Genomic DNA, 56,909 nt, shown 5'->3' with positions numbered 1-56,909 from the left:
TTATTATCGCCAGGTTTCCAGTTCATAGCACACAAACCGCCGGATTGCAGTGCTTGCAGCACACGCAGAGTTTCTTCAACGCTGCGGCCTACATCGTTGTGGTTAACAACCTGGTATTTCAGTTCACCTTCTGGATCAATGATGAACAGACCACGCAATGCAACACCTTCCTCTTCGATCAGTACGCCATAGTCACGCGCAACTTGTTTCGTAATATCGGAAGCGAGCGGAAAGTTCAGTTGCCCCAGACCGTTGCTGTCCTTCGGAGTATTGATCCAAGCCTTGTGGCTGTGTACGGAGTCAACACTTACACCCAGAATTTCCGTGTCCAGTTCTTTGAACTGGGCAAATGCTTCACTCAATGCTGTAATTTCAGTAGGGCATACGAAAGTGAAATCAAGCGGATAGAAGAAAAATACGAGCCATTTTCCACGGTAATCGGACAATTTAATATGACCAAATTCCTGTCCATCACCTGTAACAGTTTCCATTGTAAAATCTGGAGCCGGTTTGCCAACTAATCTTTCAGCCATTTCTGTAAATCCTCCTTTGAGCTATGTAAGAAAAACATGAGTGTTTTTCTTGATCATCTGAATAATTTCGCAAAACATTATTTTCATTGAAAATGTTATCATCCGACTTCAATAAAGTCAATATTATAGGAATTATTTTTTTATAATAACTATAAATAAGAGATAAATCGACATCTTTCTGACACATCATAGCCTGGCTCTCTCTGCTGGGATGCAGTTTTTTCCAGGCCGTGTAGGTCTGTCTTATTTCATTGCCGCTGCGATCAGATCGCCCATTTCCGAAGTTGACAACGCTTGGCTTTTGTCCACTGCGATATCGGCTGTACGGTGGCCCGCATCAAGCACCTCTGCCACGGCTTTTTCAATAGCATCCGCCGCTTTGTCATAACCGAACGTAAGGCGGAACATTAACGCTACCGACAAAATGGTTGCAATTGGGTTAGCCAGCCCTTGGCCTGCAATATCCGGTGCCGAGCCGTGAACCGGCTCGTATAAGCCGAAGCTTCCTTCTCCAAGAGACGCTGACGCCAGCATGCCGATAGAGCCGGTAAGCATAGCCGCTTCATCACTCAGAATATCGCCGAACATATTTTCCGTCACTATTACGTCAAAGCTTGAAGGACGGCGCAGCAACTGCATGGCGCAGTTATCCACCAGCACGTGCTCCAGTTCCACATCTGGATATTCCGGCGCAACCCGGTTCACGACCTCACGCCACAGACGGGAAGTCTCAAGGACGTTGGCTTTGTCCACCGAAGCCAGCTTTTTACGGCGTTTCTGTGCGATTTCAAATGCCTGACGAACAATGCGCTCCACTTCCTGCACATTATACACACAGGTATCAACCGCTTCCTGCCCGCCTTCGCCTTCACGTCTGAATTTTTCGCCAAAATAAATACCGCCCGTCAGCTCGCGCACTACCATCAGATCGGTTCCCTCAAGCACCTCAGGCTTCAAGGTTGACGCATCCTTCAAACAGTCAAAGATGACAGCCGGACGCAGGTTGGAGAACAGTCCCAGCTCCTTACGGATGCCGAGCAGCCCTGTTTCAGGACGCAGCTCCTTCGGATTGCTATCCCATTTTGGACCTCCTACGGCTCCAAGCAGCACGGCATCCGCCGACTTACAGACTTTCAGGGTATCCTCAGGAAGAGGTGTCCCTTTCTCATCAATTGCGATTCCTCCGAACAGGACGTGCTCTGTTTCAAAGGAATAACCGTAGAGCTCTTCCGTCCGTTTCAGAATTTTCTCAGCTTCCGCCACTACTTCCGGACCAATTCCGTCTCCGGCGATTACCGCGATTTTTTTCACTTCGGCCATTTTCCGTCACTCCTCTTATTCTTGAGCCGTTCAAGCCCATTGCTACTATCCTTTTTATCATATCTGACATAGATTTGACCAAGATATACAATCTATCAACTTAATAGGATATGCCTATAACCCGGTTGCACTTAACTTTTCTGTTCATACAAATAAGAGATCCCTGCAACCGATAGGTCTTGGGATCTCAATTCGGCCTATTATTCTTTATAATCGACACGTTTCGTAAATGTCTTCCGCTTCTCGATCAATCCGTTAAGGGCATCCACATACGCACGTGCGCTGGCTTCCAGAATGTCCGTGCTCAGTCCGTGGCCTTGGACAGACAGTTCTCCTTGCGTCAGGACCACATGCACCTCGCCCAGCGCATCCTTACCTTGCGTAACCGACTTGATCAAATAATCCGAAAGAGTTACCTGCTCTCCGCTCGCCAGATCAATCGCATTATAGATTGCATCAACCGAGCCGTTGCCTGCAGCCTCGGTTTCCAACACCCGGTCGTCAAGCGTCAGGATGCGCACCTTCGCGGAAGGGACCAACTGATTCCCGTAGGCAACATAAAGAGTATCGAGTTTGAACATTTCTGGTGTATCTGTCAGCTTCTCCTCCAGGAGCGCAAGGATATCGTTGTCCGACACTTCCTTCTTCTTGTCCGCCAAGTCCTTAAATTGAGCAAACGCCTTGTTCACTTCTTCCTCGGACAGCTCGTAACCAAGATCAACCAGCTTCTCGCGGAATGCGTGGCGGCCGGAATGCTTCCCAAGCACCAGCTTGCTTTCCTTGAGACCGATCGTTTCCGGTGTCATGATCTCATACGTCGTTTTTTCCTTCAGCATACCGTCCTGATGGATGCCCGATTCGTGTGCAAAGGCGTTCGCTCCGACGATCGCCTTGTTACCAGGCACGACCATACCTGTCAAACGGCTGACAAGTCTGCTTGTGCGCGCAATTTCTGACAATTGCAGCGACGTCTTGGCGTTAAAAAATTCCTGCCGTGTCTCGAGAGCCATGGCAATTTCTTCAATGGCGGTATTGCCTGCCCGTTCACCGATGCCGTTAATCGTGCCCTCGATCTGGTCCGCCCCGTTCAGGATGGCGGCAAGCGTGTTGGCGGTTGCCATGCCCAGATCGTTGTGGCAGTGGGCACTAAGCTGTACCTTTTCAATGCCTGGAACGTTTTCCTTCAAATGCTTGAAGATATTCCCGTACTCGTAAGGGGTCAGATAACCGACCGTATCGGGAATATTGATAACCGTCGCGCCTTCCTTCACAGCCATTGCAGTGACTTCGACCATGAAGTCAAGCTCTGTACGGCCCGCATCCTCCAGCGAGAACTCAACCTTGGAAAAATATTTGCGGGAGTATTGAATCGCCGCGCGCGCTGTGTCCATCACCTGCGACTTTTCCATTTTCAGCTTATATTTGCGGTGGATCGGAGAGGTCGCCAAAAACACGTGAATGCATGGGTCCTGAGCGCCGATCAACGCCTCGCGAACCGCATCAATATCCTGCTCACGGGAACGTGAAAGCCCGATGACGGTAGCGTTCTTGATCGCCTTGGCGACCGCGTTGACTGCCGCCAAATCCCCGGGTGATGCTGCCGGGAAGCCTGCTTCCATCCGGTCTACTCCCAGCTTCTCCAACTGATGGGCAATTTCAACCTTTTCACGTGTATTCAGATTGACACCAGGTGACTGCTCACCATCCCGCAAGGTTGTATCAAAAATATAAATTTTTCGCAATGTAAAGCACCTCCCTGGATTTGTCTCCTGAAACCGCAATGCGGCTCACGCATAAGCACGGCCGCATTGTGGGAACATCGGTATAATTGTAGCTAGACAATAACTGTAATCTGTTTTATTTTTTGATCCAGTGCATCATTTCACGCAATTGACCGCCCACAACTTCGAGCGGATGGTTTGCTTCGTTACGGCGCGTTGCTGTCAGGAAAGCACGGCCGGATTGATTTTCAAGAATGAAGTCACGCGCAAATTTACCCTGTTGAATATCAGTCAGGACCTCTTTCATCGCTTTTTTCGTTTCTTCGGTTACGATGCGCGGACCCGTAACATAGTCACCATATTCAGCCGTATTGCTGATGGAATCGCGCATGGTGGCAAGACCACCTTCATACATGAGATCAACGATCAGCTTCAACTCATGCAGGCACTCAAAGTATGCCATTTCCGGCGCATATCCCGCTTCGGTCAAAGTTTCAAATCCGGCTTTAACCAATGCGCTCACACCACCGCACAGTACAGCCTGCTCACCGAACAGATCCGTTTCAGTTTCTTCACGGAAGGAGGTTTCGATTACACCTGCGCGGGTACAGCCGATGCCTTTGGCATAAGCCAATCCGATTTCTTTAGCTTGACCTGTAGCATCCTGTTCGATAGCAATCAGACCCGGTACGCCAAATCCTTCAGCATACGTACGGCGGACCATGTGGCCCGGAGACTTCGGAGCAACAAGCAGCACATCGCTGTCCTTAGGAGGCACGATTTGGCCAAAATGCACGTTGAAGCCGTGGGAGAACATCAGCGCAGCGCCTTTTTTGAGGTTAGGCTCAATTTCATTTTTGTATACGGAGGCTTGAGTTTCATCAGGCATCAAAATTTGAACAACATCAGCGCGGCTTGCAGCTTCGGCTACGGACAGCACTTCAAAACCGTCATTTTTCGCCGTCTCGAAAGACTTGCCTTCACGCAGACCGATGACAACGTTCAGGCCGCTGTCGCGCAGGTTTTGTGCTTGAGCATGACCCTGGCTGCCGTATCCGATAACGGCAATTGTTTTCCCTTTCAAAACGCTAAGTTCTGCATCTTTTTCATAATACGTTGTCACTGCCATGGTAAAAATTCCTCCTTTAAATTGGAACCCTTCATAATGAGCGGGTGTTCCAGAAGACTCACAGGCGGAATCTGCTGGAACTCCCGCTCATTAAGGGTCATGTATACTTTAATATTTTAATGCGTAATAAGCGTTACACCACTAAAGTTTGCAAATGTCTTTTTACAGGTTTCCGCGTACCAAGGCGGTTATACCGGTCCTGGACAGCTCCCGGATTCCATAAGGCTTTAGCAATTCAATCATCGCATCAATTTTGGGGGTGTCCCCGACAACTTGAACCACGAGACTGGAAGTGCCAATATCCACTACAGAAGCGCGGAACGTGTCCACGACCCCCATAATTTCAGGTCTCTGCGGCGGCTCAGCCTTAACTTTAATCAGTGCGAGCTCCCGTGCGACCATCGGTTTGGAGCTCAAATCGATAACCTTGATGACATCAATCAGCTTGTAAAGCTGCTTCTCGACCTGTTCAAGCGTATGTTCATCCCCTGGTGTTACGATGACCATCCGAGAGAGCCCTGCCTCTTCAGAGGGACCCACGGTGATGCTGTCAATGTTAAACCCCCGCCGGCTGAAGAGACCCGATACCCGCTGCAGGACACCAGGCTGATCATTCACCAGTACCGCAATCGTATATTTCATCATGTTACTCGTCCCCCATCAGCATTTGATCAATAGCCGAGCCCTGCGTCACCATCGGATATACATTTTCATCCTTGCTGACCACAAATTCGACGAGAACGGGTCCCAGTGTATTCATCGCTTCCTGCCATGCTTCGCGGGCTTCCTCTTTGTTCCGTGCCCGTAGGCCTTTAACTCCATAGGCTTCAGCCAATTTAACAAAATCAGGGCTACCGGCAAGGTCAATATGGCTGAAACGGTTGTCGTAAATCAGCTCCTGCCACTGCCGCACCATGCCGAGCACCTGGTTGTTGATCACGACGATTTTAACAGGAATATTATTGATGGCACAAATAGCCAGCTCCTGTGAACACATCTGCATACCGCCGTCTCCGTTGATCGAGATCACCAGTCTGTCCGGATGGGCCATCTGCGCACCAATAGCGGAAGGAAACCCGAAGCCCATCGTCCCAAGCCCGCCGGAGGTTACCCAGGAGCGCGGCTTATTAAATTTATAATACTGGGCGGCCCACATCTGATGCTGGCCGACATCCGTCGTCACGATGGCTCCGCCTTTGGTCGTTTCATCCAGCATTTCAATGACCCACTGCGGCTTCAGCACTTCATCGGAATCGCGGTAGCTGTACGGCTTATCCGCTTTCCAAGTTTGAATTTGCTGTCTCCAGACATCCGCTTTATCTGCGCGCTTCACATCCTGATTGACCATTTCAAGCACGGTTTTCACATCCCCAACGATCGGGATATCGGTCGGTACATTTTTACCAATCTCCGCAGGATCAATATCGATATGAACGATCTTGGCAAGCGGTGCGAATTCGTCCAGCTTGCCTGTAACGCGGTCATCGAAACGCGCCCCTATGTTAATCAGAAGATCCGCATTTTGAATGGCAAGGTTGGATGTATACGTACCATGCATGCCTGGCATTCCTGTCCACAGCTCATGACCGCTCGGGAATCCTCCAAGCCCCAGCAGTGTAGTCGTGATCGGGATTTCGGAGCGTGTGACGAACTCATAAAGCGCTTCATGAGCTCCCGAGTACACCACGCCTCCGCCCGCCAGGATCATAGGACGCTCGGCTTCGCTGATCGCCTGAATCAGCTTGTCAACCTGGAGCTTGTTCGGTACAACACGGGGATTGTACCCGCGCATGGCAACAGGTCCGGTTTGTGGCACGAAGAGCGTTTTGGCTGCGGATATGTCTTTCGGGATATCGATGAGAACCGGTCCTTTACGGCCAGTGTTCGCAATATGAAATGCCTCATGAATGATTCTTGGCAGCTCCTCAACATCACGTACCAGATAGCTGTGCTTGGTAATCGGCATCGTGATGCCCGTAATGTCTGCTTCCTGGAAAGCATCCGAACCGATCAGGGAAGAGATTACGTTTCCGGTGATGACGACCAGCGGCACCGAATCCATAAATGCGGTCGCAATTCCAGTGACCAGATTGGTTGCACCCGGTCCGGAGGTCGCAATACAGACACCAACCTTTCCGCTTGCACGGGCATATCCGTCGGCTGCATGGATGGCACCCTGTTCATGACGGGTCAACACATGCTTGAAATCCTCGAAACCGTACATTGCGTCATAGATATAGAGTACAGCACCTCCGGGATACCCGAATACACATTCCACACCTTCCAACAGCAGGCTTCGCAGCAGAATATCCGAACCCGAAATGACTTCGGGCTTCATCCATTTTTCGCGTAATTCATCGGTTGACCTTGCCTCAGGGATTTGAGCACTCATGAGTCATCCTCCTTCTTATAGATTACATAAATCTTACATTTACAAAAAAACAAAAAACCTTTCGACCCTCCCAGCAGATCAAACTGCTGTCGAGGGACGAAAGGTTGTTAACTTCCGTGGTACCACCCAAATTTGCCCGATACCTCGCGGTATCAAACCTTGGCAGGTATAAAAAATCATCGATGTAAAGCGCCGATTTTTATACACTGTCGTCTGTAACGTAGACTGTACGATTTCCCCTAATAAACTGCTGATATACAGCCTTTCAGGGAAATGGCTCCGAGGTGAGCTCGTATGTAAGGGGTATTGGTGGAATTTTCAGCTGATATTCCACTCTCTGGACAACAGAGCCCTTATAACTTCGTCCTCTTCATCGCCGATATGATCATGCAATTCTTAAAATGTTTAGACACATTATATGATCCCTTTACGGGGATAGTCAATAGTTTCATCAACAAAAAATTTTCTTTATATTTTTCTTGGGTGAATTATTCCATATTTAGGCCTGTGTCCAATGTCTGCCTATCACGTAAAAACGGGATGTGAGCATATGCTGTGGAAAAGCACTCTTACCTGCCGTTATTTACAGGCAAAGCCGGTTCGGCAGGTGTTTTTCCGGCCGCCATCTGGGAGGAATTGCTCAATGATCCGCCTCCGCATGAAGGACGTCGACGATAAACAGATCAGGCAGTTAATCGATAAAGAGCTAGTTCCATTATCTCACATGTCGCCCTCGCTTATACAGAAAATCCGCAAAGAACTTCCTCGTCGCCTGAGCCAAGGAATGACTTATATTTCTTATGAAACGAATCCGTCGAAGCTTAACGGTTTTATTCATCTGCTCCTGTATCCCCACACACTGATCATTGACATGCTGGCTGTCGCCTCAAAGGCTCAGGGCAAGGGTGTCGGAAAATCACTCCTGCTCCATGCCGAAAACTTAGGCAGCAGTAAGAGATGTACTTCCTCCAGACTGTTGGTAGATGAAGGAAATGTGCGCGGAATACAATTTTACCAGAGGCAGGGTTATTCCGTCATACGGCATGACACACGGAACCACTGCTATGAAATGAGTAAAAGGCTGTCTCCCTATTAAGCTCCAGCGTATGTTGCGAGACGCACCGAGAACGAATCATTCCTCTAATCTTGTTGACCCTCTGGGCAAAAGGAGAACACAGCCGCTTTTCCGGAATTGCTTCGTCCTCTCCGCTGCTACGTGCATATCCATACTTAAACCCATTGTGCTTCACTTATGATGCAGAGGGACCACAGACTGCAGAAGGAGCACAGACAACAAATAAAATGGGCCAACCAGAAATCTCTGGTTGGCCTGATAATACAAAAAAATCCTTTTCTGGATGATCCATCATAAGTTAACGTTTGCCAGGATCATACGGCTGTCCTAAGGCAGCCGGAGCGCTCGAACGTCCCACAGCACCTACGAGCACGATGATGGTAAGTAGGTACGGCAGCATGAAAATAATTTCCTGGGGAATACTTTGCGACCAGGCAAACAGCTGCACATAGTTGCGGATCGCTTGGGAAAATCCGAAAAACATAGCCGCCCAAAAGGCACCGACCGGATTCCATTTCCCGAAAATCATGGCTGCGATCGCAATATATCCTTGACCCGAAATCGTATTATGCGAGAAAGTACCTGTCGTTGTCAGTGTAATGGTCGCACCGCCAAGGCCAGCAAGAGCTCCGCTGATCATGACACCAATATAACGCAAACGATTAACTTTGACACCAACCGTGTCTGCTGCGCTTGGATGCTCGCCGACCGCGCGTAGCCGGAGACCAAACGGTGTCTTGTAAAGTGTGTACCACCCGACAATGACAAGGATAATGGCCAGATAGGTTGTTGGATATGCATTAAAAAGCACGTTGCCGATAAACGGAATATCCGTAAGTCCTGGAATATTCAGCTTGGCAAAACCCTGAATCAACTCCGATTCACCCGAGCCGTCGAAAAGCAGCTTAACCAGGTAAAGCGTGCTGCCTGCAGCCAAAAAGTTAATGACGATACCGCTAATGACCTGGTCCGCCTTGAAGGTGATGGACGCAACCGCATGGATCAGCGAGACAATCACACCAAACACGATTGCACTAAGTACGCCGACCCATGCTGCGGCTGTTGCTCCCATGCCGGCATTCTCAGCATAGAATCCGCCAACCGCAGCGGCAAAGGCTCCAAAAATCATCAAACCTTCAATCCCAAGATTCGTGACACCAGACCGCTCCGAAAAAATCCCGCCCAGCGATGCAAAAATAAGTGCTGTCGCAAAAACGAGGGTCGTATTGATGATTTGGCCAAGTGTTATGAAGTCCATTTACAACACCTTCTCTTTCTTGCGTTTGGAATAGAACGGCTTCAATATCCAGCGCACAATTCCCTGAGCCGCTATAAAGAAAATGATCGACCCGATCACAATACGCGTTATTTCAGGCGGCACATCCGCTGCGAAGCTCATACCTGCTGAACCATAAGTAAGCGTTCCGAACAGGATCGCACCCAGCAAGACTCCGAATGGGTTATTCATGCCGATCAGTGCCACCGCTATTCCGTCAAAGCCCGTCCCTGGCGAACTGGCCATCACCGATTGATAATGGAACACACCCAGCACTTCGAACGCGCCGGCCAACCCGGCGAACGTTCCGCTGATAAACATGGCTTTGACAATATTCCGGTCAACATTCATACCCGCGTATCTTGAAGCATCCTGATTAAAGCCTACCGAACGCAGCTCATAACCCTGCTTGGTTTTCCACAGGAAGATATAGAAAAATACCGCTGCGGCCAAGGCAATCAGCGTTCCCCAATGCACACGCGCGTTGCCCATCATTTGGGACAGCCAGTCTATCGAAACCGATGCTGTAGGCTGAATATCAACCGAACGGTTCTGTCCCTCAAGAAGCATGAACCGGTTAATCACCAGGTTCGCAGTGTACAACCCGATCCAGTTCAGCATGATACAGGTAATGACTTCGTTGACTCCGCGCTTAGCCTTGAGGTAGCCGGCTAAGGCAGCCCACAGCCCGCCAAACAAAGCTCCGGCAATGACAGCCAGCGGTGCATGAATAATCGCAGGCAGACCTTTAAGCTGTATAGCAACCACAGAGGCGGCCGTCATCCCGATCAAAAACTGCCCCTCACCACCGATGTTGAACAGGCCAGCTCTCGCAGCAAAGGCAAAGGCCAAACCTGTAAGAATCAAAGGTGTCATTTCCCGAATGGCTTCGCCAAAGTTATATGCGTCCCCGTAAACACGCTCAAACAAGGCTCCGTATGCCGCAATCGGATCATAACCTCCGATCAGCATCACGAGCGCACCCAGCACGAGGCCTATAATAATAGCAACAATAGCGAGAATGAAGGAGTCTCTTGTAAACAACTTCAGAAAATTAGCCATGCTGTGCTCCTTTCTTCACCGTACTGCCTGCCATCATCAAGCCCAATTCTTGATCATTTGTCTGTTCCGGCAGTACTTCGCCGACAATCTGACCTTCGTAGATAACGGCAATGCGGTCTGAAACGTTCATAATTTCATCCAGCTCAAACGAAATAAGAAGTACCGCTTTGCCCTGATCACGCTGCGCAATCAACTGCTGCTGTACAAACTCAATCGCTCCGACATCCAAACCACGAGTCGGCTGCGCAGCAATCAGCAGATCCGGATTTTTATCAATCTCACGTGCAATGATCGCTTTCTGCTGGTTCCCCCCCGACAAAGAACGGGCTTTCGTTTGAATGCTTGGCGTCCGTACATCGAAGCGTTCGATGAGGTTTTTAGCCTGCTCATGAATAGCCTCATAATTCAGAAACCCGTTTTTATTGTATGGAGATTGATAATAGGTTTCCAAAACCATATTCTCACTCATGGAAAAATCCAGTACAAGCCCATGCTTGTGCCGGTCCTCAGGAATATGGGAAACCCCCGCCTCCGATATTTTTCGCGGAGTCAGATTCGTTATATTTTGCCCCAGCAAAGACACTGCACCGCCATCTACTTTTCTAAGTCCGGTCAGAGCTTCGATCAGCTCGCTCTGCCCATTCCCGTCCACTCCGGCGATGCCAAGAATTTCTCCAGCCTTAACCTGCAGGCTCAGGCCATCCAGTACGGAAATTCCGTCTTTGCTTTTGGAAGTGAGATCTTTTACATCCAGAACAACCTTTCCCGGCCGTGCTGGAGCCTTGTCCACCTTAAAGGATACACTGCGGCCCACCATCTTCTCCGCCAACTCACTTGGCGTCGTTTCCGATGTCTTGACGGTGTCTATCACTTTGCCCCTGCGGATGATAGTGACCGTATCCGAAATGTGCATAATCTCTTTCAACTTATGTGTGATCAGAATGATGGATTTGCCTTCGGCAACGAGCCTTTTCATAATATCCATCAATTCGTTGATTTCCTGGGGAGTCAGAACTGCCGTCGGTTCGTCAAAAATGAGGATATCCGCACCACGGTATAATGTTTTAATAATTTCTACCCGCTGCTGCATGCCCACCGAGATGTCTTGTATTTTGGCATCCGGGTTTACCTGCAGACCATATTGTTCCGACAGGCGTTTAACTTCAGCCGAAGCTGTCTTATAATCAAGCTTGACCCCTTTGCGCGGCTCAGAGCCAAGTACAATATTCTCGGTTACGGTAAAAGGCTGTACAAGTTTGAAATGCTGATGCACCATGCCGATGCCCAGCTCAATGGCTTTATTGGGACTATCGATCGCGACCGTCTTTCCGTCTACTTCAATCGTTCCCTCTTCAGGCTGATATAGACCAAACAGGATATTCATAAGTGTTGATTTACCCGCTCCGTTTTCGCCAAGCAGAGCATGAATCTCTCCCTTGTGCAGCTTCAAGCTGATGGAGTCGTTGGCGACGATGCCGGGGAAGCGCTTCGTGATTTGCTTTAACTCAACGATGGGAGTCGCTGCATCCATGAGATCACCCTTAATGTGTTTATTGGTAATGATTAGGGAGCAATTGCTCCGAACGTAAGAACAAGGCCGGTCTTTTGAACCAGCCTTGTCATCTAAATATAGGATTGTTGCAGACTTGATTACTCAGCAGGAACCGTAACTTCGCCGCTGATGATTTTTTGTTTATACTCTTCGACTTGGTCCAGAACGTCTTGAGGAACGTTTTTGTTCGTTTCAGGCAGACCTACACCGTTATCCTTCAAGCTCAGCGTTTCTGTACCTGGAGCGAATGTACCGTCCACAACTTCCTGAGATACTTTCTTAACCGCTTCATCTACACGTTTCACCATAGAAGTCAGTGTAACATCATCGCCGAATTCAAGAGATTGATCTTTATCCACACCGATTACCCATACTTGCTGTCCGGATTTCACACGGGACTTGGCTTCATTGAAGACACCTGTTCCGGTGCCGCCTGCTGCGTGGAAGATAATATCTGCGCCATCATTGTAGATGGTTGCAGCCGCCGCTTTACCCAGGTCAGGCTTATCGAAAGCACCAGTGTAGTTTACAACCACTTGAGCATCAGGGTTTACCGCTTTAACACCCGCCGCAAAACCAATTTCAAAACGTTTGATCAACGGGCTGTCTTGTCCGCCTACAAAACCGACTTTGTTGGTTTTCGTCATTTTTCCTGCAACGACACCTACAAGGAAGGAGCCTTCATTTTCCGCAAAGGTAACGGATTTTACGTTTGGAGCATCTACAACACTGTCAATGATAGCCAGGTTGCTGTCCGGGTTATCTTTAGCTGCCTTGGTGATAGCATTCGCAAGATTGAAGCCGATGCCCCATGTCAGGTCGTAGCCGCCTTTAATGAACTGATTTAGGTTCGGATCGTAGTCCTGGTCGGATTTACTCTGTAAGTATTTAACTTCTGCTCCCGTTTCCGTTTGAATAGCTTCCAGCGCTTCCCAAGCGGATTGGTTAAAGGATTTATCGTTTACACCGCCAACGTCTGTAACCATACCGATTTTAACGTCGGATTTGGCAGCTTCTCCACTACCGGCGTTCTCAGTGCCACTTCCGGTATTAGCGCTCTGATTTTTGTTGCCACATCCGGCCAAAATTACCGAGATGGCCAGCAGCAAGACCAAAGACATGCTATAAAGTTTCTTCATTCTAAATCTGTTCCCCCTTATGGTTGGTTCCTTTGGCCTATTCCCGCATCCTGAAGACTATATCTACAACTGTCGAGAATCATGGATAAGGACACTTACTTTAGAGATTATACAATCAAGACCGCCCAAAATCCAGCGATATGATAACCTTTGGTCAATTTTTTTTACAAAATTTCAATGAAATCGTTCCATTTTGTTCAAATTCCAAACGATGTGTCACTTTATGTTATATTCATTCGTCTTTTCTCTGCTTGCGAGGGCCATCGCTATATATTATAGCCTGCCCATTTTTCACACAATTTACGCGAAGTTCAATTATGTAACCTTGCTACATAAGAAAAAGAAGACAGACCGCGCTTAGCGAAAGTTCTTCCTGTGAAATCAAAAAGCCTGTTCTTCGAAGTTTATACTTTCTGATTCCCATAAAAATAGACCGCCGATAGTTCGACGGTCTATATTTTGTTAATTCCTGCTGCTTAAGCGTTGATTTTCTCTTTGGCTACGGAAGCCAGAGAATTAAATGCGGTGATATCGTTAACAGCCAGATCAGCCAGCATTTTACGGTTCATGTCAACACCAGCCAGTTTCAGGCCGTGCATCATTTTGCTGTAGGACATTCCATTTTGACGTGCTGCAGCATTGATACGCACGATCCACAATCTGCGGAAGTTACGTTTTGTCTGACGACGGTCACGGTAGGCGTACACAAGCGATTTCATAACTTGTTCTTTAGCTGTTTTAAAAATGCGGTGTTTGGAACCGAAATAACCTCTAGCAAGCTTCAATACTTTTTTATGACGACGACGAACTACAAATCCGCCCTTTACTCTTGCCATATCAAAAGACCTCCCAAAAAATGTTTATGCTTATTGCATGATGATGTTCATAATTACTTCAGGTTGGACAAACCCTGTTTCAAACGTCTTACATCCCCTGGAGCCATCTCAGGGTTTGTTCCAAGGACACGTTTAGCACGCTTGGATTTATGGGACAGCAAGTGATTTTTGTACGCTTTGTAACGCATTACTTTGCCTGTACCAGTAATTTTAAAGCGGCCTTTCAGGCTGCTGTGAGTTTTCATTTTAGGCATTTGTTACTTCCTCCTCAATTGTCTTTAAGCTTTGGAGCCAAAATCATGATCATGGCGCGCCCTTCGAGCTTAGGCTGGCGCTCAACGGTACACAGGTCGGCCACTTCCAATTTCACGCGTTCCAGAATTTTCTGGCCCACGTTGGCATGGGTGATCTCACGTCCGCGGAAACGGACAGAGCATTTCACCTTGTCCCCTTCCTTCAGGAACTTCACCACATTGCGGAACTTGGTTTGATAATCATGCTCCTCAATGTTGGAACGGAACCATACTTCTTTAACGTCAACGATTTTTTGATTTTTGCGGGCTTCCTTCTCTTTCTTCTGCTGTTCGTAACGGAATTTTCCGTAGTCCATAATGCGGCATACCGGCGGTTTAGCCTGAGGAGCCACATTCACCAGATCTAAGTTAAGGTCTATCGCCATTTGCAAGGCCTCGCGGGTCGGCTTGATGCCAATTTGTTCCCCTTCAGGTCCTACCAGACGAACTTCGCGCACTCGAATCTCATCATTGATCATATGTTCCTTACTAATAACACTCCACCTCCAGGACCTATTGGGTTAAGCTTGGTTTGAAACAAAATAAAAAGGGATGTTGGCTGATCAGCCGACATCCCTGTCTAAATCACAATTCATCATGAAAAATACTCATTCATAAATCATCGGATTGAGACCAGCCAGCCGCCGCTGGACAGGTGAGAAGTCGGACCTTCTACTTGTAATCCACATTTTTCAATTAGCACACTCAGATATCATAGCATATCGAGAACAATCGAGTCAACCCTAAACAACTATAATCTTAAATAATTTTAAACAAGGCGGTCATAGACCGCCCCATTGCTATCCCTGCTTGCTTTGAACCTCTTCCAAGCGGACCACGCGCGTATGCTCTGTATGGCTCCATTGCTTGTTATTCTGTGTGAAGAACGCATAGAACGTAATCGGGAACCATGAAATCAGATAGATCGGGAAAAGGACCAAATACAGATATACTTTTTTGTAGGTCACCTTTTCCAGAGCCATCGCCGTCATGAATGTGGCAATGTTCAGACCAATAGCGGCCACACCGATCCACAGCGGTAAATAATTGTATAAGCTAGTGATATTCGGTCCGTTGAACACTACAGTATCCACCCACATGGCAGCCGTCATCAGAAACGTGAGCAATGTAGTGTACACGTTCATCGCATATAGAGCCATATCGAATTTAATCAGGCTCCCCTGCTTGATGCTCTGCCAGATGAGCGGGAAGAAATAACGGCGTGCCACCGTAAAGTGCCCCTGCATCCAGCGCAGGCGCTGTCTGGAGGAAGCAGCGAACGTGAGCGGCTTCTCGTCATATACTTTGGCATCGTAATTGAACTTTGGATACACATTACGCTGCGTGCAGCGCATGGTGAATTCAAGATCTTCCACCAGGCTCGTAGCGCCCCAGCCCATTTCCTTGAGCAGATTCGTTTCGAAACACATGCCTGTTCCGCCAAGGAAGTTTGCCATATTGAGATTGTGGCGTGAAAGCTGCCACAAGCGGTTAATGTACCAGTAAGAAATGCCATATGCCGCAGTAATCCATGAATCCTCAGGATTTTTGGTGTCTATATATCCCTGAATTACACGAGCACCTGAGCAAAGATCATTGTTCATTTCCTGCAGAAAGTCAGGATGCGCCAGATTGTCGGCGTCAAACATGACAATTGCATCATACTGGCGAGGCATTTTCCAGAGTTCCTTCAGCATCCACTCAATCGCATAACCTTTGCCGCGCAGATTCGGATTGGTCCGCACACAGGCGTTCATCCCGTGGCTGCGTACAATATCCGCCGTTTTATCCGTGCAGTTATCACAAATGACAAACACGTCGTACAGTTCTTTCGGATAGTTCAAATGCTTCAGATTTTCCATGAGCGCACCGACGACCTGCTCTTCATTATGCGCCGCGACAAGCACAGCAAACGATTTGACAGGCAGAGCTTGTTCTTTTTTCTTCCTGCGGTACAGACCGAACAAAGAGAATGCGAATTGGTAGACTGCAATCAGCGCAAGTATGACCTGCACTGTCACAAAAATAGCGTCCAGCATGGTCTCTGTTACCCCCTTAATAATATCCCTTTGATAGCTTGTTTCTTTTTCGATTCTGTCTCTTTTTAGTTTGTAACTTGACCCGGCAGCAGCATCTAACGGCTACTTGCCTTTTTTTGTAGACCCCTTTTTTGTCCGGTGGTTTCGATGCAGGGTGAAGCTGGACCTTCCATCAGATTGCCATGTTCGATTTTCCTTGGTTTTCACTCTTTTGTCAAAAGCTTAAAAATGCGGGATGCTCCAGAAAAAGCACTCGGAATCCCCGAATATGAGGATTGCCGCACTTCAAGCTTTCATTCATGGCGGTTAGTTCTTATTTTCATCCATTTGCTTGCTTTTTATTTCTTTCGCCCCCCCTTAAGCCCATCCTGTTTTGCTGAAAAGGCTCATCTGTCCTACTTTATGAAGGACATGGAGAAAGAAATGTTTTCACTTCAGCCTAATGTGTATATAAGTTATTTCTTACCGATTGAATCAAAAACCCGCCAGTCTGGTTATTGTAATCAATCAGAAGGCCAGAAGTCAAAAAGCAAAAAGTCGCGTTTCCCCTGATTCTTGAAATGTGATGCATTTAAAAATATGATGGTTTTAACGAAAAACTACAAATTATCCGCTATAATAAAGAAAAACGTCTGTTGACATACGTTCAAAGAAGACAGGCTGCGTTCAGCAGAAGTTTTTCTTGAGATTATAAAATGCATAAATAAAATGCCGCTGAAATAGCGGCGCCGGAGGAGTCATATGGATCGCCTAGTCATCAAACTACTTACTTTGGAGCACCGGCTGTTCAAATGGATCAATGGACGCCTTCATAATCGCTTTTTTAATTTCTGGCTCTACTACCTGACTCATCTCGGTGGAGCTACCATTACCATCGCTGCTACACTCCTGATCTGGCTGCTTGCGCCATCGCCTTGGGCAGAAACTGGGGCTAAAGCCTTAATTGCCTTGGCGGTCAGCCATATTCCGGTTGCCATAGCTAAAAAACTGTATCCGCGGGTAAGACCCTATATCACGCTGCCCGACACAAATACGTTCCGTAATCCGCTGACGGACCATTCGTTTCCATCAGGGCATACAACCGCCATATTCTCGGTGACGGTTCCTTTTATGGCCGAAGCGCCGATTTTGACGGTTATTCTGCTGCCGATCGCATTTATTGTCGGAACGTCCCGCATCTATCTTGGGCTTCACTATCCGTCCGACGTGCTGGCGGGCGCTCTTGTAGGCTCTGCTGCCGCGGCAGGAACAGTTGCATTATGGCCTTAAAGCCGATAAGTTTAAATTCGAGGAACAAATCAGCAGGGACAGGTGAACCGAAAGTGGCCAAAAAACGCGTATTATTATTATCGGAAGGTTTCGGGGCGGGTCACACGCAGGCTGCCTATGCGCTATCAAGCAGCCTGCGCAAGCTGTCGCCGAATGTGCAGACAAGGGTGCTTGAGCTTGGCAGCTTCTTGAACCCGCGTATGGCTCCGCTGATTATTACTGCTTATAAAAAAACCGTCACTTCACAGCCGCGGCTTGTCGGCATGGTCTACCGTCATCAATACAAAAAATCATTAAGCAGACTGACGACCCTTGCCTTGCACCGACTGTTCTATACGCAGACCCGCAGCATACTGAGGCAATTGCGTCCGGATCTGGTCGTGTGTACGCATCCGATTCCCAGCGCTGTCATTTCCCGGCTGAAGCGTCTTGGCGCACATGTACCGTTATGTACCGTCATTACGGACTACGACGCGCACGGCACGTGGATCAGCCCGGAAGTGGACCGGTATTTTGTATCTACTGAGGAGGTTCAGCGGAAGCTTCGCTTAAGAGGTGTTCCCATCACCAAAATTCAGGTGACCGGCATTCCTGTACACCCTGATTTCTGGGAGCATCCCGGCCATGATGAAATCCGGGGCAAATTCGGACTAAAGGATATGCCCACCGTACTTGTGATGGGCGGAGGCTGGGGGTTAATGAACGACGAAATGCTTCATGACTTTCTGCTTCGCTGGAAAGAGCAAGTCCAAATTATTTTTTGCCTCGGCAATAACGAAAAAATCAGGCAGAAGATGCTGCGGGACGACCGTTTCGACCATCCTCATATTCATGTGCTCGGCTTTACTCGTGAAGTCGATAAACTGATGGAGGTATCCGACCTGCTTGTCACCAAGCCTGGCGGAATGACCTGCTCCGAAGGTCTGGCCAAGGGAATACCGATGCTGTTCCACAATCCTCTGCCCGGACAGGAAGAAGAGAATAGCCAATACTTTAACGCACAGGGATACGGGGAGACGATTACGACCCCAGACGTGGTTGTCAAATGGATGAATCGGCTTCTTCATGACTATCCCGAAATCGTACACAAGCGCCAGAAGCATATAGAAAACATTGCCCGCTATTATCCAATGCAAAGCGCTCAAAGCATTCTGGAAATGCTTGAACAACGCAACAAGGTGCTCTCCTAGGAGAGCACCTTGTCCTGTATTCAGGGATTATAAAAATTATTGCAGTTCGTCGCTGCGTGAGCCGTACTTTTCCAGTCTGTGCTTGTTGTATTCCTCGAGCGCTTCTTTCCCTACCAGAACCTCAACACGATGAATATTCATGCCTTTTCCCATAAATTTCTGCTCATACTCTGTCATGACATGCTCTTCATTGATGCCATCCCGGTGCAAATTCAAGGAGATGTTCGTCATCTGCATACCACTGTCCGCGATCGCATTCAGCGAAAACTCGAATAACGTCTCCGAATCCGTCTTAAAATGGATCTCCCCCCGACTGTTCAGCAGCGTGGAATAGACCTGCAGAAAACGCGGATGCGTCAGACGGCGGCGGGCATGCTTCTTCTTGGGCCACGGATCTGAAAAATTCAAATAGATCCGCTCAATTTCACCCGGCTCGAATACTTCTTCAATGCGTTCAATATTCGCCAAAGCAAGCTTGATGTTAGGCGGCGAATCCACCTCTGCACCGTTCCAGGCCGCACGTGCCTTCTCGCTTGCCCTGCGCACAAGCTCGTCGTACATATCAAACCCGATATAATTCATTTCCGGGTTACGAAAGCTCATCTGGCTGATAAACTGCCCCTTTCCCATGCCAAATTCAACATGGATCGGGCGATCGTTGCCAAAAAGGCGGGCCCATTGCCCTTTATATTGTGCTGGCTGCAGAATAACCAGATCCTGCTGCTCTTCCAAACTTTCGCGAATTCCTTTTCTGCCGCGTAAACGCATATTATGTTATTCCTCCATTATGCCTCATAATCTTGTCGGACCCGCATGATCGTATTCATGCCCCCTGCAATATTGTGCCGAACTTCTCCGCAAAAGTAAACGGGAAATTCAGCGCCGTGAAAATGAAAAAGGAATTTCCAGTGTCATTCGTGATGAACGACGACAAGAAATTCCCTTTTCGATATATTTGGATTGGGGTCCAACTAAGTCAGTAGTTCATAGTCTACCTTATTCTCGGGTGATAAATCAAATGTCTTTTCACATGCGGCGCGAATTTTTTGTCTGGCACTGGTTCCGATTTGCTGATTTGCCGGATAACGAACCCCTGTCAGTGCGAGCGCCTCATCGAACGTCAACTCAACATAAATCTTCTCAGGGCGCTTGCGGCCGGGCGTATTCATCCTGATCACCTCACGGTTAATTTTGGTGGACCGGACCTGTAGTATGTCTGGATAGAATTGGAGCAAAGACGTTTGCATCAAATATCTGGTTCCGCTTTCAATATAACATATCATGTAAAGTATTACAATGTTCCGCAGCCCTTTTTTCCTTCTGTTTCCCCTTTTACTCCATTTGTCTAATTCCCATGTGAAGCGGTTTTTTGGTACAATAGATAAGATCTGAACGACTGGTGAGAAAGGCTGTACAGCTCTCAAATATGTACAAGGAGCACCTTATGAATTCAAACTTGCTTATGCCCCCCGTCTTGTGGGGAGATAAAAGGTTCCACACATGGAATTACGAAATGCGCGGGCAGTTTCAGGAAAAGGTCTTTAAAGTCATGCTGGATGCCGGCTTTACCTGTCCCAATAGGGACGGTTCCATCGCCAAAGGTGGTTGCACCTTCTGCAGCGCGCGCGGGTCAGGCGACTTTGCCGGAAGACGGCGGGATGATCTGGTCACCCAATTCAATACAATTCGCGACAGACAGCATCTGAAATGGCCGAACGCCAAATATATCGGTTATTTTCAAGCCTACACCAACACATATGCTCCTGTAGAGGAACTGCGTGAATATTACGAGGTTATTCTCGAACAGCCAGGAGTGATCGGCCTCTCCATCGCCACACGCCCTGACTGCCTTCCCGATGATGTCGTTGATTATCTGGCCGAGTTGAACAAAAGAACTTATCTCTGGGTTGAAATGGGGCTGCAAACGATTCACGAGTCCACCTCGCAGCTCATTAACAGAGCCCACGATACCCAATGCTATCTGGATGCGGTGGAGAAGCTGCGCAAACGCAATATACGCGTCTGTGCCCATATTATCTACGGGCTGCCGCAGGAAACACATGAAATGATGCTCGACACCGGCCGTGCCGTTGCCCAGATGGATGTGCAAGGAATCAAAATCCATCTGCTGCACCTGATGCGCAAAACGCCAATGGTCAAGCAGTATGAGGCTGGACTGCTCCGCTTCCTGGAAAAGGACGAGTATATCAAGCTGATCGTGGATACGCTGGAGTTCCTGCCACCGGAAATGATTGTGCACCGGCTGACCGGAGATGCTCCGAGAGATTTGCTGATCGGGCCTATGTGGTCCTTGAACAAGTGGGAAGTTCTCAATGGGATAGATAAAGAGCTAAGCGCGCGCGATTCGTGGCAGGGCAAATACTGGAGGAACGCCTGATGGGCTTTCTGTCTGTTTTAAGCTATGCTCACCAGCTTATATCTGCAAGACTACAGCCGGGAGATACAGCAGTGGATGCAACAGCCGGTACGGGGGCCGATACTCTTTTCCTCGCCAAAACGGTCGGCAGACGAGGCAGTGTATACAGCTTCGATATCCAGGAGGAAGCGCTGCGCTTAACGAAGGAGCGTCTTGTCAAGGAGACTGCGCCCCTCGGACAAGTTACACTGCTGCATGAGAGCCACTCCCTGCTCCACGACAAGCTTCCAGAGAAGCTTCGCGGGTCTGTAGCGGCTGTTATGTTCAATTTAGGCTACCTGCCGGCGGAAGGAGCTGATCCCGGGGTCATTACCAGAACGGACAGCACCCTTGCGGCCATGGAAGCTGCCCTCACGGTGCTGCGTCCGCGCGGCATTCTGACGGCTGTTCTCTACCCCGGCCATCCCGGCGGAGAAGAAGAAGCCCGAGCGGTTACCGAATGGGCTGCCGAACTTCCTGTGGAACGATACCAGAGTATCATCTATCGGCAACTGCAGCGCCCCTCGGCGCCTTACGTCGTTGCGATTGAGAAGAAGGCTCATAAGCTGTGACTATTTACGGTTATGCGCGGTCAGAAAACGGCTCGCTCCTGATCGCCTTACATACAACTTACTTTGAGAAAGGCGGTTCGTATTATGGCAGTAACAAAAATAGAACATGTTGGCATCATGGTAGCATCGATCGAAAAATCCATTGAGTTTTACGAAAAGGTTGTCGGCCTGACTCATCTGGAAACCGCTGGCCATACCAGTGATAGTATCCGCCTCGCCTTCCTGTCCTTCCCCGGCCAACGTAGCGTTGAGCTTGAACTTATTGAGGGCTATGCGGCCAAGCTGCCTAGCGAAGGCCAGGTCCATCACGTCGCTTTCAGCGTTGACGACATCGAGAGCGAATACCGCCGTATTCAAAGCCTGAATGTGGAGCAGCTTGACCCTGAACTGACAACGCTTCCGAACGGCAGCCGTTACTTCTTCTTCAGAGGCCCCGACGGAGAGGTGCTGGAGTTTTTTCAGTCCACACGTTCCGTATAATTCGATTACTTTAATTTGGAGGAGAGAGAAACCATGCTGAATCCTTATCCACTACAGTTTCAACCCGAATTTAAAGAAAGAGTGTGGGGCGGCAGAGCCCTGGAAAAATTCGGCCTGACTCCCCCGGAAGGCCCGATTGGCGAGGGCTGGATGATCGCAGACCACGCCAACGGCACAACAGCCGTCGTCAACGGCCCTCTTGCCGGCAAAGGACTGAACGAGCTTCGTGAGCAGTTCGGGACGGAATGGCTTGGCAGCAAAGGCGTCTCCGAAAAGGGAGGCCGCTTCCCTCTTCTGATTAAGCTGCTGGATTGCAATGACGATCTGTCCGTTCAGGTCCATCCGACAGACAGCTACGAAGGTCTGCCTCCAGGCGAGCTGGGCAAAACGGAGATGTGGTATGTGCTGGATGCCAAGCCGGACGCCAAAATCATTTATGGCCTTAAAGAAGGGGTTACCCCTGAAACGATGCGCACTGCGCTTGAAAATGGAACCATTATGGATCTCCTAAATCAGGTTCCGGTAGAAGCAGGAGACACCTTCTTCATACCTGCTGGAACGGTTCATGCATTATGCGCAGGTGTTCTCGTGGCGGAAATCCAGCAAAACTCCGATACTACATATCGGCTTTATGATTACAATCGTCCCGGACTGGACGGCAGGCCGCGCGAGCTGCATATTGAGGACTCTTTGAAGGTGACCTCTTACGAAGGCGCAGGAGCGACCTCTATGAAAACCTCAGGAGCCGAAGCAGGAGAATGGCTGCAGTTGGCTACCTGTGACTATTTTACGGTGGAAAAGGGAATCGTAAGCGATAAATGGGATATGTCCACTACCGCTGACAGCTTCACCATTCTGATTATCTGCGAAGGAAACGGCTCCCTTGCATGGAACAATGACAGCGATTCTCTGGCCTATAAAGCGGGGGACTGCTTCCTGCTGCCAGCCAACCTTGGAGAATACTCTCTCTCCGGAAAAAGCACCGTGCTGAGATCCTATCTTCCGTAGGCCCGTTCAGCACGAACGACCGCTCAGTTCAAGGAAGTGACGTCACAGATGAAGGAACATACGTTTACGATGTGGGATCACGGTGGTCATGATATCTTTGTATATCGCTGGCTGCCTGAAGACGAAACCGCCGTTCACTGCATCGTTCAAATTGCACACGGCATGTGTGAAACGGCCCACCGCTACCTGGAACTGGCCGAGTGTCTGACGGCCAGCGGGTATGCCGTCTATGCCAATGATCATATTGGGCACGGTAAAACAGCGTCCGCTACAAACAGTCTGGGCAATCCAGGCCCGGACGCCTTTAACCGGATGGCTCGTAATATGATCGAAGTAGGCGATATCGCATCCTCCGAATTTCCAGGAGTCCCCCGCATTCTGATGGGACATAGCATGGGTTCATTTTTGACCCAGAAGGTGATGTATGCTCCGGATCAGTCCTATGACGGTTTTATACTGTCAGGCACAAACGGCCGCCGCAGGCTGCTTCGCTTCGGCGAAAGGATGGCCATGATGCAGGCCATGATGCAGGGGACAGAACACCGTAGCTGGCTGCTGAACGCGATCGTATTCGGCGGGTTTAATCGCTCCTTCCAGCCGGTCAGAACCAGCTTTGACTGGCTGTCACGTGATCCAGAAGAAGTCGACCGCTTTATCCAGGATCCTTTATGTGGAGCCATTTGCACAACCGATTTCTTCCGTTCTTTCTTTAGGCTATTGCAGGAAATTCACCTCCCTGATTCCCTTGGCAAAATTGATAAGGCAAAGCCAGTATATATTTTTGCTGGCGACAAGGACCCTGTTGGCATGTTCGGCAAAGGCGTCCTGTCTCTTGTACAAATGTATAAGGAGCTGGGAATGGAACGGGTGGAGTATAAGCTGTATCCTGATGGAAGGCATGAAATGCTGCATGAAATCAATCGCGAGGAAGTCATGTCCGACCTGATCGGCTGGCTGCAGCGCAATTTCTCCCTTGTATCCTCTAGTTAAACACGAAAAGAGCATCCTTTAAGCCTGTACGGCGGAGGATGCTCTTTTGTATGGATTAATTCCTTACCATCCCATTCGCTTCGTCAACGACGTGATATGCGCTGTATGATGCATCCCATGCCAGGAATACATGCCTGTAGCGTTCTTCAGACTGATTACACCCGATTCCGGATGAACAAATGAGCGGCTGAACTGCTCAGGCTCAAAGGAACGGAGCAAGGTTACCCATCGTTCATGCAGCGAATCCAGCAGGTTCAAAGAAACCTCAACGGACAGCCTGGCATCGGGAAGTTCCGCCCATCGGCCTTCTTCATAAGGCTTGATAGCAGGAAGCTCTTCCGTCAGAGCCAGCTTAAAACGTACGTAGCTGTTAATATGGCTGTCCGCCACATGATGAACTACCTGACGCACTGTCCAGCCGCCTTCGCGATAGGGGGTGTCGAGCTGCTCGTCATCCAATCCCTTGACAGCCGCACGCAGCTTGGCAGGCAGCTCGGCAATATCATTGATCCAGCCCTGTAGCATTTCATCGGGAATTGGGTCAGGAGCCTCAAATTCCCCGATCGGATACCTTTCTCTCCATTCCACACTCATGCGATCACCAGACCTCTCCATGTATAGTCATCCCAAAAAGGCAAACCGCGGTAGCGCGGTCTGCCTTAAATAATTCAACACATTAAAACCGTTATCCTTCAAGCAGAAGGGACTCAGGATCCTCCAGCAGCTCCTTGATCGTCACCAGGAAGCGCACGGCTTCGCTGCCGTCAATAATCCGATGATCATAGGACAGGGCAATATACATCATAGGACGATTCTCCATACGTACCTCATCAATAGCTACTGGGCGGATTTGAATCTTATGCATGCCCAGAATGCCCACCTGAGGGGTATTCAAAATTGGGGTCGAGAGCAGGGAACCGAATACCCCGCCATTCGTGATTGTAAACGTTCCACCTTGGAGATCAGACAAGGCAAGCGTGTTAGTACGCGCCTTGCTCGCCAGCTCAGCGATGCTCTTCTCAATTTCCGCGAATCCGAGTCTGTCCGCATCCCGCACGACCGGAACAACCAATCCTTCCTTGGCGGAAACAGCAATCCCGATATCATAATATTTCTTCAGAACAATATCATCGCCATCAATTTCAGCATTAATCATCGGGAATTGCTTAAGCGCGCCGACAACCGCCTTCGTGAAGAAGGACATGAAGCCCAGGCCAATATCATGCTTTTCCTTGAATTTGTCTTTTCTGCGCTTGCGCACTTCCAAAATCGCCGTCATATCGACCTCATTAAAGGTCGTCAGCATAGCGGCTGTATGCTGAGCCTCGACGAGGCGCTTGGCAATGGTGGCACGGCGGCGGCTCATCCGCTGGCGTTCAACCGGCTTGCCATACCCACCTTCCGGCTGGGCAGCAGCGGCTGGTTTCACAGGAGCCGCTGGCGCAGGCGGTTGTGCAGCGGGAGCAGCTCCAGGAGCGTAGGCTTTTACATCCTCCTGGTAAATGCGACCCATTGGATCTCTTCCTTGAACTTCACCGAGATCAATGCCGCGCTCGCGCGCAAGCTTGCGGGCCGATGGGGAGGCTTTCTGCGTGCTTTCGCTTGGCGGCGGCACGGCTGCCGAGACGCTGCCAGTGAGCTGCTTGTCATCACCCTTAGAAGGAACAGAAGGGGCACCAGCGTCTGCCAAAGCCGGAGCCACCTCCGCTTTTGCGGACGGTGCAGCAGGGCTCACGCCTGCTCCGTCACCGATCAGGCCGACCGATTCTCCAATCTCTACCGTCTCGCCTTCCTGACGGATAATTTTCTCAAGCACGCCGGATTCTTCAGCGCTGATCTCCAGATTGACTTTATCCGTTTCCAGCTCCAGCAGAACATCTCCCTGGGATACTGCATCCCCCTCTTTGACGTGCCATCTGGAAATTGTTCCTTCGGTAATGGATTCCCCCATTGCGGGTACTTTAATCTCGCTCACAGACGCTACCTCCCCAGTGGAATGTTGTTTTTGTTCGATATTTTCTTCAGCGCGTACTGAATTATATTTTGCTGTTCCACACTATGAACGTGCTGATAACCGCTCGCAGGGCTTGAACGCTCCGGTCTGCCCTGGTAATTCACCTCAGCCCCTTGAGGAGCAACGGCCCGCAGACGAGGTTCCATGTAAGTCCATGCCCCCATGTTTTTCGGTTCCTCCTGTACCCACAGCAGCTCCTTCACATGGCTGAAACGCTTCAGCACAGCCTTGATTTCCTGTTCAGGGAAAGGATACAACTGCTCCACACGGATGATATGAAGCCAGTCAAGCTCACCGCTGCCTTCCTTCTCCAGCGCCTCTTCGAGGTCAATGGCCATTTTGCCGCTGCATAGAACGATACGTTCTACCCGATCGGTGCGTCCTCCCAGTCCCGTCTGCTCCAAAATCGGTCGGAACGAGCCATCACTAAGTTCGGCGGCCGACGAAGCTACCCGATTGTTGCGGATCAGGCTTTTCGGCGACATCAGAACGAGCGGCCGCGCTTGGTCTGTGCCGCAGAGAGCCGCCTGGCTCCGCAGCAGATGGAAGTATTGGGCTGCGCTGGACAGATTGGCAACGGTCCAGTTGTCATCCGCAGCGAGTTGAAGAAAACGCTCCAGGCGGGCGCTCGTATGCTCAGGCCCCTGCCCTTCCGCAGCATGTGGAAGCAGCATAACAAGACTCGATTTTTGTCTCCATTTTGCCTGACCTGCGGAGATAAACTGATCAAAGATGACCTGGGCGCAGTTGGCGAAATCCCCGAATTGAGCTTCCCAGATGACCATCGTCTCCGGTGAATATACGTTATAGCCGTACTCAAAGCCGAGCACACCCGCTTCTGACAGCGGACTGTTATAGATTGCGAAGGAAGCCTTGGCCTGCGGCAGAGCATGCAGCGGACAGTACACATCCCCTGTTTCCGGATCATGCAGAACAAGGTTACGGTGAGCGAAAGTAGCCCTTTCCGCGTCCTGGCCTGACATACGGATCGGTCTGCCGTCTGCCAGAATGCTTGCGAAAGCCAGTGTCTCCGCAAGGCTCCAGTCGATCTTCTCCCCTGCATTCAATGCGGTTTTACGACGCTGCAGAATCTTGGACAGCTTTGGATAGACTCGGAAATTGGCAGGCCATTTCAGCAAGGCTTCGTTCAGTTCCTGCAGCCGTGCCACCGGAACACCCGTCTGAAGCTTGAGCTTGTCATTGTCTGGGCGACGCTTGTCTTCAACCGGCTCTTCCTTCGGATGATTCTTAGCTTCTTCATAAGCCGCCTTCAGCCGAGTCTGCACTTCTTCCACCAGACGGTCGCGGAACGATGCCTCCACCACACCTTGCTCCGCCAAGTATTTTCCATATAAGTTACTGACGGTCAGATGCTGCTTTACCTTGCGGTAAACAAGCGGCTGTGTTGTCTCTGGATCATCCGTTTCGTTGTGGCCATAGCGGCGGTATCCGATCAGATCAATCAGGAAATCCTTCTTGAATCTATTCCGGTATTCAGCGGCAATACGGGCCGCGGCGATGCAGGCCTCCGGATTATCCGCATTCACATGAATGATTGGAATCTCGAAGCCCTTAGCCAGATCACTTGCATAATGGGTCGATCTGGAATCGCTGCTGTCCGTCGTAAAGCCGAGCCTGTTATTTACAATGATATGAATGGTTCCGCCGTTGCTGAATCCCCGTAAATCTTTAAAGTTCAGTGTCTCCGCGACAATTCCTTCCCCAGGAAAAGCCGCGTCGCCATGCATAAGGATCGTTGCAGCCTTGTTAACATCCTGTACCGGATATCCCGGTGTACTGCGATCCTCCTGAGCTGCACGCGCAAAGCCTTGTACAACTGGGTTGACATATTCCAGGTGACTTGGGTTATTCGCCAAGGTCAGACGCGCACGGACGGCTTCTCCTTCCTGCACATACCGGTCAGCTCCCAGGTGGTATTTCACATCCCCTGTCCAGCCGTAATTGATGCCGGTTGAGCCCTCGGACGGAATCATATCCTTATTCGGAGAATGATGGAACTCGGCAAACACTTTGCTGTACGGCTTGCCCAGAACGTGAGCCAATACATTCAGCCTTCCTCTGTGAGCCATCCCCATTAGAACATGATTTGCACCTGCCTGAATTACGCTGTGAATTACCTCATCAATCAGAGGCACAAGCACATCATTTCCTTCAATAGAGAACCGCTTCTGCCCTACGAAGGTTTTGTGCAAGAACTCCTCAAACTGCTCCACCTCAACCAGTCTGCCAAGCAGAGCCTCCCGCTCCTCCACGTTGAGGGGATCGGCGTTCCAGCCGGATTCCGCCTTACGGTTCAACCAACCTCTTTCCTTCTCATCGTGGATATGCGTGAATTCAAACGCCAGCGGACCGGTATAAGCTTCACGTAGCTTCTGAATCGCATCCCATCCATTAAGCGCATCCTGAGGAGCGGAATCCCAGATTAAAGAAGCGGAAAAAGCCTTCAGATCCTGCTCTGTCAGCCCGTAAAACGCCGGCTCAAGCAAGCCCGTATCCGCCTTAGGACTCAATCCCAAAGGATCAATGTCGGCTGCGAGATGTCCGTAAGCACGAATATTCGAGACCAGCTTGCCCGCTGTAACCGCTTTCCTCAATAGACCTGCGTCGGTTGCCGGCTGGACAACCATGGGCCCCCCATATTTTTCGAAAAATGCGGGCACACCGTTCTCTTCCGCTTGAGGAGGTTCCCCCCACTGTTCAAAAAGCTGACGATACGTCGGATCAACGGAGGCCGGATCCTTGACGAAATTTTCATACTGCTCCTGCACATACCCTAAGTTCGGTCCGTAATACGTCTGCCATGGCACTTGTCTGTCACTTTCTGCCATCGTCATCTCGTTCCCTTCATTGTGTTTTGGGATTCATCGCTGGACGGAATCGGTCTTTAAATTTGCTTTCTCATTTCCAACCTATTAAAAACTCCATCCATCATCCATTTCACAGAGTTCATTCTTGAGTTTAAGTAGAAAGAAATATGCCTCGTCTCCGGCATTTCCGGGTACGGAATACATGCTTGCCTATCAATATGATAAGCGCTTTCCTTCCTAGCCTCCATTGTATAAAATTTTGCACTCCGATAACATTTCCTATTTTTCAACATATTAATGCAAATTTGATATGAATCAAGCTGTCTTCATTATAATAAACACAAAGTGAAAAGGCCAATCCGCGCTCTGAGCCGGATCGACCTCATAATCATTAGGTGAATTTCTGGAATGGATTTATTCAGGATCCGAATTGGGCGGCATGCAGGCGGCTGTATACACCTCCGGATGCGATCAATTCATCATGTCTGCCCTGCTCGGTAACCCCTTTCTCGGTAACCACGATGATTCGGTCCGCATTCTTAATGGTCGCGAGCCGGTGGGCAATAACCAATGTTGTCCGGCCTGCGGACAATTCCGCCAGGGACTGCTGGATGGCTGCCTCCGTCTCCGTATCCAGCGCCGAGGTAGCCTCATCCAGAATAAGAATCGGCGGATTTTTCAAAAACATACGCGCAATGGCCAGTCTTTGCTTCTGCCCGCCCGATAGCTTCACGCCCCGCTCGCCGATGACCGTAGCCATCCCTTCCGGCTGGGAGCGAATAAAGTCCAGCAACTGAGCCCGGCGCGCCGCTTCCCAAATCTCTTCATCATTGGCATCAAGCTTGCCGTAGCCGATATTCTCGCGGATCGTACCGGAGAACAGGAACACATCCTGCTGCACAATGCCGATCTGGCGGCGAAGCGAGGACAGTGTCATCTGCCGGATATCCAGCCCATCTACGGTAATGGAACCGCCGTCGGCGTCATAAAAACGGGGCAGCAGGCTGCAGATCGTGGTTTTTCCCGAACCGGATGGTCCTACAAAAGCAACCGTCTCTCCGGCACGGATATCGAGATGGATATCATGCAGCACCTTTTCCTTATCCCCGTACCCGAAGCTCACTCCACGGTAGCGGATATCCCCCTTCAGGTTGTCCACCTCTACGGCACCCGGTAAATCCGCCACCTCCGGCTCCATGTCCATCAGCTCCGTGTATCGCTTGAAACCGGCAATGCCCTTCGGATAGCTCTCGATAATGGCGTTGATTTTATCTATAGGCCGGAAGAATACATTGGACAGCAGGATAAAGCCGACAAATTCGCCATAGGTGAGCTCTCCGCGAATGACATAATAAGCGCCGCTGATCAGCACGAAGAGGGATACAAAGCGGGTCAGCATATAGCTCATGGATAAGCCCTTGGACATAATTTTATAGGCCAGTAGCTTCGCAGTGCGGAAGCGGCCGTTATCGTGGCTGAATCTTTGCTTCTCAAATTCTTCATTGGAAAAAGCTTGAACGACACGGATACCGCCAATCGTATTTTCAACACGGGAATTGAACTCTCCCATGCTGCTGTACATGTCGTCAAACGCCCGTGTCATTTTTTTATTGAAATAGATCGACAGCCAGATTAGCAGTGGAATCACCGCAAAGATCAGGAGCGCCATCTCCAGGTGAATGAACGACATCAACGTAAAGGCTCCAAGCAGCGTCATAATCGCAATAAACAAATCCTCGGGGCCATGGTGAGCCATTTCGCCGATTTCCATCAGGTCATTCGTAATCCGTGACATCAGTGAGCCTGTCTTGTTGTTATCGAAGAAACGGAAAGACAACCTCTGCATATGCTCGAACAGCTTGCGGCGCATATCTGTCTCTATATTGATACCGAGCATATGCCCCCAGTAGTTCACAACGTACTGCATCACCGTGTTTAACGCATAAATGCCCAGGAGACCCAGGCAGGCCAGCAGAATCGATCGCAACTCTCCCAGTGGCAGCAGCTCATCCACCACGTAATTAACCGCAAGCGGAAAGCCCAGCTCCAGCAGCGCAGCGAATACCGCACAGGAAAAATCCAGAATAAAGAGCGGCCGGTAAGGCAGGTAATAGCTGAAAAATCGGCGGAACATCGTATACCTCTTTTCTCTATGTATTTCTTGGAGACGGACTGCAATGAAAATGTCCCGCCGCGCCGTAAAAGCGTCAGCAGGACATAATCAAGAAACAGATATCGGAGTAGCGGGATTCGAACCCACGACCTCACCCACCCCAAGGGTGCGCGCTACCAGACTGCGCTATACCCCGGTAATATTTTGCGGTAAACCGCGTCAGTTTGTCTCTGCGGTCGCCCGACGTTCAATCATCGTATGTACCATATTATACCGGATAGACGCGCACCCCTGCAAGATAAAAGCGACCCACCTACGTCGACATTAACGCAAGCAGATCGCATATTAATATTACATATTTTTTGTAAATAAAATATCTTCGATTCGCGAATCCATAAGCAATTCACTACATATACAGCATTGTAAAATGTAGCTCATGCCCCAACTGCTTCAGATAGTTATACAACTGTGAGCGGTGATGGAAAACGTGCGTTAGCGTCTCGATCTGCCACTGGGCCTGTAAGTGCCCTTGCTCTGCATAGAACGCCTTGGTCGAGCGATTCAGCAGCTCTTCTTCGCTCAATGACACGATATAATTCTTATACGTCTCATAGTTGCGCCACAAAGTTGTCGCCAAGCACTCAGGGTCATCCAGCCCAGACAGGCGGTTCTCCACCTCGGCTACCTCCGCTTCTCCCTTTTCCTGCATTATTGTGAGGTCCGAGACAGTAATCTGTACGAAATGATGCACCAGCTCCAGCAAGGAACGCATATTATCTTGCGGCCTATAAGCCCACTCCTCAGGACGGATACGGCGAATTAGCTCCGCTCCTGTCCTTGCACCCGTCTCCAGCTCCTGCAGCAAATGATCGCGCATCTGAAAAGTCCCACTCATCTTTCGTCTCCCCTTTACTTTGTTTGAGCAGCGGAATCTGCCGACCCTCCCACTATCCTCCTGATGTACTCTCCATTTTACAGGTTCGGATATTTATTTCAACAAAACACTGGATATTGTCCTCCTGATATGGTAAAGTGTAGATATCAGGAAAGGAGGTGCGTCAACATTAGTAATCACATGTTGAACGTATCCCTTACCCGATCCGTTACGCTCTAATCAACAGAGCTGTACGGAGGCGCGGGATGCGGATCAAGGTTTCAATAGCGCCACGGGTGGAAAGGCCGTCTTCGGACGGCCTTTTTTTATTGCTCGTAAATGTATTTTTTTTAACTTCTTCTCGCCTCCTGCGGATTTATTTTACAGCAGATCGAGGGTGCAAACCCATAAAAATCAGGCAGGTATTCTTTCCATTTGACAAAAACAAAGACAAAATTATATATTATCTATAATAAAACAAACAATTAAACGAGGTGTTTATCAAGTGGACTTGTCCGGGCTATTTTGGAGCGCTCATATAGATGATTTGAAAAAAGGCTACATCCGGCAGGACGATAAATATATCTGCCTGCTCGACGGAACAGAGTTCGAAGAAGGCATTGTTTATCAGGAGGATGGTATCTTTTACAGCGCTGAACGCTACATGAAGCTTCATATTGCGCAAAAGTTCGGCTCCGTCTTTGATTATCTCATCGGCCTCGATAAGAAGCTGACCGGACTGACCGAGCACCAGAACAGACTGCTGCGCCTTTTTTACCAGGGAAAAAGCGACACCGAGATTCAGAAGGAAACGAGCACCGGCAGCGCATCCACCATCCGGAATCACCGCTTTGCTCTGAAGGAAAAAGAACGGCAGGCCAAAGTATTCCTGGCACTGATGGAGCTGATGAAGGATCGTGATCGCCACGCTCCCGCCATCGTCGAGGTACCGATACAAGCTCCGATGCTCGATGAACGGTATAACATTACAACTGAGGAAAATGAGAAGGTGCTGGCCAAATATTTTCCGGACGGACCGGATGGGCGTCTAAAGACGTTTGATCTGCAGCAAAAGCATAAGCTGATTGTCCTGCGCCACCTCGTCAAGCGGTTTGAAGCCGGCAGAACGTACACCGAAAAGGAAGTCAATGAGCTGCTCTCCTTCGCTTACGATGATTATGTGACCCTTCGCAGGTATCTCATAGAGTATGGTTTGATGGATCGCAAAGAAGACGGCAGTCAATACTGGGTCACCGAATAAGAAAGGAATGAGAACAATGAACCGGAGACGGGAACTCGTGGAACAATATAAAGAAGTCAAGATTGAAGCAGGCGTATATTGCATCCGCCACAAGAAAACCGGCAAGCTGTTTGTAGGCTCTACCCCTAACTTGAAATCACTGAACGGGAAACGATTCGAGCTGAATATAGGCTCAAGCCGGAATACCGCCCTGCAGGCTGACTGGTCGAGGGACGGGGAAGATGCCTTCGAAATTGAAGTGCTGGAGGTGCTCCAAAAGCCGGAATCCGGTTATTTTGATGCAAAGGATGCGCTGGAGAAGCTGGAAAAGGCGTGGCTAGACCGCCTTCAGCCATATGGAGATAAAGGTTATATGTAGTGCAACTGACAGCGGCAGTCCAGGATTGGCTGCCGCTATTTTGATTACTGAGTCAGTTCCCTTCCCATTCCTTATGAAAACGGTCCAGGAATTCCAGCATGAACTGATGGCGCTGCTCAGCCAGTTCACGCCCGCTTTCCGTGTTCATGAGTTCCTTCAGCTTCAGCAGCTTTTCGTCAAAATGATGGATCGTTGTGCCTCGATGGTTTCTGTACTCTGCCTCGGACTGAAATTCACGGGCGCTCTCGCCGGGATCATACATCAGGCGTCCCCGTGCCCCGCCGTAGGCGAAGGCACGTCCGATTCCAATCGCTCCGATGGCATCCAGCCGATCAGCATCCTGTACAATCCGGCCTTCCAGCGTTTGCATTGGCGGACGGTTTCCTCCGCTGTAGGACATCGTGGATATAATGCCAAGAATATGCTCGCTCGCCTCAGCCGACACTGCCTCCGCTTGAAGCCAACCCTCCACCTTACGTAGCCCTTCTTCCTTGGAAGGGTTCAGCTTCGGGTCTGCCACATCGTGCAGCAATGCAGCCAGAATGCATACCTGCGAATCAGCCCCTTCCCGTTCCGCAATGGCGGCAGCGGTCTGCTTGACTCTGTACGCATGCCACCAATCATGGCCGCTGCTGTCATGCTGCAGCTGTTCTTTTACAAATTGCTCTGCCCGGTTCATGAGCTCAGAAGCTTCAAATGTATTGATGCTAAGCCTCTCCTTTCAATGCTGTACAATCAGGATGCCTTCCGGCTTTTGCGGATCCAGTAAATAACAAATATGATGACAACAACAGCGATAACTGCATAAGTAATCTCCGAATATACGTCCATATAAGCCAAAACGTTCTCCCAGTTCTCTCCCAATGCGGCGCCAACGCTTACCAGGAAAATATTCCAGATTAACGTACCGATCGTGGTGAACACAAGGAACACCCAGAACTTCATGCCCGACATGCCTGCCGGAATGGAAATCAGACTACGGATCAGCGGAACCATGCGGCAAAACAATACCGTCCATGGTCCATATTTGTCAAACCAGGCATCTGCCTTATGTATGTCCTGCTTTTTAACACGGAGAATATGCCCCCACTTGTCAACGATGGCTTCCATTCTCTCAACGCTTAGGATACGGCCAATTCCGTATAGTATAATCGCACCGACAACCGAACCCAATGTGGCAGCTATTATAACCCCAGGCACGGTCAAATCCGAGTTCGTAGTCATGAATCCGCCAAAAGTGAGGATCACCTCTGATGGTATGGGCGGAAATACATTTTCAAAGGCAATCATCAGAAAGATTCCAAAATAACCGTACTGCTCCATAAATGACGTTATCCAGTTTTCCATTATACACCCTCTGCCACGGATTTATGTTTCCCACTGCAATTCTACCAAGGAAGACACCGTGAGGGCAAACCCGCTGAAGTAGTATTTTTATATCGCCGCCCGGATTCAGAGCCAACGTACAAAATTCCCCCTAGGACAAAAAAACCAATCAGAACGTTAAAATTAATAGGACTCTTGACTCTAAAAACAACCTTGGCTTCTTTCATTTAACCTCCCGTAGACAGCTTTTGTTGATATAAAGCGGCAATAGCCGCCGCCTGCTCACACACCCGGTTCCGTAATTCCTGCGGCTCCAGCACTTCCATCCCCGGACCAAACCCGAGAATAATCCCACAGGCGGATTCCAGCGTGTTGAATTCAACCTCTGCCTCGATTTCCTGTCCTGTGTGCACCATATGCAGCAGCTTTACATACCGTGTGCGGGACAGTGCATCCAGCAGCCCTTCGTCAAAACGCAGCTTCGCCGGATAACGCGGCAGAGTTGCTTTGAATTCCGACATAGATTGCTCCCAATACTGTGCCAACTGAAACGCTGCCGGACGCTCAAATGTCTGCTCCTTCATCTCCGCCGCATGCAGACGGGAGATGCGGAACGTTCGCATCCCATGATCCGTTGCTGCCACCAGGTACCAGACGCCACGTTTGGCTACGAGACCAAGCGGAGATACAGTCCGCTCTTCGGCTTCTCCGGACCGCATATACGTAATGGACAGCAGCCGTTCTCCCCATACGGCTTCCTGAATCACCGGCAGGCACGGACACTGTTCGTCCGCCTGATGCCAGCCCGCTCCATCGATATGCAGCTTGGCTCGCACGTCTTCGGCACTTCGCTGCACCATGACCGGAGCGGAGGATAACAGCTTTTGGATGGCAGAATCGAAGTGTCTGCGAATCCCCAGATCCTCCAGCGCCTTTTCTTGACCGGATATAAATAGTGAGACGAGCTCATCTGGCTTCATGCCTGTGAGACGGGTTCGGTATCCTTCGGACAAGCGCCATCCCCCATTTGCTCCCCTTTCGGCATATACGGGAATTCCCGCCATACTGAGCGCTTCCATATCTCTTGCAATCGTGCGTTCCGATACTTCAAGCTGTCCGGCCATCTGTCGGGTGGTCAGTCTCCCCTGGTTCTGCAGCAGCAGCAGGATATGCAGCAAACGATCCGCTCTCATCCGCTTTCGCCTCCATTTTGTTATTAGTTGCTTTTATTTTACCAAATAATCATGACAGTAGATGTCTTATTTCAAGGATAGACTGATCCTGTATCGTCTTTTACTTATTGAACAACCAACAAGGAGGACAATGGAATGACAAAACCATTACAGGGCAAAGTAGCCGTTGTTGCAGGCGCAACGCGCGGAGCGGGCAGAGCGATCGCCGTCACACTGGGAACGGCAGGAGCGACGGTGTACTGCACCGGCCGTAGTATCCGGGGACAGGCTTCCGATCTGAACCGGCCCGAGACGATTGAAGATACCGCCGATATGATTAACGAGCGCGGCGGGACAGGGATTGCCGTTCAGGTCGACCACACCAAGGAAGAGCAGGTGAAAGCCCTGTTCGAGCGGATCAAACAGGAACAGCAGGGCAGGCTTCATATTTTGGTGAACGATATTTGGGGCGGCGACAAGTTGACTGACTTTCAGGCAGCCTACTGGCGGCATTCGCTCGCCAACGGACTCTTAATCCAGGAACGGGCCGTAAAATCTCATATGATCACGAGCTATTACGGCACCCCACTGCTCATCGAAAATCCCGGCGGTCTCATCATCGAAGTGACGGACGGTATTGACTACAGATACCGTGGAAATCTGTACTACAGTCTGGCCAAGGTATCGGTCATCCATCTGGCAGCCGCCATGGCTGAAGAGCTGCGCTCGTATAATACAGCCGCTATATCTGTAACGCCAGGCTTCCTTCGCTCGGAAGAAATGCTGGATCACTTCAGAGTTACCGAGCAGAACTGGCAGGATGCGGTGCATAGCGGGATACCCGATGCAGAGCATTTCGGGCAGTCCGAGACTCCTTATTTGCTTGCACAGGGAGTGGCCGCGCTGGCGGCTGACCCGGAAATTATGAGCAAATCCGGCAAAACCCTCGCCAGCTGGGAGCTGTCCGATGAATATGGCTTTGTGGATGTGGACGGCAGAAAGCCGCATTGGGGCAATTATGCGAAGCAGCACGGATTTCTGTAATCGGCTATAGACCCGTGCGGCACATTTTTTTAAGCCAGGCCATATGGGCCTGATGATATCTGGAATGGTCGGCGATGTGCCATATCCCCCAGCGGACCGTCGCCTCCGCTCCATTTTCATAAGGAACTTTTCTTTCCAGATCTTCATCCGTCAGTATCAGGCACGCTTGTCTGAACATGTCCTGAACTCTGTCGTATTGGCTAAATAAATCCTCCAATGGGACTCCTTCTATCTCGGGGAGTCTTCCTTCTTCAGTGGCCATCGGTCCAAACTGCTGAACGAGCTCGTCGGGCACCGACTCTCCCCGGAGCCGGTATACCCAGTGCAGATCAACAACAGCCAGATGCTTTAGCAGTTGGGCAATGCTGTTTAATGACCCATTTGGCCCCTTATAATACAGCTCCTCTTCACTTAATCCGGCACACGTCGCCTGCAGGCGATGGTAGGTATCCTCTACAGCAGCATGCAGCATACCAATGACCGGTGTCATTCCTTGTTGTGGCGCAAGATCGAATAGATGCATTTTCTGACCTCCCTGATGATTCGAACGTGTACTTCTATGTAAGCTACTTTACTTCACCCAATCGGCAAACAGGCCCTGATATAACGGTGTAAAACGGAGATCTACTGCTGGGTTGACGCTGAATCAAAGCAGACAGCATTTTGCTAGCTTTCTTGCAAGAAGGGGATTCGCCCCCCTCAAAGTCTAGTAGCCAGAGTGAGATAGGTGTCTATAGGGAGTGGTGTCCGTTGCCTAATGCCTGTTGCTTGCTGCCTTCCCATACAGCTTTGCATGATTATCCCTTTTGCTCAGAATGCGGGGGTCGAGGGTTGGGGCTTGAGGGGGCCTGGGGGAAGGAAAGAGGAAAGAGAAACGAGATACGAAAAAAGGTGGCTCAAGTGGGAAGTTCGGCTTGAAATAGGAACATGCGTTTGGTATAATGAGAAAAAGAACTTACGTTCGTGGATGATGGATCGGAGGAAAGCAGACATGGAAGTCCAAGCGGAAACGGAAGTTCAACCCTTTAGCCGTCGTTATCACAACGAGCAGGTCTGCATGGAGGCATTGATCGTGCTGAAGTGGCCGAATGGCTTCGTCTGCCCGCGTTGCGCCCATACCCGCTGCAGTCGTCTGACTTCCCGGCGCATCCCTTTGTTCGAGTGCGCAAAGTGCGCGCATCAAACGTCCGCTTTGGTCGGCACGATTTTTGAACGAACCCATCTCCCCCTGACCAAGTGGTTCCAGGCGCTGGAATTGTTCCTGCTCCCCGACGGCATCTCGGCGATGCGGCTGAGCCAGGTGATCCAGGTCACCTACAAGACCGCCTGGTTGATGCTGCACAAAATACGCCATGCCATCGGGGAGTTCGATGCCCGGGAGCTGCTCTGCGGAGACGTGAAGGTGAACAGCGACCTGTATGGGCGTAATCTGTCCCGGCCTCAGTTTCCTCATCCGCATGCTTCGGCGGTCGTAGCCGGGTGCACGGTCACGGAGTCGGGCGAGCCGGAGCAGGTCAAAATCCGCCTGGTCCCGCAGAAGAAGGGAGATGGGCAAAGAGCAAATCGTCACGAACTCGCTGCATTCATCAACGAACATATAGATATCCGTGCAGCAGCGGTACAATCGTTCCCTCAAGCCTATCGGCTGTATACGCCCTTGCGGAAAGTAGTGAGCGGGGCGTGGAAATCGCTGAAGAGTACGTATGTAGCCTTGGGAAGCAAGCACCTGCAGGTGTACCTCAACGAGTACACCGGACGCCGCCGACTGCGCCTGACCGAAGGGGAAGAAACGATGTGGCAGAAGTTGTTGTACATGAGCGTGGCGATTCCGGCGATCCCTTACCGCCGACTGATCGCGCGCCAACCGGTGCAGCCTCTTGCGGCTGCGTCCTGATCGCAGTGCTTGAACGAGGAGAGGTGAGCATGAGGTGCGTGGCTTGACCGGTGTGGGTCAGCATGAACAAGGACATCGGAAACCCTTCGGGTTCAAGCGGTAACGAGGACCAGGGTCTTTTATGTTTCCGGGGCCTTGCTCATCTTCCCTCGTTCTCTCTCGGTCGGTTTCACAGCACCTAAACGCGCTGCTTTCTCCTAAGATCGTCTCCTGATCTCGACTGATCTGCTTCCCCATAAGGCACATCAAAAAATAATAGACCCATTCAATGGCCCTGAATCGCGTAACCACAGACATTTTCGTGCCTCATTTGATCCGTTATTTTCTTTAACGTGCCTAGAGTATATTTTCGGTTCCCGGTTTTCTGTTTTTCTGTACCTGATCCAACGGGATAATTGTGCAAAGCTCCCGGACAGCGAGTTCACATGCCTTGCCACGATCGACGGGCGGCTTGACTGTCAAGCACGGATGATTAGGTGGAGTTGGATTGGGTTCTGCGAAAGTTGAGTTAATAATATCACTTCAAAGTTTGAGGAAAATAGTGTGATTTGTGTGATTTTTAGATCCTTATTTAGATGGGGAGCCTGTAATAAAAAAGTAAAATACATTTAAGACAGTAATTACTCCAATGACAATCCACAGTACTGACGGTTTTTTCATGGAAGTATCGCCTTTCTTCTATATAATTTTGTTAAATACCGCACATGACATTCCTTATTATGGTAACACAGAGAACGGTCTGTGCCATGTGAACCATAGTCCATGATTTCAAATACGATCAAATACGAAACAAAACCCGCCCGCGATCCAAATGAAGTCCACGAAATACGACCGCCCTCGCCAGTCTTTCACCCCATATTCCGGATGCAAACCCGTAAACCAATTTTGAACGATATTTCGTACAATAGCCTGAGATCTGAGAATGGACGCTTACGTACACGTTGGTATATAAGCTTAGGTGGATATAGCTCGCACAAGCTCGCTTATCCGTAATGGGATGTGCGAATCTTGGATTGAATGCGAATCTTGGATTGAAATTGGAACGAAGTAAACTTGCGATTGCAAGAAATTATACCGAGAAGTTTATACTTGCTGGAATCTAAAAAAACAGATTGCCCGCAAGGACAATCTGTCTTAAATCAAAGGCCCAAGACCCTTCTCCTCTTATTTGGAGGAGTTTCTGTCGTCCTTGACCATCCCCGGTGTCGTTTTCGCAACCCATTCTTCAGCCTCAGGCTCGATATCCTGACCGTTCTCCATTTTCTTTTGCTCCATCAGGGAATCTCCGTCTTTATTCAGCTTGTTGCGAAGTTTATCTTCGGATTGAAATTCCATTGTCATTGCCTCCTTCAAATAAATTGGAGCGGTTGCTCCTGTGGAAATCTGCTTCTGCAAAAGCCCTCAAGTGTTCCTTCGGCCCTGCCTCTTACATATAGTTACCCGATGATGCCAAATACAAACGTGGCTGGGCGTTTCTCTCCAAGGGTGCAGAGTTAACGAATATTAACTACCAATCACGATGCCAAACTCAGCTTCCAATCCCTTCTTTCCTGCCTCTGTCACCGACACAGCCCTCCCGTCAGGCAGTCGCCGGGTCCATTCCAGCTCGAAAAACCTGCCGGTCAGGGCTGCACCCAAGCTCCCGGCCAGATGATGGCGGCGCTCGCTCCAATCCAGACAGGGCCGCGCAAAACGGCGGCGTTTTGCGCGGCACAGCTCAACATTAATACCGAAATCCTGCAGAAAAAGCCGTCCTTCCGCCGTTAATTCATATTCCGTCCCTGCTTCCTCGATCCATTTGAGCTCATGCAGCCTGTCATTCAGAGCCACGCCGATTCTGCCTGCAAGATGGTCATAACAGGTTCGCGCGTAGTGAAGAGCCTTTAATTGATCGGATTCCCTTAGTGAGCGAACCGGTTTTTGCGGTGCGATGGCCTGCAGAGCTTCCAGAGCAAGCGCCACCTCGCTGTTCGCCAGCCGAAAATATTTATGCCTTCCATGCATTTCATAGGTGAGTAGCCCTCCCTCCACCAGCTTGGCAAGATGGGTACTGGCCGTCTGGGGCGAAATTCCTGCGGCATGGGCAAGTTCCGTAGCAGGAATGGCTTTCCCCCCAATGAGGCGAATAAGCATCGTTATTCGTGAAGGGTCTCCGATCAGCGCAGCCACCTTCATCGTATTAGGTGTTACATCCATTTTTACATCCTCCATTCCATACATCCATACTTCGAGCCTAACCGAACTATATCCATGCTACCATAGGTGCATCATTCCAAAATAGATACACCGGAGGTAATTATGAAACCCATTATTTTTATTTTGCTTGTCCTATTGGCCACCTCTCTGATGGGGAGCTCTTTTACATTTGGGAAAATGGGGCTGGACTACGCTTCACCCCTGCTTCTGGCAGGTATCCGTTTTACGCTTGCCGGGCTGCTGATGGCTTTCTGGGTTCGAAATAAAAAACACCCCGCTTCAGCAATAGCTTGGCTTAAAGTCGCAACGATCGGGCTGTTTCAAACCGCTTTGGTCATGGGCTGCATCTTCCTCAGTCTCAGGACAATCACAGCAGGCGAGTCGGCCATTCTCACCTTCATTAATCCGCTCTTGGTCATCATTTTCGGAACGATCGTTTTCCGTACCCGTTATCGCTTATCCCAGTGGGCAGGAGTAGTCATCGGATTTGTCGGTGTGACCGTTACACTCGGGTTCCAAATGCAACTGCAGACAGGAACGTGGCTGGGGTTGGGATCAGCAGTATGCTGGGCCATCGCAACACTTCTGGTTAAACAATGGGCCGGCGAAATGAATATATGGGTGCTGACAGCTTATCAAATGCTGTGTGGGGGAATCGTACTAGTTGTGTTGGGATTGTTTATAGAAGCTCCCCATTTGGTAATCAACATGCAATCCGTCGGGATTATTTTGTATTTGGCAGTGCTGGGCTCCATCGTTCAGTTTGCGGTCTGGTATTACCTGCTGCAGCAAGGGGAACCGGGCAGAACAAGCGCGTTTCTGTTTTTGGCGCCTTTTTTCGGCGTGCTGTCCGGATGGCTGCTGCTGGGCGAAGTGGTTTATACAAATGTATACCGAGGCGGCGGTTTAATCCTGGTTGGCATATTTCTGGCTAACTGGCGGCCCGGTAAACTAAGGGACACTGCTTCGTAGAATGTCTTACGGACAGTGGATGAAAGATTTTTTGCAGAAAAAATACCCTGATATCTACGCCGGTGACGGGATCAAGTGGAATTTCTCCAAGTGTTTGATCGGTCGTGACGGCAAGGTGTTCGGCAGATACGAGACTACAATCAAGCCATTTGAGCTGGAGTCAGACATTAAGTCGCTTCTCTAGTGCTTAAAGCAAGACTGGAACTAAGCAGCAACCTTAGTCCGGGTACACTGAACCAAGGTTGCTTATGCTTAATCTTCCGTCGGCTGCTGCGGTCCGTCCAAATCAAGCTGATAGAATGCCAAATCGAGCCAATTCCCGAATTTATACCCGGCCTTTCGTATCGTGCCTGAGTGAGTGAAACCCAGTTTTTTGTGTAAAACGATACTTCCCTCGTTAGCAGCGTCAACTCCTGCGATCAGGGTGGCATAACCGTTAGCTTCAGCTAGCTTTATAATTTCTTGAATCAGCAGCTTTCCTGCTCCACGCCTGCGATAATCCTTATGCACATATACGGAATGTTCGGCAGTATATTTATAGGCAGGCCACGGACGAAATGGCCCATAAGTGGCAAATCCCATCGCCTGCCCCCCATCTTCTAAAACAATGACCGGGAATCCGTTCTCCTGTTTGTCGTGAAACCAGCGCATTCGGTTTTCCAATGTTTGTGGCTTGTAGGTATACACAGCGGTTGTATTCATAATGGCATCATTATAAATATCCAGTATTTCAGGAAGATGCGATTCCTTGGCCTTTCGCAGCATAAGCTGTTCCTCCGTTCCATTTCAACTATTGTCATTACTTATCTTTATATCAAAACTCCAGGTTCATTTTGCTTCTCCTCTTGAATCTGTTGTTTATTGCCTTATATACTAGCACTTTTCATTCAAAATGAATAAATGACTTTATTAATCGTTTGCTATAGAATTTGGTTATAACAAAGTCAATGAACAGCATGTTTTATGGAAAGGTGCCGGGATTATGAAGCTACACCAATTCAAATATTTAATAGAAGTATCCAAGCATGAATCGATCAGCAAAGCAGCATCTGCTCTGTTCGTTACACAACCGAGTATCAGCAAAGCGCTGCGGGACTTGGAGGATGAATTGGGGATTACCATTTTGGACCGGACGAATAAAGGCGTTGTTTTTACGAAAGAGGGCAATGAACTATTGTTCTACGCTAAAATGGTGCTAGAGCAAACTGAATCCATCGTCTATCATTTTAACAAGCAAAAAGCGGAAAACTTGACCAAGCTCTCTATCTCCTCTCAGCATTATGGCTTTGCCATAGAAGCCTTTGCGAAGCTGATGGATACCTTGTCGCAACGTAATTTCGAGCTGACGATTCGCGAAGGTAAGGCAACGGATGTGATTGACGATGTGTGCGCAAGCAGAAGCATCTTGGGCATTTTGTCTTTCACCAATGTAAACCAACTTTTTTTCGAGCGTTATTTTATTTCGAATTCACTAGTATTTACTCCTTTGGTTACGGTAAAGCAGCACGTTTTTCTTAGAAAAGAGCACCCGCTCGCCCACCTCAATTCCATTACCCTGGATCAATTAAGAGACTATCCTTGTCTCACATATCAGCAGGATGATGTACTTCTGCATTTTGCAGAAGAAGCCATTCAAGTGGATAATCTTACGAAACTGGTCTATGTAAAGGATCGGGGCACCATGAACAGTTTGCTGTCCAATACGGATAGCTACAATGTGGGAACCGGCCTTATTACGGAACAGTACATGGAACCGAATATTATTGCTATTCCTTTGGAAGGGCACAGTCTGATGCATATCGGATTTGTGAAAAGAAACGATGTCATATTGCCGGAAGAGATTTATGTATATGTTGATTTGCTGAAAAAATCGTTGGCAAAATCCGCTGTAAAAATTAGTATGGAATAATAACCCATTAGGAAGGGAGTGCGGATATCGCTCACCCTTTAATCAAAGCTTTCCTTCCTGCAGCCAGAGAGCAATAGTTCAGATCTGCTTCCATCTAGGATTCCACAGGAGGGATTGGATAAGCTCAGATTTCCAATTGATACACCGAAAGGACCTGGAGTATGGAGGTATTTTATGAAAAACAGTAAAAAACACCTAATTATATCAAGGAATATAATTAGAGCAGTGATTGTATTTCTAATTCTAGGAACACTTTATTATTTTAGCGGTTCCAGTACTTACGAAAGTGCTAAGTTAGTTGATATCAAAAGCGACCACTTAGTGATTGAAAGAGTTAACACAACGAGAGAAAGAAAGACTATTTATATGAATTCGCGTTCTGAACTTCCTTCTCTAAAAGTTGGAGAAGAGTATTTTTTTTCGTATGGAAATAGGCTTTTTCAACGCCCCACTATTAAATCTGTTGAGTCCATTGCTGATCCAGCATAAAAAAAGCGGAGCGGTAGTACTCAAATCAGAAATAAAAGAGCCTTGGCTGCTCACTGAATTAGCCCGTCCTCCTTGCAAAGTTCAACTAACTGATGAATCGCATATAACTGCCGCCGATTTCGTTCATGAATGATTTCCAGCGCGTTTTCAACCACTCTTGTGGCTCTATCCATATCCTGATATTCCATAGCCTGCACAATATCCTTTATATTCTCCAGAAAGTAAATCGTCTTCCGCAGTGTATGTATGAGCAGGATCTGCCTAATATGTAGAGGGGTGAACATACGGTAACCATTCTCAGGATTACGCTCAGGCGAGAGTAGTCCTTCCTTTTCCCAATATCGAATGGCCGAGGCCGGCACGTCCGTAAGAGTGGCGGCCTCGCCAATCGTCATATGATTTTTTATCTTTTTATCGATAACAAGCGGAAGCTCCGAATTTTGCAGCAATGCAAGAGTCCGGTCGGCAACGGCTTTTTCATTTTGCAATTTTGCTTGCTCTTTGGTGACCAGCCAAAAAGCAGCGTCCACATCCCCTTTTTGAATGTGGCGAAGCACATCACACGCAACCGCAACATCAAATCCGGCAAACATAACACGCAGGCAACGAAAATAAGCCAAGTGCACCCTGGTGTAGAGACGGTAACCGTTTGCCGCACGTTCAGGGGCTGGAATGACTCCCCATGATTCATAATGCCTTAAGGCGCTTGTACTTACACCAAGTTCTCTGGCGATTTCAATTGGCTTATAATAACGCACTCTGGTCCCCCTCTTTCTTTTAACACCTTCCCGATTTTTGAGCATTAACAAACATTAAACTATATTGAGAAGGTTTTCAACTGTCAGATCGGAGTTTATGCGGGGAACGTTATCATTTGCAGCAATGTTGTAAGCTAAAAGGGTAAAACAAAATCAAAGGTGAAAGGAGTTAACCATGACGCAAATAACACCGCTGAAAGAATTCATGGAATCAAACCCTGAAAATCCCATTGAGGTGATCGAGAGATACATTAGCAATTATGTCGATGAGAATTGGCAAAACGTACTTCACACCAATCGGGATAAGCTGCAGAAGGCATACATTGAAGCAGGGGATATGGCATATGGGACGTTTCTCAACCTGTTATTCTTGCCAATCCATCGACAGTTTAAGGAACTGGGGATACGTCCCGAGCCCAAGCTGCCTGGTGATTTCGATATCTCGCGGGAATGGGGAAACACAGAACAAACCGACCAGCAGCGCTGGATGTGGAGCAGTATACATTCGCCGCATGACGGACCGCTCGGCACCATAGTCACCATCGTATTTCACGATCATACACAGTTTCGCGTTCCACGCCAGCCTCGAATCCTAGCTTTAAACGAAACCAATAAAGAAGATGTTGTAGCAGCTCTTTCTCTTATGTCTCCCGACTTCGGGCAAGCCCTTGAATTCACAGTTGAATACGAAGAATACCTTCGAAGTCAACAAAACTAGAAAAAACGCCCCTGATCGAGAAATTCATTGAATGTTTAAAGATATCGACTCTTGAATAGCTGAAATAACCGGGAGAGAAAGAGCATCTGCCCTTCCTTCCCGGTTATTTTGTAATCTGCTTATTTAATCACCATGCCTCCCGCCATCGGTGCAGCATGATCATTTGGGTTCCATCCCTAACTCTCCACCTGATAGAGTCGCTCATACACATCCTTATTGACCATTCTCAGCCCAAACAATCGGCGGATACGCTGTCCGGGCTTGGCCTTAAAGGTTATGGTTGCCTGCTCCTTGCCCTCCAGATAGGCAGCCGGAATTTCGGCGTTGATATTGTAAAACTTGTCAGCTTCATCAAAGCCCTCCCTAAACTGCTCAAGCAGATGACCGTTCACCAAAATATCAAAACCGCAGTTGGGCATTTCCAGCGCAGCCGTGTAGGTCATCACCAGCAGCATCGGAAGCGCCGGGTCTGTCTGCAAATCGAAGGAAAACCAGCCGTCAATGCCTGCATTTCGGTAAGGCCGGTTATTCACATATCCGGTACGGGTCGAAGTATCCCCCTGGAAGTTATGATCCCGCTCTGGTTGCATTTCTCCAGGCTGGGCAAAATCGATGGTGCACTGCTCCAGAATGGCCAGTCTTTCACGTGCGGCGGTATATTCTTTTTCCGCCTCCTGCCATGTTTCCTGCGTGAAAATATCCCAATATACGCTATACGTACGGTCATGCATTTTATAAAAAGGAGATAATTCCACATCTCGCGGATGCCCGGCCTGCACACTGCGAAACGTATTCGTTTTCCCCTGCACCGGCTGGATCCAGTCCTCAAGTTCCTCAGTTTTGGGAATGAATACAGGGGTGTAGAGAAACTCTTTGGCCTTGGGATCATCGATCGGCCCGAGGTCACCCGCCAGCACGAGCGGTCCATACATGACAGCCGCCCGGCCCGGGTTATCCGGCATTCTCTCCAGCCTCAGCGACATCGGCAGCGTCATCTCTACGACATCACCGTCGATCCAGGTTCTGGTGATCGATACGAAGCTGCCCGGCTCCGACATGATCTCCTGTTCTTTGCCGTTTACACGTACGGTTATGCCTTGAACAGCCCAATACGGATAACGAATGAGCAGCGTCAATGGCACTGGCTGATCACATTGAAGTTCCAGCGTGGTATGATCCGTTTCCGGATAAGAGGTATTTTGCTTTAACGTGATGCCTGCTTCTTTCCATTCCAAGGTAGAGGCGATAAATTGGTTGACATACAGCTTATCCTGATCATGAAAATAAATGCCGCGGCCGTAGCTTGCATGATTCTCCATACCCGTGCCGACACAGCATGTAAAACCATCGAATTTGCTTTCAAAATGCTTGTGACCGCCCATAGCCAGCGACAGATAATAGGTTACACCCCCGTGAACCGGGTCCTGTGAAGCCAAAATATGATTAAACAAAGCCCGTTCATAAAAATCCGCTTCCTTCGCGGAGCCACTCCATTGAAACAGATGATTGGTCAGCTTAAGCATGTTGTAAGTGTTGCATGTTTCCGTTGTATGCGGTCCGACGCGGTCATTTAAACCGTCCGGTGCTCCAAAATATTCGCCAAAGCTATTGCCGCCAATGACATACGAATGGTGCTCCACCACCCGCTGCCAAAAAAACTCCGCCGCTTCCCGCCGCTTCGGATCATTGGTCAGCTCATATTCTTTGGCAAGCCCGATCAGCTTTGGAATTTGTGTATTGGCGTGTATACCCTGCAGACAGTCTTCCTGCGAGCTGAGCGGGTCGAGCACCAGCCTGTGCCAGAATTTTTCGGCAAGCCGCAGGTAGCTCTCTTCTCCGGTATCCGCATACAAATCGGCCAATACCTCGTTCATGCCTCCATATTCGCAGACCATCATTTGCTGCATCTGCTCTTCATTCAAGGGCTGCAAAATCCCGCCAAGCCAGTCGGCCAACCCGCGCTCGATCTCCAATGCCTTCTCACAGCCTGTCAGATGATACGCATCACGCAAACCGGCGAACAGCTTATGAAGCGTATAGAGGGGAGCCCACGCACCGTTCAGATCAAAACCCTTGGAGCGGATATCTCCGGCAGACACCTCTGCAAAAAGCTCCCTTCCTCCCGGAATGCCGGATACATATCCGTCTCCATGGGCCTCTTGGCAAAGCTCCAGTTCTTCCGTAATATAATGTGCGATTTCTTTAAAGCGTTCATCTGCCGTCGAAGCATACATCATGGAGCAAGCAGACAAATAGTGCCCCAGAGAATGACCAGAAATCGTCATGGCCTCCCAGCCTTCATATTGTGGCGCTTTGGGCGCAAGCCCGGCATATTCGCGGAAACGCGCCAGCAGCCGGTCAGGCACAAGCTCCAGCAGATAGGACCGGTTCAGCTCCATTGCCTCTTTAAAGAGGCCTTCGCCCAGGATCACCTCGTTTAACGCGAATGGTCTTGCTTTTATGTGGGCTTTTGTTTGTACAGCCATGTTTATACCCATTCCTTTCGCTTCGCTCAAGGCACAAACGGAATGAAATCCGTTTGCCTGGGCGATTTTTTTGTATTCTTGAGCTGCAGGGATGCCGGTACATTACAAATCACGTGGAGGGAAGTAGGTCACTGCAATCCGGGGACCGCAATTCAGATGACCGCATGTTTGTTCCTCCTTCTTAGGCTCAAAACCGAAATCGGTGCTTGACCAGGGCATAGGTGCCAGTGCGTGAAAGCACGAAAACTCTAACGGTTGCCAACGAGCATATTTCCCGTTTTCATGACAACTGCTAGCAAAGAAATGCACCGGATAAATCATTCATTCGAGGTAAACCCATGGGTCAAGCCTCGATTTCTGATTGAGTTTCTTTTTAAAGTGCGTGTTCAAAAGGAATCTGCTTCAGTTTCGCGAGCGTTAATATGCGCGGCCGGAGGTTTGCTCCCATTGCCGGTACAACTGTGCTCTCGCCCCGGTAATGCCGGGATGAAACTGAATCAGCGCATTTTCCCTTACGGCATGGACCTCACGGATGGCCTCCTGTACCCGCCGTTCCCCATCGGCTCCGGCAAGGCCGGCGGCATGTGTAATGGAGGCGGCAGCCAGACGCCCCTGAGCCATGGCGACAAGCCCGCTTTCGATGCCGGTTATATTACCGGCAACGTACAGCCCTTGGAGCGGGGTTTCCATTCGCTCGCTATGCAGCGGGACATGCCCGCCAAGCTCAGGACTGTAGGCGAACTTGCAGCCCGCCACCGCCGCAAGCTCGGCGAGCGGATACAAGCCGCCGCTCAGCGCTACGAAGTCGGCGGGCTCATCATGCTCGCTGCCGGGAATCGGCGAGCCGTCCGGGGCCACCCGGACCAGGGTCACGGATTCGACCCGGTCGCTCCCGTTCACGGACAGCACCGCCGTCCGCAGACGGATGGGGATATCCCACAGGCGGAAGCCATTGTGGGGATAACAACGGGCGATGAGGCCCTCCATCCGCAGCGCCGCCGCCAGCCTGCCACCTATGCGCATCCAGGCGGCAGGGGCCAGCCCCGCGAGCCGAAGCAGCAGCTTCGCAGAGGCGGTCGGACTGGCCGCCGCACCTGCCAAGGGATTGGTGCACGGCAGTGTAATCGCGGCGATCTTGACCCCGGCGACGGACAGCTCACGGGCAATCGCCATCGATAAGACGTTCATGCCTACAATAATGCCGCGTTCCCCCGGCTTGACATAATGAACGTTGGTCAACACCTGCGCGGCTCCGATGGACATGACACCAGGCAGCGTCCAGCCTTCCAGCGGAACGGGAATTTCAGCCGCCCCTGTCGCCAGCAGCACATAGTCAGCGGTGAATAATCCGCAGGAGGTGAAAATCCCCCATGTGGTTGTGTATTCCATACCATGTACAGCTACACCACAGCGGATATCCACCCCCAGTTCCCTGCAGCGGGCAATCAGCTCATCCGCGACGTGCTTTCCGACCCACCAGCCTTTGCGGCCCTGCTCATGGTATTGCCCGGGCATGCGCCCGCCTGGCTCGGTGAACTCATCCAGTACCGTCACTTGCATTCCCTGTTCGGCTGCCGCAGCCGCCGCAGACAGTCCGGCAGGCCCCGCACCAATGACGAGGAGCCGCGCCCTGCTGCTCATGTCACCATTCTCCCCGTGATCTCATTCGAAAGCTGCCGCCCTGTTTCGACGATCATGCCCTCCTCCAATCTCGTCAGACAGGAACGCACGGTGCCAAGCGAATGAACCGTCAGACGGCATTCATTGCAGTGCCCGATGGCGCAATACATTCCCCTGGGCGTACCGGATTCCTCATGTTTTCTCAGCAACCGGACACTACTGGCCAGCAGCGCGGCCGCCAGCGGTTCTCCGGCCAAACCTTGCATGGGACGCCCGTCGAACATGAAGGACACCTGACACCGCTCAGGCTGGGGTCCCAAAATGGGGTGATTTACAATCCGTATACCCCTCATAGGGAACCTCCTTCCGCCAACTGGCCGAACGTGACCGGACGCACCGGGGGCCTCTGGGATAACAGCTCTGCCTCCCGGCGGGAAGCAGGATACTGATTATAAAACCACGACTCCACCACCTGTCGGCATACCCTGCCCTGACATGCCCCCATCGTCACCCGTGTCGCCATTTTAAGCTGCCGCACCGTATCCATTCCCTCGTGACATGCCTCCTCAAGCTGTGCCAGGCTCACTTCCTCACAGCGGCATACAATCCAATGCTTTGACCCGTCAGACGTCCTGACAACCATTCCAACCGCCCCCTTTCCCCCGGCTGCCCGCTTAATCATAACGAATCGCACAGGTTTTAAGCGCTGAATAAAACTCCAGCGCCGCCTGACCCTGTTCCCTGGTGTGCGAGCTGGACCACTTCAAACCGCCGAAGGCAGCCTGATATTCGACACCAGCCGTCTCCTGATTCACACGCACCATACCCGCCTCCGCTTCATCCAGAAAGCGGTGGGCCAGCCGCAAATCGCGGGTGAACAACGAGGCGCTTAACCCATATACAGTCGCGTTGCATAACCGGATCGCATCCTCAAAATCATCCGCTGGCAGGACGCCGATCACAGGCCCAAAAATCTCCTCCCGAATCAGCGGATGTGACGAATCCAGTCCGGTAACCACCAGCGGGCGCACGTAATACCCGTGATCCGTCCCAGGGGCGGCTCCGCCCTCAGCCAAGATATCGGCATCCCGGCGGGCCATCGCCACATAGGACGCCACCTTCTCGTACTGGCCTGCGGATGCCACCGGTCCGAGATACGTGCCGGGATCAAGCGCCGGAGCAACCTGGATGTTGTTCACCGCCTGGCACAAAGCCTCCGTAAACATTTCATAGACCGACCGTTCTACGATTACGCGGCTGGTGGCCGTGCATTTTTGTCCGGCTGAGCGGAAAGCGCCGCTGACGATCATCGCCACCGCCTGCGCCACATCCGCATCCTTCAGCACGACGGCGGCATTTTTACCGCCCATCTCGGTCTGATACTTGAGGTTGCGCCGCGCACATTGCTGCGCAATGCCCATACCCGTAGCAGTTGAGCCTGTAAAGCTGACAGCATCCAATTCCTTATGCGCCAGCAAAGCATCGCCGATAACGTGACCCTGACCGATTACGAGATTCAGCACGCCAGTCGGAAGCTGCGCCGATTCGAACAGCTCAGCAATGCGAACCGCCGTGAGCGAAGCATGCTCGGCAGGCTTCCAGATGACCGTATTTCCGCACAAGAGCGCAGGTGCGATTTTCCACAGTGGGATGGCAACAGGAAAATTCCACGGCGTAATAACAGCCGTCACCCCGAGCGGAACACGCTTCGTGTATTGAAGCACGCCAGATTCATTGGAAGGAATTACATTGCCGATGGCACGCACGCCTTCTGCCGCATAATAACGGAGCAGATGAACCCCCCGCATCACCTCGCCGCGCATCTCGGTAATCGGTTTGCCCATCTCACGGCTGGCCAGCTCAGCCACCTCGGCCAGACTCGCCTCCAGCAGCCCGGCGGCCCGGAACAGGCAGTCTCCCCTGGCGGCAGGAGTGAGCGCACCCCAGCCCCTTTGGGCCAGCCGTGCCGCTTCCCCGGCTTGAGTGACATCATCCTTTGTGGAAAAGCGGACAACGCCCACCTCCTCCTGCAACGCCGAGGGGTCGTGCGCCACCATCTCCTCGCCGGAAGGGTACAGCCACTCACCGCCGATCCAATTTCGGCTCTCCATCATCTTCACCTCCATTCAGGATGAGACCCCGCTCGGACGAACCGCCGCCCCGAAGGCTTCCCGAATACGGTCATACTCCGCCTGCGGCAGTGCCAGTCTGGGCGGACGTGTCGGACCGACCGGAAATCCGGCCAGCTCCATCATATATTTGATCGATTGCACCAATTGTGGACTGGCATCATAATGGAACAGCGGCAGCAGTCTGCGATACAGATCGGAAGCCTCCGCTATATTGCCGGCCCGCGCCAGCCGGAATAACTCTACCCCTTCCTTCGGCAGCGCGTTGGGCACGCCTGAAATCCAGCCGGTCGCGCCGAGCAGCGCCCCCTCCATCGCCAGATTATCCACCCCGACCATGACCTCCAGGTCCGTATGGTCCAAAATAGTGTGAACACGTCTTACATCACCGGAAAACTCCTTGACGGCTACGATATTTTCCAATCTCGACAAGTCTGCAAGCACCTCGGGGGTCAAATCCACCTTGTAATCATGCGGATTGTTATACACAATGATCGGCAAGCCTACCTTCGCCAGCGCTTCATAATGGGCAGTCACTTCAAGGGGCAGCGGATTGTAATTAATGGGCGGCAATGCCATGACACCCGCTGCTCCGGCATCCTTCGCATGCTGAACCCAATGCACCGCTTGCCTGGTGGATGGAGCGGCCGAGCCGACCACGACCGGAACGCGGCCCGCCGCAGCGTCAATGACCGTATGCACAACCTGCGAGCGTTCCTCCGGGGATAAAGCCGCATACTCGCCCAAGGATCCCGTGGAGACCAGCCCGCTAATGCCATTTGCAATCAGATGCTCACACAGCTCCGCCAGACGTTTATAGTCGACCTCCAGTTCTTCCGTAAACGGCGTAACCAAAGCCACATATACTCCCTCAAAGCGTGCCATACGCTCACCAACCCTTTCCTAATCCAATTTTTTAAAACAGCTACATCAGCAGAAATCCTTCCTTAAGCGGGTCCTCCGGGTCCAGCACAAATTGATGATGGCCTGTTACCCAGGCCGAGCCTGTAATTTGCGGAATGACCGCCGGATAGGGACCTACCTGCGTCTCTCCCACAATTTCGGCCCGGAACATGGAGCCTGTGATGCTTTCATGCACAAAAGATTCATGCAAACCCAGCTTGCCCTGGGCGTGCAGCACCGCCACTTTGGCCGAGGTTCCTGTACCGCAAGGCGAACGGTCGATGCCTCCCGGCGGGATGACAACGACATTGCGGCAATCGGCCTCCAGAGCTAACGGCTCTCCGTAAAATTCAATATGCGTCATTCCGCGAATCACCGGATTTTCGGGATGCACGACCTCTACCTCCGCATTCACCGCCTCCCGAATCTGCACCGCCGTGCGCACAATCTCCGCCCCATTGCGCTGCTCCAGCGCAAGCCCGATGGAAGCCGCCTCGATAATGCCGTAAAAGTTGCCGCCATAAGCAATATCCAGCCTGACTTGGCCGAGGCCCTTGACCTGTACCTGCACCCCATGGCGGTACACAAAGGAAGGAATATTCGTGAACGTCACCTGTTTCACCTTGCCTCCAGCGACCTCCAGCCATACTTGAACCGGGCCTGCAGGAGTATCCAGCAAAATAGATTTTTTGTCCGGGGTTATCATTCCTCCGGCCATCAGCGCTGTGCACACTCCAATCGTATCGTGGCCGCACATCGGCAGATAACCGCCTGTCTCCATAAACACCACCCCGATATCGGCATCCGGATGACAAGGCTCTGTTAAAATACAGCCTGACATGACCTCATGACCACGCGGCTCGAACATGAGCAGGCGGCGGAAATCATCATGATGCTCCGCCATATAAGTCATCTTCTCCAGCATTGTACGGCCGATCAGCTTGGGGGCCCCGTGAATGACCGTTCGTGTCGGATTGCCTCCGGTGTGGGTATCGATCGTCGTAATTTTGCCAAGCTCACTCATCCGGTTCCCTCCCCGTGAATTCCATGACTGGCATCATCCTTTTCAAACCGGTCATACCGGAGCGGCTCCAGCGGAATGCTAGTCGGTTCGCCGCGTACCATTTCGGTCACCAGCTTTCCCGTAACCGCAGCCAGGCTAATCCCGTCCCCTTCATGACCGGATGCGATATACAGCCCCGGCACTTCCTCCACTGCGGATACAATCGGCAAGTGATCCGGTGTCCACGGACGCAGGCCGGTGTACGCCCTCATCAGCGGCACGTTGGCCAGCACCGGGAAAAAGCGAATCGCCCGCCGGGCAATCCGGCGGATCACCTGCTGATCCACCCTTGTATCCATGCCGACAAACTGGCGGCTGCTGCCGATCAGAATGTTTTGCGATGCGGTGGGCTCGAATACCATCGCTATGCCATATTTTTCATCCTCTTCATCCACACTCCGCTGCCCGCCAAACTTGCTCATCAAATAACTGAATTCCATAACCTTTCGTTTCCCGATCGATGGCATGCGGGCAGACACCAGAATATGTCCCTTACGCGGTATAATGGGAAGGTCCAGGCCGAGTAATTGACCGATGGCGCGTGTCCATACCCCAGCCGCCAATACCACCACACCCGCATGGATAACACCGAGGGGGGTTTCCACCCCGCAGGCATTGCCTCCTGTATCCTTCAAAACAGATTGTACCGGCGTGTGCGGCATGAATCTGGCACCCATGCGGCGCGCAGCCTGAGCCAGCGCATACGTCATCAGCACCGGATTGACGGTGGAATCTGTCGCACATTCCAGTCCACCCGGCAAATCTTTGGCCAGATAGGGCCATTCTTCCCGCAGATCCTGGTGGTCCAGCATGCGGAACGGCAGCCCCTCTTGCTGCTGGCGGGTTACCCACTGCTCCGCCGCCTGCATTTCCTGATCATTTTCACAGACCAGAATGCTGCCCGGGGCGCGGTACTCGAACTCATCCTCCAGCTCCACTACCAGCTCCGCCACCAGCTTTTGCGACAACAGTGACATCCGGCTGTCCAGTCCCGGTTCCTTGTCGATCGCCAATATATTTCCGTCACAACGCGACGAGGTGCCGCCGGCTATTTCTCCCCGCTCAACAAGCACGACCCGCATACCGGATTTTGCCGCATAATAAGCGATGGCCGCACCGATAATGCCACCACCTACAATAAGCAAATCCGCCGTATCCTGCTGCATTCGCACCCCTCCCTTCAACTGCTCCCATGGGGATTACAACTTAAGCGTATAGGTTTTGGTCACAGGTTTGCTCAGCTCATCATAATCCCGCAGTTGTACAGTGAACGTATACGTTTTGTTTCCTGTTCCACTGGCTGCCGTTCCGCTAACCGTTCCTGTGAAGCGGTCCAGCTTCAAGCCTGCGGGCAGCTCACCTTGTGTGATCGTCCAATCATAAAACGGTACGCCTCCCTTGGCTTCCAGCTTGGCTGAATAGGCTTTTCCTTGAACAGGCTTAGGCAGTTCCTTCGTCACAATCTCCGGCGCGAGGAAAGGAGTCAGCTCCTTGCGCAGGGGCCAGCCTGCTTTTGCGGCTACGAGCAGCGACAGCTTCGTGTTCATCCAGCGCCGGGTCGGGAACAAATGCCGCCAGCCGCCATTTTGGCCGCTCAATCTGTCCACCTCGGCAAGCTCTCCGGAGAGATGGTAGCTGTTGTCGAGCAGGGCCGGTCTATTTTGATAAGCCACAATGTCCGGATCATTGCCCCCCGATTCCTTCAGCGTTCTCACGCCAGGGAACGTGTCGCTGAACACGACCGCATGGCCGAATTCATGCATCATCAGCCCATACACATCCGTCACCTTGGACAGATCCGTCAAATACCATTCTTCGTCATCCACAGATGTAAATGGAACCGCATCATCATAGAAATCCAGAATTAGACTGTAAGAACGGTTCAAATTGCCCGGCACGGTTACACCGTCCCTGGTGTGATATTTGCCATTCGCAGCCGGATAACCCGTGGAATAAGGTCCGTTCAGTCCTCTCAGAAACACCCACATGCCGTTATAAGGTTTGTTATTTGACACCTGTATCGGATTTTGCCAGTCGTCTCCGGGCAGATGGCTGACCTCCGCTCCGGTCGGAACCTGGTCGAAGGGCTTCAGATCGAAGAAATAAAACCAGTCCTTTATGGCCAGCTCTGTAGCTTTTCTGGTAGCAGCATCATTGAAATAAGGCTTGATCGTATCGAAGCGGTAGTCAAAATCAATCGGGATTGACGGCTCGGCATTATCATCCTGATCCAGTACCCGAATCGGAATGGTCTGGTTAGTCGTACGTCCATCCCTTCCCGTTACGACCATGGACAGCGTATACTTCTCAATTTCGCCGTTCCCGCCGAGCCGGTCGGGATGGATGGCCAGCAGGAAGCTCTTTTCCTCCTGCGCGCTGTTGAAGGTCAAGGTTTTGCTGGCTCCGTCCGCCGACAACGTGCTTGGCAAATCCATCATCAGCCGGGATGTGCCCTGTGCTTTCAACGTTACGGTAACTGGAAAAGAAGCG

Annotated in this window: 56 protein-coding genes and 1 tRNA gene (2 of these 57 running past the window's edge); 18 read left to right on the top strand and 39 right to left on the bottom strand. The window is 50.5% G+C overall.

The window, feature by feature from the left end; genetic code table 11:
* The 6 genes from OIN60_RS01340 to ilvB form a co-directional block, all read right to left on the bottom strand.
* A protein-coding gene (locus OIN60_RS01340) for a peroxiredoxin (protein ID WP_305753065.1) crosses the window boundary here: on the bottom strand, nt 1–533 show its 5' portion. It extends 7 nt beyond the left edge of the window; 533 of the gene's 540 nt are visible here — the first part of the coding sequence; it begins with the start codon at nt 531–533; its stop codon lies off the left edge, out of view.
* 243 nt (nt 534–776) lie between these two features.
* Complete coding sequence (gene leuB, locus OIN60_RS01335) at nt 777–1,853, bottom strand: 3-isopropylmalate dehydrogenase (protein ID WP_305753064.1); 1,077 nt, start codon at nt 1,851–1,853, stop codon at nt 777–779.
* Between the two features lie 200 nt (nt 1,854–2,053).
* The gene (locus tag OIN60_RS01330; protein ID WP_305753063.1) at nt 2,054–3,595 is read right to left on the bottom strand and encodes a 2-isopropylmalate synthase; all 1,542 of its coding nucleotides are present in this window, start codon (nt 3,593–3,595) and stop codon (nt 2,054–2,056) included.
* 115 nt (nt 3,596–3,710) lie between these two features.
* A complete protein-coding gene (gene ilvC / locus OIN60_RS01325; RefSeq protein WP_305753062.1) occupies nt 3,711–4,703 on the bottom strand; it encodes a ketol-acid reductoisomerase in 993 nt (330 codons plus the stop codon).
* Between the two features lie 162 nt (nt 4,704–4,865).
* The gene (gene ilvN / locus OIN60_RS01320) at nt 4,866–5,348 is read right to left on the bottom strand and encodes an acetolactate synthase small subunit (RefSeq protein WP_305753061.1); all 483 of its coding nucleotides are present in this window, start codon (nt 5,346–5,348) and stop codon (nt 4,866–4,868) included.
* A 1-nt stretch (nt 5,349) separates the two neighbouring features.
* On the bottom strand, nt 5,350–7,095 hold the full coding sequence (ilvB, locus tag OIN60_RS01315; protein ID WP_305753060.1) for a biosynthetic-type acetolactate synthase large subunit: 1,746 nt from the start codon (nt 7,093–7,095) through the stop codon (nt 5,350–5,352).
* A 643-nt stretch (nt 7,096–7,738) separates the two neighbouring features.
* On the opposite strand from ilvB, the gene OIN60_RS01310 reads away from it, so the two are divergent.
* Nucleotides 7,739–8,191 carry a GNAT family N-acetyltransferase gene (locus tag OIN60_RS01310; RefSeq protein WP_305753059.1) on the top strand — a complete coding sequence of 151 codons (453 nt, stop codon included), beginning with the start codon at nt 7,739–7,741 and terminating at the stop codon, nt 8,189–8,191.
* 277 nt (nt 8,192–8,468) lie between these two features.
* On the opposite strand, the gene OIN60_RS01305 is transcribed toward OIN60_RS01310, so the two are convergent.
* The 8 genes from OIN60_RS01305 to OIN60_RS01270 form a co-directional block, all read right to left on the bottom strand.
* Nucleotides 8,469–9,428, bottom strand: a complete 960-nt coding sequence (locus OIN60_RS01305) for an ABC transporter permease (protein WP_305753058.1) — start codon at nt 9,426–9,428, stop codon at nt 8,469–8,471.
* Entirely contained in the window at nt 9,429–10,508 is a 1,080-nt protein-coding gene (locus tag OIN60_RS01300; protein WP_305753057.1) for an ABC transporter permease, read from the bottom strand. It lies immediately after the preceding gene.
* Complete coding sequence (locus OIN60_RS01295) at nt 10,501–12,039, bottom strand: ABC transporter ATP-binding protein (RefSeq protein WP_305753056.1); 1,539 nt, start codon at nt 12,037–12,039, stop codon at nt 10,501–10,503. Before OIN60_RS01295 ends, OIN60_RS01300 begins: the two co-directional genes overlap by 8 nt.
* Nucleotides 12,040–12,158: 119 nt before the next feature.
* Entirely contained in the window at nt 12,159–13,199 is a 1,041-nt protein-coding gene (locus tag OIN60_RS01290; protein ID WP_305753055.1) for a BMP family lipoprotein, read from the bottom strand.
* 476 nt (nt 13,200–13,675) lie between these two features.
* On the bottom strand, nt 13,676–14,035 hold the full coding sequence (rplT, locus tag OIN60_RS01285; protein ID WP_305753054.1) for a 50S ribosomal protein L20: 360 nt from the start codon (nt 14,033–14,035) through the stop codon (nt 13,676–13,678).
* Nucleotides 14,036–14,088: 53 nt separating this feature from the next.
* Entirely contained in the window at nt 14,089–14,289 is a 201-nt protein-coding gene (gene rpmI, locus OIN60_RS01280) for a 50S ribosomal protein L35 (RefSeq protein WP_305753053.1), read from the bottom strand.
* Between the two features lie 14 nt (nt 14,290–14,303).
* A complete protein-coding gene (gene infC, locus OIN60_RS01275) occupies nt 14,304–14,807 on the bottom strand; it encodes a translation initiation factor IF-3 (protein ID WP_305753052.1) in 504 nt (167 codons plus the stop codon).
* Nucleotides 14,808–15,128: 321 nt separating this feature from the next.
* Nucleotides 15,129–16,367, bottom strand: coding sequence for a glycosyltransferase family 2 protein (locus OIN60_RS01270; RefSeq protein ID WP_305753051.1), 1,239 nt, complete (start codon nt 16,365–16,367; stop codon nt 15,129–15,131).
* 147 nt (nt 16,368–16,514) lie between these two features.
* On the opposite strand from OIN60_RS01270, the gene OIN60_RS01265 reads away from it, so the two are divergent.
* The 3 genes from OIN60_RS01265 (at nt 16,515) to OIN60_RS01255 (ending at nt 18,826) form a co-directional block, all read left to right on the top strand.
* Nucleotides 16,515–16,919 (top strand): hypothetical protein, encoded by a 405-nt coding sequence (locus OIN60_RS01265; protein WP_305753050.1) that lies wholly within the window; start codon nt 16,515–16,517, stop codon nt 16,917–16,919.
* Nucleotides 16,920–17,108: 189 nt separating this feature from the next.
* Complete coding sequence (locus OIN60_RS01260) at nt 17,109–17,636, top strand: phosphatase PAP2 family protein (protein WP_305753049.1); 528 nt, start codon at nt 17,109–17,111, stop codon at nt 17,634–17,636.
* Between the two features lie 53 nt (nt 17,637–17,689).
* Nucleotides 17,690–18,826: an MGDG synthase family glycosyltransferase gene (locus OIN60_RS01255; RefSeq protein ID WP_305753048.1), complete on the top strand. Its 1,137-nt coding sequence runs from the start codon at nt 17,690–17,692 to the stop codon at nt 18,824–18,826.
* Nucleotides 18,827–18,862: 36 nt separating this feature from the next.
* On the opposite strand, the gene trmB is transcribed toward OIN60_RS01255, so the two are convergent.
* Together trmB and OIN60_RS01245 are read right to left on the bottom strand one after the other, a co-directional pair.
* Nucleotides 18,863–19,594, bottom strand: coding sequence for a tRNA (guanosine(46)-N7)-methyltransferase TrmB (gene trmB, locus OIN60_RS01250; protein WP_305753047.1), 732 nt, complete (start codon nt 19,592–19,594; stop codon nt 18,863–18,865).
* Nucleotides 19,595–19,797: 203 nt separating this feature from the next.
* On the bottom strand, nt 19,798–19,995 hold the full coding sequence (locus OIN60_RS01245; protein ID WP_305753046.1) for a hypothetical protein: 198 nt from the start codon (nt 19,993–19,995) through the stop codon (nt 19,798–19,800).
* Nucleotides 19,996–20,270: 275 nt separating this feature from the next.
* Here OIN60_RS01245 and mnmL point away from each other — a divergent pair, with 275 nt between their 5' ends.
* The 5 genes from mnmL (at nt 20,271) to OIN60_RS01220 (ending at nt 24,292) form a co-directional block, all read left to right on the top strand.
* Entirely contained in the window at nt 20,271–21,224 is a 954-nt protein-coding gene (mnmL, locus tag OIN60_RS01240) for a tRNA modification radical SAM protein MnmL/YtqA (protein ID WP_305753045.1), read from the top strand.
* The gene (gene mnmM / locus OIN60_RS01235; protein WP_305753044.1) at nt 21,224–21,814 is read left to right on the top strand and encodes a tRNA 5-(aminomethyl)-2-thiouridylate-methyltransferase MnmM; all 591 of its coding nucleotides are present in this window, start codon (nt 21,224–21,226) and stop codon (nt 21,812–21,814) included. The genes mnmL and mnmM overlap by 1 nt, the downstream gene beginning before the upstream one ends.
* A gap of 84 nt (nt 21,815–21,898) precedes the next feature.
* Nucleotides 21,899–22,294, top strand: coding sequence for a VOC family protein (locus tag OIN60_RS01230; RefSeq protein WP_305753043.1), 396 nt, complete (start codon nt 21,899–21,901; stop codon nt 22,292–22,294).
* Nucleotides 22,295–22,327: 33 nt separating this feature from the next.
* Nucleotides 22,328–23,302, top strand: a complete 975-nt coding sequence (locus tag OIN60_RS01225; protein ID WP_305753042.1) for a type I phosphomannose isomerase catalytic subunit — start codon at nt 22,328–22,330, stop codon at nt 23,300–23,302.
* A gap of 48 nt (nt 23,303–23,350) precedes the next feature.
* On the top strand, nt 23,351–24,292 hold the full coding sequence (locus OIN60_RS01220) for an alpha/beta fold hydrolase (protein ID WP_305753041.1): 942 nt from the start codon (nt 23,351–23,353) through the stop codon (nt 24,290–24,292).
* A gap of 63 nt (nt 24,293–24,355) precedes the next feature.
* Here OIN60_RS01220 and OIN60_RS01215 read toward each other — a convergent pair whose 3' ends face one another.
* The 6 genes from OIN60_RS01215 to OIN60_RS01190 all read right to left on the bottom strand — a co-directional run bounded on the left by OIN60_RS01215 (nt 24,356) and on the right by OIN60_RS01190 (nt 32,142).
* Nucleotides 24,356–24,886 carry a YfiT family bacillithiol transferase gene (locus tag OIN60_RS01215; RefSeq protein WP_305753179.1) on the bottom strand — a complete coding sequence of 177 codons (531 nt, stop codon included), beginning with the start codon at nt 24,884–24,886 and terminating at the stop codon, nt 24,356–24,358.
* A 91-nt stretch (nt 24,887–24,977) separates the two neighbouring features.
* Complete coding sequence (odhB, locus tag OIN60_RS01210) at nt 24,978–26,267, bottom strand: 2-oxoglutarate dehydrogenase complex dihydrolipoyllysine-residue succinyltransferase (RefSeq protein ID WP_305753040.1); 1,290 nt, start codon at nt 26,265–26,267, stop codon at nt 24,978–24,980.
* A gap of 5 nt (nt 26,268–26,272) precedes the next feature.
* Entirely contained in the window at nt 26,273–29,161 is a 2,889-nt protein-coding gene (locus OIN60_RS01205) for a 2-oxoglutarate dehydrogenase E1 component (protein ID WP_305753039.1), read from the bottom strand.
* A 391-nt stretch (nt 29,162–29,552) separates the two neighbouring features.
* Nucleotides 29,553–31,268 carry an ABC transporter ATP-binding protein gene (locus tag OIN60_RS01200; RefSeq protein ID WP_305753038.1) on the bottom strand — a complete coding sequence of 572 codons (1,716 nt, stop codon included), beginning with the start codon at nt 31,266–31,268 and terminating at the stop codon, nt 29,553–29,555.
* Nucleotides 31,269–31,369: 101 nt separating this feature from the next.
* Nucleotides 31,370–31,443, bottom strand: a tRNA-Pro gene (locus tag OIN60_RS01195).
* A 210-nt stretch (nt 31,444–31,653) separates the two neighbouring features.
* The gene (locus OIN60_RS01190; protein WP_305753037.1) at nt 31,654–32,142 is read right to left on the bottom strand and encodes a DinB family protein; all 489 of its coding nucleotides are present in this window, start codon (nt 32,140–32,142) and stop codon (nt 31,654–31,656) included.
* Nucleotides 32,143–32,626: 484 nt separating this feature from the next.
* Between OIN60_RS01190 and OIN60_RS01185 the strand changes: the two genes are divergently transcribed.
* Both OIN60_RS01185 and OIN60_RS01180 read left to right on the top strand, forming a co-directional pair.
* Nucleotides 32,627–33,382, top strand: a complete 756-nt coding sequence (locus OIN60_RS01185; RefSeq protein WP_305753036.1) for a DUF2087 domain-containing protein — start codon at nt 32,627–32,629, stop codon at nt 33,380–33,382.
* A 16-nt stretch (nt 33,383–33,398) separates the two neighbouring features.
* Complete coding sequence (locus tag OIN60_RS01180) at nt 33,399–33,740, top strand: GIY-YIG nuclease family protein (RefSeq protein WP_305753035.1); 342 nt, start codon at nt 33,399–33,401, stop codon at nt 33,738–33,740.
* Nucleotides 33,741–33,792: 52 nt separating this feature from the next.
* Here the strand turns inward: OIN60_RS01180 and OIN60_RS01175 are convergent, their stop codons facing one another.
* The 3 genes from OIN60_RS01175 to OIN60_RS01165 form a co-directional block, all read right to left on the bottom strand.
* The gene (locus OIN60_RS01175) at nt 33,793–34,419 is read right to left on the bottom strand and encodes an HD domain-containing protein (RefSeq protein WP_305753034.1); all 627 of its coding nucleotides are present in this window, start codon (nt 34,417–34,419) and stop codon (nt 33,793–33,795) included.
* Nucleotides 34,420–34,475: 56 nt separating this feature from the next.
* Nucleotides 34,476–35,087 (bottom strand): DedA family protein, encoded by a 612-nt coding sequence (locus OIN60_RS01170; RefSeq protein ID WP_305753033.1) that lies wholly within the window; start codon nt 35,085–35,087, stop codon nt 34,476–34,478.
* A 206-nt stretch (nt 35,088–35,293) separates the two neighbouring features.
* Nucleotides 35,294–36,259 (bottom strand): helix-turn-helix transcriptional regulator, encoded by a 966-nt coding sequence (locus OIN60_RS01165; RefSeq protein ID WP_305753032.1) that lies wholly within the window; start codon nt 36,257–36,259, stop codon nt 35,294–35,296.
* Between the two features lie 135 nt (nt 36,260–36,394).
* On the opposite strand from OIN60_RS01165, the gene OIN60_RS01160 reads away from it, so the two are divergent.
* Nucleotides 36,395–37,282: an SDR family oxidoreductase gene (locus tag OIN60_RS01160; RefSeq protein ID WP_305753031.1), complete on the top strand. Its 888-nt coding sequence runs from the start codon at nt 36,395–36,397 to the stop codon at nt 37,280–37,282.
* A gap of 4 nt (nt 37,283–37,286) precedes the next feature.
* Here the strand turns inward: OIN60_RS01160 and OIN60_RS01155 are convergent, their stop codons facing one another.
* On the bottom strand, nt 37,287–37,805 hold the full coding sequence (locus OIN60_RS01155; protein ID WP_305753030.1) for a DinB family protein: 519 nt from the start codon (nt 37,803–37,805) through the stop codon (nt 37,287–37,289).
* Nucleotides 37,806–38,273: 468 nt separating this feature from the next.
* On the opposite strand from OIN60_RS01155, the gene OIN60_RS01150 reads away from it, so the two are divergent.
* Nucleotides 38,274–39,176, top strand: a complete 903-nt coding sequence (locus OIN60_RS01150; protein WP_305753029.1) for a transposase — start codon at nt 38,274–38,276, stop codon at nt 39,174–39,176.
* Nucleotides 39,177–40,340: 1,164 nt separating this feature from the next.
* Here the strand turns inward: OIN60_RS01150 and OIN60_RS01145 are convergent.
* Nucleotides 40,341–40,511 carry a hypothetical protein gene (locus tag OIN60_RS01145; protein WP_305753188.1) on the bottom strand — a complete coding sequence of 57 codons (171 nt, stop codon included), beginning with the start codon at nt 40,509–40,511 and terminating at the stop codon, nt 40,341–40,343.
* 168 nt (nt 40,512–40,679) lie between these two features.
* Nucleotides 40,680–41,372, bottom strand: a complete 693-nt coding sequence (locus OIN60_RS01140; protein ID WP_305753028.1) for an ArsR/SmtB family transcription factor — start codon at nt 41,370–41,372, stop codon at nt 40,680–40,682.
* Between the two features lie 102 nt (nt 41,373–41,474).
* On the opposite strand from OIN60_RS01140, the gene OIN60_RS01135 reads away from it, so the two are divergent.
* Both OIN60_RS01135 and OIN60_RS01130 read left to right on the top strand, forming a co-directional pair.
* Nucleotides 41,475–42,344 carry a DMT family transporter gene (locus OIN60_RS01135; protein WP_305753027.1) on the top strand — a complete coding sequence of 290 codons (870 nt, stop codon included), beginning with the start codon at nt 41,475–41,477 and terminating at the stop codon, nt 42,342–42,344.
* A 31-nt stretch (nt 42,345–42,375) separates the two neighbouring features.
* A complete protein-coding gene (locus OIN60_RS01130; protein WP_305753026.1) occupies nt 42,376–42,528 on the top strand; it encodes a hypothetical protein in 153 nt (50 codons plus the stop codon).
* A 68-nt stretch (nt 42,529–42,596) separates the two neighbouring features.
* Here OIN60_RS01130 and OIN60_RS01125 read toward each other — a convergent pair whose 3' ends face one another.
* Nucleotides 42,597–43,109, bottom strand: coding sequence for a GNAT family N-acetyltransferase (locus OIN60_RS01125; RefSeq protein WP_305753025.1), 513 nt, complete (start codon nt 43,107–43,109; stop codon nt 42,597–42,599).
* Between the two features lie 217 nt (nt 43,110–43,326).
* Between OIN60_RS01125 and OIN60_RS01120 the strand changes: the two genes are divergently transcribed.
* Together OIN60_RS01120 and OIN60_RS01115 are read left to right on the top strand one after the other, a co-directional pair.
* Nucleotides 43,327–44,253, top strand: a complete 927-nt coding sequence (locus OIN60_RS01120; RefSeq protein ID WP_305753024.1) for a LysR family transcriptional regulator — start codon at nt 43,327–43,329, stop codon at nt 44,251–44,253.
* A gap of 174 nt (nt 44,254–44,427) precedes the next feature.
* Entirely contained in the window at nt 44,428–44,742 is a 315-nt protein-coding gene (locus OIN60_RS01115) for a hypothetical protein (protein ID WP_305753023.1), read from the top strand.
* A 50-nt stretch (nt 44,743–44,792) separates the two neighbouring features.
* On the opposite strand, the gene OIN60_RS01110 is transcribed toward OIN60_RS01115, so the two are convergent.
* Entirely contained in the window at nt 44,793–45,500 is a 708-nt protein-coding gene (locus OIN60_RS01110) for a TioE family transcriptional regulator (protein ID WP_305753022.1), read from the bottom strand.
* A 175-nt stretch (nt 45,501–45,675) separates the two neighbouring features.
* Between OIN60_RS01110 and OIN60_RS01105 the strand changes: the two genes are divergently transcribed.
* Complete coding sequence (locus OIN60_RS01105) at nt 45,676–46,218, top strand: DUF6022 family protein (RefSeq protein ID WP_305753021.1); 543 nt, start codon at nt 45,676–45,678, stop codon at nt 46,216–46,218.
* 176 nt (nt 46,219–46,394) lie between these two features.
* Here the strand turns inward: OIN60_RS01105 and OIN60_RS01100 are convergent, their stop codons facing one another.
* The 9 genes from OIN60_RS01100 to OIN60_RS01060 form a co-directional block, all read right to left on the bottom strand.
* Nucleotides 46,395–48,704, bottom strand: a complete 2,310-nt coding sequence (locus OIN60_RS01100; protein WP_305753020.1) for a glycoside hydrolase family 127 protein — start codon at nt 48,702–48,704, stop codon at nt 46,395–46,397.
* Between the two features lie 417 nt (nt 48,705–49,121).
* Nucleotides 49,122–50,345 carry an FAD-dependent oxidoreductase gene (locus OIN60_RS01095; RefSeq protein ID WP_305753019.1) on the bottom strand — a complete coding sequence of 408 codons (1,224 nt, stop codon included), beginning with the start codon at nt 50,343–50,345 and terminating at the stop codon, nt 49,122–49,124.
* Entirely contained in the window at nt 50,342–50,677 is a 336-nt protein-coding gene (locus OIN60_RS01090) for a (2Fe-2S)-binding protein (protein WP_305753018.1), read from the bottom strand. Before OIN60_RS01090 ends, OIN60_RS01095 begins: the two co-directional genes overlap by 4 nt.
* Complete coding sequence (locus tag OIN60_RS01085) at nt 50,674–50,967, bottom strand: (2Fe-2S)-binding protein (protein ID WP_305753017.1); 294 nt, start codon at nt 50,965–50,967, stop codon at nt 50,674–50,676. Before OIN60_RS01085 ends, OIN60_RS01090 begins: the two co-directional genes overlap by 4 nt.
* A gap of 31 nt (nt 50,968–50,998) precedes the next feature.
* Nucleotides 50,999–52,435 (bottom strand): aldehyde dehydrogenase family protein, encoded by a 1,437-nt coding sequence (locus tag OIN60_RS01080; protein WP_305753178.1) that lies wholly within the window; start codon nt 52,433–52,435, stop codon nt 50,999–51,001.
* A gap of 15 nt (nt 52,436–52,450) precedes the next feature.
* Entirely contained in the window at nt 52,451–53,338 is an 888-nt protein-coding gene (locus OIN60_RS01075; RefSeq protein ID WP_305753016.1) for a dihydrodipicolinate synthase family protein, read from the bottom strand.
* Nucleotides 53,339–53,378: 40 nt separating this feature from the next.
* Nucleotides 53,379–54,380 (bottom strand): proline racemase family protein, encoded by a 1,002-nt coding sequence (locus OIN60_RS01070; RefSeq protein WP_305753015.1) that lies wholly within the window; start codon nt 54,378–54,380, stop codon nt 53,379–53,381.
* The gene (locus tag OIN60_RS01065) at nt 54,377–55,585 is read right to left on the bottom strand and encodes an NAD(P)/FAD-dependent oxidoreductase (protein ID WP_305753014.1); all 1,209 of its coding nucleotides are present in this window, start codon (nt 55,583–55,585) and stop codon (nt 54,377–54,379) included. The genes OIN60_RS01070 and OIN60_RS01065 overlap by 4 nt, the downstream gene beginning before the upstream one ends.
* Nucleotides 55,586–55,618: 33 nt before the next feature.
* A protein-coding gene (locus OIN60_RS01060) for an Ig domain-containing protein (protein WP_305753013.1) crosses the window boundary here: on the bottom strand, nt 55,619–56,909 show its 3' portion. The gene runs 263 nt beyond the window's last position; only the last 1,291 of its 1,554 coding nucleotides appear in the window; the start codon falls outside the window, past its right edge — the gene reads right to left on this strand; it ends in the stop codon at nt 55,619–55,621.

The sequence above is a fragment of the Paenibacillus zeirhizosphaerae genome (assembly GCF_030705605.1).
In the GTDB taxonomy this organism is placed as follows: domain Bacteria; phylum Bacillota; class Bacilli; order Paenibacillales; family Paenibacillaceae; genus Paenibacillus; species Paenibacillus zeirhizosphaerae.
Note: the sequence above shows the minus strand (reverse complement) of the source record. Positions and strands in the feature narration are given on the sequence as shown.

What these genes read in the sequence shown, in the direction of transcription:
- leuB (WP_305753064.1), bottom strand. Translation starts at nt 1,853, where the DNA reads ATGGCCGAAGTGAAAAAAATCGCGGTAATCGCCGGAGACGGAATTGGT.
- ilvC (WP_305753062.1), bottom strand. Translation starts at nt 4,703, where the DNA reads ATGGCAGTGACAACGTATTATGAAAAAGATGCAGAACTTAGCGTTTTG.
- ilvN (WP_305753061.1), bottom strand. Translation starts at nt 5,348, where the DNA reads ATGATGAAATATACGATTGCGGTACTGGTGAATGATCAGCCTGGTGTC.
- ilvB (WP_305753060.1), bottom strand. Translation starts at nt 7,095, where the DNA reads ATGAGTGCTCAAATCCCTGAGGCAAGGTCAACCGATGAATTACGCGAA.
- OIN60_RS01310 (WP_305753059.1), top strand. Translation starts at nt 7,739, where the DNA reads ATGATCCGCCTCCGCATGAAGGACGTCGACGATAAACAGATCAGGCAG.
- OIN60_RS01305 (WP_305753058.1), bottom strand. Translation starts at nt 9,428, where the DNA reads ATGGACTTCATAACACTTGGCCAAATCATCAATACGACCCTCGTTTTT.
- OIN60_RS01300 (WP_305753057.1), bottom strand. Translation starts at nt 10,508, where the DNA reads ATGGCTAATTTTCTGAAGTTGTTTACAAGAGACTCCTTCATTCTCGCT.
- OIN60_RS01295 (WP_305753056.1), bottom strand. Translation starts at nt 12,039, where the DNA reads ATGGATGCAGCGACTCCCATCGTTGAGTTAAAGCAAATCACGAAGCGC.
- OIN60_RS01290 (WP_305753055.1), bottom strand. Translation starts at nt 13,199, where the DNA reads ATGAAGAAACTTTATAGCATGTCTTTGGTCTTGCTGCTGGCCATCTCG.
- rplT (WP_305753054.1), bottom strand. Translation starts at nt 14,035, where the DNA reads ATGGCAAGAGTAAAGGGCGGATTTGTAGTTCGTCGTCGTCATAAAAAA.
- rpmI (WP_305753053.1), bottom strand. Translation starts at nt 14,289, where the DNA reads ATGCCTAAAATGAAAACTCACAGCAGCCTGAAAGGCCGCTTTAAAATT.
- infC (WP_305753052.1), bottom strand. Translation starts at nt 14,807, where the DNA reads ATGATCAATGATGAGATTCGAGTGCGCGAAGTTCGTCTGGTAGGACCT.
- OIN60_RS01270 (WP_305753051.1), bottom strand. Translation starts at nt 16,367, where the DNA reads ATGCTGGACGCTATTTTTGTGACAGTGCAGGTCATACTTGCGCTGATT.
- OIN60_RS01265 (WP_305753050.1), top strand. Translation starts at nt 16,515, where the DNA reads ATGCAGGGTGAAGCTGGACCTTCCATCAGATTGCCATGTTCGATTTTC.
- OIN60_RS01260 (WP_305753049.1), top strand. Translation starts at nt 17,109, where the DNA reads ATGGATCGCCTAGTCATCAAACTACTTACTTTGGAGCACCGGCTGTTC.
- trmB (WP_305753047.1), bottom strand. Translation starts at nt 19,594, where the DNA reads ATGCGTTTACGCGGCAGAAAAGGAATTCGCGAAAGTTTGGAAGAGCAG.
- OIN60_RS01245 (WP_305753046.1), bottom strand. Translation starts at nt 19,995, where the DNA reads ATGAATACGCCCGGCCGCAAGCGCCCTGAGAAGATTTATGTTGAGTTG.
- mnmL (WP_305753045.1), top strand. Translation starts at nt 20,271, where the DNA reads ATGAATTCAAACTTGCTTATGCCCCCCGTCTTGTGGGGAGATAAAAGG.
- mnmM (WP_305753044.1), top strand. Translation starts at nt 21,224, where the DNA reads ATGGGCTTTCTGTCTGTTTTAAGCTATGCTCACCAGCTTATATCTGCA.
- OIN60_RS01230 (WP_305753043.1), top strand. Translation starts at nt 21,899, where the DNA reads ATGGCAGTAACAAAAATAGAACATGTTGGCATCATGGTAGCATCGATC.
- OIN60_RS01225 (WP_305753042.1), top strand. Translation starts at nt 22,328, where the DNA reads ATGCTGAATCCTTATCCACTACAGTTTCAACCCGAATTTAAAGAAAGA.
- OIN60_RS01220 (WP_305753041.1), top strand. Translation starts at nt 23,351, where the DNA reads ATGAAGGAACATACGTTTACGATGTGGGATCACGGTGGTCATGATATC.
- OIN60_RS01215 (WP_305753179.1), bottom strand. Translation starts at nt 24,886, where the DNA reads ATGAGTGTGGAATGGAGAGAAAGGTATCCGATCGGGGAATTTGAGGCT.
- OIN60_RS01205 (WP_305753039.1), bottom strand. Translation starts at nt 29,161, where the DNA reads ATGACGATGGCAGAAAGTGACAGACAAGTGCCATGGCAGACGTATTAC.
- OIN60_RS01200 (WP_305753038.1), bottom strand. Translation starts at nt 31,268, where the DNA reads ATGTTCCGCCGATTTTTCAGCTATTACCTGCCTTACCGGCCGCTCTTT.
- OIN60_RS01190 (WP_305753037.1), bottom strand. Translation starts at nt 32,142, where the DNA reads ATGAGTGGGACTTTTCAGATGCGCGATCATTTGCTGCAGGAGCTGGAG.
- OIN60_RS01180 (WP_305753035.1), top strand. Translation starts at nt 33,399, where the DNA reads ATGAACCGGAGACGGGAACTCGTGGAACAATATAAAGAAGTCAAGATT.
- OIN60_RS01175 (WP_305753034.1), bottom strand. Translation starts at nt 34,419, where the DNA reads ATGAACCGGGCAGAGCAATTTGTAAAAGAACAGCTGCAGCATGACAGC.
- OIN60_RS01170 (WP_305753033.1), bottom strand. Translation starts at nt 35,087, where the DNA reads ATGGAAAACTGGATAACGTCATTTATGGAGCAGTACGGTTATTTTGGA.
- OIN60_RS01165 (WP_305753032.1), bottom strand. Translation starts at nt 36,259, where the DNA reads ATGAGAGCGGATCGTTTGCTGCATATCCTGCTGCTGCTGCAGAACCAG.
- OIN60_RS01160 (WP_305753031.1), top strand. Translation starts at nt 36,395, where the DNA reads ATGACAAAACCATTACAGGGCAAAGTAGCCGTTGTTGCAGGCGCAACG.
- OIN60_RS01155 (WP_305753030.1), bottom strand. Translation starts at nt 37,805, where the DNA reads ATGCATCTATTCGATCTTGCGCCACAACAAGGAATGACACCGGTCATT.
- OIN60_RS01150 (WP_305753029.1), top strand. Translation starts at nt 38,274, where the DNA reads ATGGAAGTCCAAGCGGAAACGGAAGTTCAACCCTTTAGCCGTCGTTAT.
- OIN60_RS01145 (WP_305753188.1), bottom strand. Translation starts at nt 40,511, where the DNA reads ATGGAATTTCAATCCGAAGATAAACTTCGCAACAAGCTGAATAAAGAC.
- OIN60_RS01140 (WP_305753028.1), bottom strand. Translation starts at nt 41,372, where the DNA reads ATGGATGTAACACCTAATACGATGAAGGTGGCTGCGCTGATCGGAGAC.
- OIN60_RS01135 (WP_305753027.1), top strand. Translation starts at nt 41,475, where the DNA reads ATGAAACCCATTATTTTTATTTTGCTTGTCCTATTGGCCACCTCTCTG.
- OIN60_RS01125 (WP_305753025.1), bottom strand. Translation starts at nt 43,109, where the DNA reads ATGCTGCGAAAGGCCAAGGAATCGCATCTTCCTGAAATACTGGATATT.
- OIN60_RS01120 (WP_305753024.1), top strand. Translation starts at nt 43,327, where the DNA reads ATGAAGCTACACCAATTCAAATATTTAATAGAAGTATCCAAGCATGAA.
- OIN60_RS01115 (WP_305753023.1), top strand. Translation starts at nt 44,428, where the DNA reads ATGAAAAACAGTAAAAAACACCTAATTATATCAAGGAATATAATTAGA.
- OIN60_RS01105 (WP_305753021.1), top strand. Translation starts at nt 45,676, where the DNA reads ATGACGCAAATAACACCGCTGAAAGAATTCATGGAATCAAACCCTGAA.
- OIN60_RS01100 (WP_305753020.1), bottom strand. Translation starts at nt 48,704, where the DNA reads ATGGCTGTACAAACAAAAGCCCACATAAAAGCAAGACCATTCGCGTTA.
- OIN60_RS01095 (WP_305753019.1), bottom strand. Translation starts at nt 50,345, where the DNA reads ATGAGCAGCAGGGCGCGGCTCCTCGTCATTGGTGCGGGGCCTGCCGGA.
- OIN60_RS01090 (WP_305753018.1), bottom strand. Translation starts at nt 50,677, where the DNA reads ATGAGGGGTATACGGATTGTAAATCACCCCATTTTGGGACCCCAGCCT.
- OIN60_RS01085 (WP_305753017.1), bottom strand. Translation starts at nt 50,967, where the DNA reads ATGGTTGTCAGGACGTCTGACGGGTCAAAGCATTGGATTGTATGCCGC.
- OIN60_RS01080 (WP_305753178.1), bottom strand. Translation starts at nt 52,435, where the DNA reads ATGGAGAGCCGAAATTGGATCGGCGGTGAGTGGCTGTACCCTTCCGGC.
- OIN60_RS01075 (WP_305753016.1), bottom strand. Translation starts at nt 53,338, where the DNA reads ATGGCACGCTTTGAGGGAGTATATGTGGCTTTGGTTACGCCGTTTACG.
- OIN60_RS01070 (WP_305753015.1), bottom strand. Translation starts at nt 54,380, where the DNA reads ATGAGTGAGCTTGGCAAAATTACGACGATCGATACCCACACCGGAGGC.
- OIN60_RS01065 (WP_305753014.1), bottom strand. Translation starts at nt 55,585, where the DNA reads ATGCAGCAGGATACGGCGGATTTGCTTATTGTAGGTGGTGGCATTATC.